This is a genomic window from Paenibacillus glufosinatiresistens, assembly GCF_031470375.1.
Classification (GTDB): Bacteria; Bacillota; Bacilli; order Paenibacillales; family Paenibacillaceae; genus Paenibacillus_AQ; species Paenibacillus_AQ glufosinatiresistens.
In genome coordinates, this window is record NZ_JAVFHT010000010.1 from 1 (window position 1) to 57,671 (window position 57,671).

At 57.5% G+C, this 57,671-nt stretch carries 40 protein-coding genes and 1 tRNA gene (1 of these 41 running past the window's edge); 11 read left to right on the forward strand and 30 right to left on the reverse strand.

Annotated elements, in window-relative coordinates; translation table 11 throughout:
- The 5 genes from RBI05_RS11995 to RBI05_RS12015 form a co-directional block, all read right to left on the reverse strand.
- Nucleotides 1–229: helix-turn-helix domain-containing protein (locus RBI05_RS11995; RefSeq protein ID WP_310551285.1), on the reverse strand; the 229-nt coding region annotated here is incomplete at its 3' end.
- A gap of 104 nt (nucleotides 230–333) precedes the next feature.
- Entirely contained in the window at nucleotides 334–819 is a 486-nt protein-coding gene (locus RBI05_RS12000; protein ID WP_150458774.1) for a hypothetical protein, read from the reverse strand.
- A gap of 13 nt (nucleotides 820–832) precedes the next feature.
- Complete coding sequence (locus RBI05_RS12005; RefSeq protein WP_150458773.1) at nucleotides 833–7,180, reverse strand: polymorphic toxin-type HINT domain-containing protein; 6,348 nt, start codon at nucleotides 7,178–7,180, stop codon at nucleotides 833–835.
- Nucleotides 7,181–7,210: 30 nt separating this feature from the next.
- Entirely contained in the window at nucleotides 7,211–9,766 is a 2,556-nt protein-coding gene (locus RBI05_RS12010; protein ID WP_310551286.1) for a S8 family peptidase, read from the reverse strand.
- A gap of 141 nt (nucleotides 9,767–9,907) precedes the next feature.
- Nucleotides 9,908–10,930, reverse strand: a complete 1,023-nt coding sequence (locus RBI05_RS12015) for an AI-2E family transporter (RefSeq protein WP_150458771.1) — start codon at nucleotides 10,928–10,930, stop codon at nucleotides 9,908–9,910.
- Nucleotides 10,931–11,191: 261 nt separating this feature from the next.
- On the opposite strand from RBI05_RS12015, the gene RBI05_RS12020 reads away from it, so the two are divergent.
- A complete protein-coding gene (locus tag RBI05_RS12020) occupies nucleotides 11,192–12,397 on the forward strand; it encodes an MFS transporter (protein WP_408638331.1) in 1,206 nt (401 codons plus the stop codon).
- Between the two features lie 131 nt (nucleotides 12,398–12,528).
- Here the strand turns inward: RBI05_RS12020 and RBI05_RS12025 are convergent, their stop codons facing one another.
- The 4 genes from RBI05_RS12025 to RBI05_RS12040 form a co-directional block, all read right to left on the reverse strand.
- Nucleotides 12,529–13,158: a hypothetical protein gene (locus RBI05_RS12025; protein WP_310551288.1), complete on the reverse strand. Its 630-nt coding sequence runs from the start codon at nucleotides 13,156–13,158 to the stop codon at nucleotides 12,529–12,531.
- Nucleotides 13,159–13,239: 81 nt separating this feature from the next.
- Nucleotides 13,240–14,145 carry a DNA-3-methyladenine glycosylase family protein gene (locus RBI05_RS12030; protein WP_310551289.1) on the reverse strand — a complete coding sequence of 302 codons (906 nt, stop codon included), beginning with the start codon at nucleotides 14,143–14,145 and terminating at the stop codon, nucleotides 13,240–13,242.
- The gene (locus RBI05_RS12035) at nucleotides 14,126–14,677 is read right to left on the reverse strand and encodes a methylated-DNA--[protein]-cysteine S-methyltransferase (protein WP_310551290.1); all 552 of its coding nucleotides are present in this window, start codon (nucleotides 14,675–14,677) and stop codon (nucleotides 14,126–14,128) included. Before RBI05_RS12035 ends, RBI05_RS12030 begins: the two co-directional genes overlap by 20 nt.
- On the reverse strand, nucleotides 14,674–15,318 hold the full coding sequence (locus RBI05_RS12040) for a bifunctional transcriptional activator/DNA repair enzyme AdaA (protein ID WP_310551291.1): 645 nt from the start codon (nucleotides 15,316–15,318) through the stop codon (nucleotides 14,674–14,676). The genes RBI05_RS12035 and RBI05_RS12040 overlap by 4 nt, the downstream gene beginning before the upstream one ends.
- 192 nt (nucleotides 15,319–15,510) lie before the next feature.
- Here RBI05_RS12040 and RBI05_RS12045 point away from each other — a divergent pair, with 192 nt between their 5' ends.
- The 5 genes from RBI05_RS12045 (at nucleotide 15,511) to RBI05_RS12065 (ending at nucleotide 25,186) form a co-directional block, all read left to right on the forward strand.
- Entirely contained in the window at nucleotides 15,511–16,152 is a 642-nt protein-coding gene (locus RBI05_RS12045; protein WP_150458766.1) for a hypothetical protein, read from the forward strand.
- A 7-nt stretch (nucleotides 16,153–16,159) separates the two neighbouring features.
- Entirely contained in the window at nucleotides 16,160–18,424 is a 2,265-nt protein-coding gene (locus RBI05_RS12050) for a diguanylate cyclase (RefSeq protein ID WP_310551292.1), read from the forward strand.
- A gap of 407 nt (nucleotides 18,425–18,831) precedes the next feature.
- Complete coding sequence (locus RBI05_RS12055) at nucleotides 18,832–20,586, forward strand: SWIM zinc finger family protein (protein WP_310551293.1); 1,755 nt, start codon at nucleotides 18,832–18,834, stop codon at nucleotides 20,584–20,586.
- On the forward strand, nucleotides 20,583–22,010 hold the full coding sequence (locus tag RBI05_RS12060; protein ID WP_310551294.1) for a hypothetical protein: 1,428 nt from the start codon (nucleotides 20,583–20,585) through the stop codon (nucleotides 22,008–22,010). The genes RBI05_RS12055 and RBI05_RS12060 overlap by 4 nt, the downstream gene beginning before the upstream one ends.
- On the forward strand, nucleotides 22,007–25,186 hold the full coding sequence (locus RBI05_RS12065; protein ID WP_310551295.1) for a DEAD/DEAH box helicase: 3,180 nt from the start codon (nucleotides 22,007–22,009) through the stop codon (nucleotides 25,184–25,186). The genes RBI05_RS12060 and RBI05_RS12065 overlap by 4 nt, the downstream gene beginning before the upstream one ends.
- 185 nt (nucleotides 25,187–25,371) lie before the next feature.
- On the opposite strand, the gene RBI05_RS12070 is transcribed toward RBI05_RS12065, so the two are convergent.
- Both RBI05_RS12070 and RBI05_RS12075 read right to left on the reverse strand, forming a co-directional pair.
- On the reverse strand, nucleotides 25,372–26,928 hold the full coding sequence (locus RBI05_RS12070) for an ABC-F family ATP-binding cassette domain-containing protein (RefSeq protein WP_150458761.1): 1,557 nt from the start codon (nucleotides 26,926–26,928) through the stop codon (nucleotides 25,372–25,374).
- Between the two features lie 168 nt (nucleotides 26,929–27,096).
- Nucleotides 27,097–27,396, reverse strand: coding sequence for a GNAT family N-acetyltransferase (locus RBI05_RS12075; protein ID WP_150458760.1), 300 nt, complete (start codon nucleotides 27,394–27,396; stop codon nucleotides 27,097–27,099).
- Nucleotides 27,397–27,825: 429 nt separating this feature from the next.
- On the opposite strand from RBI05_RS12075, the gene RBI05_RS12080 reads away from it, so the two are divergent.
- Nucleotides 27,826–32,001, forward strand: a complete 4,176-nt coding sequence (locus RBI05_RS12080; RefSeq protein ID WP_310551296.1) for a S8 family serine peptidase — start codon at nucleotides 27,826–27,828, stop codon at nucleotides 31,999–32,001.
- 147 nt (nucleotides 32,002–32,148) lie between these two features.
- On the opposite strand, the gene RBI05_RS12085 is transcribed toward RBI05_RS12080, so the two are convergent.
- The 3 genes from RBI05_RS12085 to RBI05_RS12095 form a co-directional block, all read right to left on the reverse strand.
- Complete coding sequence (locus RBI05_RS12085; RefSeq protein ID WP_310551297.1) at nucleotides 32,149–33,396, reverse strand: Zn-dependent hydrolase; 1,248 nt, start codon at nucleotides 33,394–33,396, stop codon at nucleotides 32,149–32,151.
- A 242-nt stretch (nucleotides 33,397–33,638) separates the two neighbouring features.
- A complete protein-coding gene (locus RBI05_RS12090) occupies nucleotides 33,639–34,811 on the reverse strand; it encodes a threonine aldolase family protein (protein WP_310551298.1) in 1,173 nt (390 codons plus the stop codon).
- Between the two features lie 83 nt (nucleotides 34,812–34,894).
- On the reverse strand, nucleotides 34,895–35,650 hold the full coding sequence (locus tag RBI05_RS12095) for a YdcF family protein (RefSeq protein ID WP_150458757.1): 756 nt from the start codon (nucleotides 35,648–35,650) through the stop codon (nucleotides 34,895–34,897).
- A 153-nt stretch (nucleotides 35,651–35,803) separates the two neighbouring features.
- On the opposite strand from RBI05_RS12095, the gene udk reads away from it, so the two are divergent.
- A complete protein-coding gene (gene udk, locus RBI05_RS12100) occupies nucleotides 35,804–36,433 on the forward strand; it encodes a uridine kinase (protein ID WP_150458756.1) in 630 nt (209 codons plus the stop codon).
- 112 nt (nucleotides 36,434–36,545) lie between these two features.
- On the opposite strand, the gene RBI05_RS12105 is transcribed toward udk, so the two are convergent.
- From RBI05_RS12105 to RBI05_RS12120, 4 genes are all read right to left on the reverse strand, one after another.
- Nucleotides 36,546–37,157 (reverse strand): abortive infection system antitoxin AbiGi family protein, encoded by a 612-nt coding sequence (locus tag RBI05_RS12105; RefSeq protein WP_150458755.1) that lies wholly within the window; start codon nucleotides 37,155–37,157, stop codon nucleotides 36,546–36,548.
- Between the two features lie 131 nt (nucleotides 37,158–37,288).
- On the reverse strand, nucleotides 37,289–38,008 hold the full coding sequence (locus RBI05_RS12110) for a YebC/PmpR family DNA-binding transcriptional regulator (RefSeq protein ID WP_310551299.1): 720 nt from the start codon (nucleotides 38,006–38,008) through the stop codon (nucleotides 37,289–37,291).
- A gap of 87 nt (nucleotides 38,009–38,095) precedes the next feature.
- Complete coding sequence (locus RBI05_RS12115; RefSeq protein ID WP_310551300.1) at nucleotides 38,096–38,842, reverse strand: hypothetical protein; 747 nt, start codon at nucleotides 38,840–38,842, stop codon at nucleotides 38,096–38,098.
- 119 nt (nucleotides 38,843–38,961) lie between these two features.
- Nucleotides 38,962–39,141 (reverse strand): hypothetical protein, encoded by a 180-nt coding sequence (locus RBI05_RS12120; protein ID WP_150458752.1) that lies wholly within the window; start codon nucleotides 39,139–39,141, stop codon nucleotides 38,962–38,964.
- A 192-nt stretch (nucleotides 39,142–39,333) separates the two neighbouring features.
- Between RBI05_RS12120 and RBI05_RS12125 the strand changes: the two genes are divergently transcribed.
- Nucleotides 39,334–39,558 (forward strand): helix-turn-helix domain-containing protein, encoded by a 225-nt coding sequence (locus RBI05_RS12125; protein WP_150458751.1) that lies wholly within the window; start codon nucleotides 39,334–39,336, stop codon nucleotides 39,556–39,558.
- A gap of 40 nt (nucleotides 39,559–39,598) precedes the next feature.
- Here RBI05_RS12125 and RBI05_RS12130 read toward each other — a convergent pair whose 3' ends face one another.
- From RBI05_RS12130 to RBI05_RS12150, 5 genes are all read right to left on the reverse strand, one after another.
- Nucleotides 39,599–40,195, reverse strand: a complete 597-nt coding sequence (locus tag RBI05_RS12130) for a response regulator transcription factor (RefSeq protein ID WP_150458750.1) — start codon at nucleotides 40,193–40,195, stop codon at nucleotides 39,599–39,601.
- Nucleotides 40,176–42,212, reverse strand: coding sequence for a sensor histidine kinase (locus tag RBI05_RS12135; RefSeq protein ID WP_310551301.1), 2,037 nt, complete (start codon nucleotides 42,210–42,212; stop codon nucleotides 40,176–40,178). Before RBI05_RS12135 ends, RBI05_RS12130 begins: the two co-directional genes overlap by 20 nt.
- On the reverse strand, nucleotides 42,209–43,117 hold the full coding sequence (locus RBI05_RS12140) for a polyprenyl synthetase family protein (RefSeq protein ID WP_310551302.1): 909 nt from the start codon (nucleotides 43,115–43,117) through the stop codon (nucleotides 42,209–42,211). The genes RBI05_RS12135 and RBI05_RS12140 overlap by 4 nt, the downstream gene beginning before the upstream one ends.
- 149 nt (nucleotides 43,118–43,266) lie before the next feature.
- Nucleotides 43,267–44,667: an MATE family efflux transporter gene (locus RBI05_RS12145; protein ID WP_150458747.1), complete on the reverse strand. Its 1,401-nt coding sequence runs from the start codon at nucleotides 44,665–44,667 to the stop codon at nucleotides 43,267–43,269.
- Between the two features lie 96 nt (nucleotides 44,668–44,763).
- A tRNA-Leu gene (locus RBI05_RS12150) sits at nucleotides 44,764–44,848 on the reverse strand.
- Nucleotides 44,849–45,135: 287 nt separating this feature from the next.
- Here RBI05_RS12150 and RBI05_RS12155 point away from each other — a divergent pair.
- A complete protein-coding gene (locus RBI05_RS12155; RefSeq protein WP_310551303.1) occupies nucleotides 45,136–45,954 on the forward strand; it encodes a hypothetical protein in 819 nt (272 codons plus the stop codon).
- Between the two features lie 53 nt (nucleotides 45,955–46,007).
- On the opposite strand, the gene RBI05_RS12160 is transcribed toward RBI05_RS12155, so the two are convergent.
- The 7 genes from RBI05_RS12160 to RBI05_RS12190 form a co-directional block, all read right to left on the reverse strand.
- Nucleotides 46,008–48,800: a glycoside hydrolase family 3 protein gene (locus tag RBI05_RS12160; RefSeq protein ID WP_310551304.1), complete on the reverse strand. Its 2,793-nt coding sequence runs from the start codon at nucleotides 48,798–48,800 to the stop codon at nucleotides 46,008–46,010.
- Nucleotides 48,801–49,041: 241 nt separating this feature from the next.
- Complete coding sequence (locus tag RBI05_RS12165) at nucleotides 49,042–50,409, reverse strand: DUF4129 domain-containing protein (protein WP_310551305.1); 1,368 nt, start codon at nucleotides 50,407–50,409, stop codon at nucleotides 49,042–49,044.
- Nucleotides 50,399–51,508 carry a DUF58 domain-containing protein gene (locus RBI05_RS12170; RefSeq protein ID WP_310551306.1) on the reverse strand — a complete coding sequence of 370 codons (1,110 nt, stop codon included), beginning with the start codon at nucleotides 51,506–51,508 and terminating at the stop codon, nucleotides 50,399–50,401. The genes RBI05_RS12165 and RBI05_RS12170 overlap by 11 nt, the downstream gene beginning before the upstream one ends.
- The gene (locus RBI05_RS12175; protein ID WP_310551307.1) at nucleotides 51,508–52,473 is read right to left on the reverse strand and encodes an AAA family ATPase; all 966 of its coding nucleotides are present in this window, start codon (nucleotides 52,471–52,473) and stop codon (nucleotides 51,508–51,510) included. Before RBI05_RS12175 ends, RBI05_RS12170 begins: the two co-directional genes overlap by 1 nt.
- 170 nt (nucleotides 52,474–52,643) lie before the next feature.
- Nucleotides 52,644–55,028, reverse strand: coding sequence for a phosphoketolase family protein (locus tag RBI05_RS12180; RefSeq protein ID WP_310551308.1), 2,385 nt, complete (start codon nucleotides 55,026–55,028; stop codon nucleotides 52,644–52,646).
- 206 nt (nucleotides 55,029–55,234) lie between these two features.
- Entirely contained in the window at nucleotides 55,235–55,957 is a 723-nt protein-coding gene (locus RBI05_RS12185) for a GntR family transcriptional regulator (protein ID WP_310551309.1), read from the reverse strand.
- A gap of 46 nt (nucleotides 55,958–56,003) precedes the next feature.
- Complete coding sequence (locus RBI05_RS12190; protein ID WP_310551354.1) at nucleotides 56,004–56,384, reverse strand: (deoxy)nucleoside triphosphate pyrophosphohydrolase; 381 nt, start codon at nucleotides 56,382–56,384, stop codon at nucleotides 56,004–56,006.
- Nucleotides 56,385–56,508: 124 nt separating this feature from the next.
- On the opposite strand from RBI05_RS12190, the gene RBI05_RS12195 reads away from it, so the two are divergent.
- On the forward strand, nucleotides 56,509–57,671 hold the 5' portion of the coding sequence (locus RBI05_RS12195) for a putative DNA modification/repair radical SAM protein (RefSeq protein WP_310551355.1). It continues 319 nt past the right edge of the window; the window shows 1,163 of its 1,482 coding nt (coding positions 1–1,163); its start codon is at nucleotides 56,509–56,511; its stop codon lies off the right edge, out of view.

Sequence of the window (57,671 nt, forward strand, 5' to 3'; positions counted from 1 at the left end):
CATACCGGTCTTGATCGATATATTCTTCCCGCCTACCCCGCTGATCCAACAGTCCATACTCTCCGAGTTCCCGGTATTTCCGCATCCACCGCTTCATTCGGTCTTTATCTTGAATGCCCAGATGTTCGTTGATTTCCCGGTATGTCCATTTCTCCTCCACATGAAGCCGAATCGCCTCTAACTTCAGTTCTTCTGAATATTGTTTGAGCTTCTGCCCTTTAAACGCCATAAAAATGCACCCCTTAGATTTTATCGGAATAACCAGGGGGGTTTTCCAATGTCTATTCTAAGGGGTGCACTTCATGCAGCCCTCAAGGTCTGAATATTTTTATCTCATACTTCGATTACCATTAGCCCGTCTACATACGATTCTATTGAGGAAGTATCAAGCCACGGCGATTCATTTTCTCTGACTGTATAAAAGCGTAGTACAGCTTCTTCGTCGTCAAAAGAAAGAATGAGAATGAACCTCTTGTTTGGGTTGAACTGCTTGTAAAGGGTAGCCGCCCAAACTTCTATTATCTTTGTTGCAAGCATAAATACTTGAAACGGACTAGAATTTTCAGAGAAGAAATCATTCAGATGAACATGGTTATAATCTGCTTCAAATGCAGTTCTATCAGGAATGAACTGATTCGGTGAGAACTGACTCGGCATATTATCGTTACTATCTTGCCTTAGTAGAACACATCCTTCCCATTCAAAAAATTCAGGAAAAATAATGTTCTTAGCAGTATTGAAGTTAATTTTAATTTCTGATTGTTTTTCTTTGTCCACTATTTCATCGAGAAACTTCTTCATCTTGGAATTTATTTTCAATCTAACACCTCGTTTATGGAGTATAAGGACTTTCCCCAAGATACTGCGTGAGACCAACATTTAACTTTTTAACAAAGTTAGGGTCTTCAAGCATTTTATTTACACTTTTCGGAGCAAGATTTCCACTTGAATCTAAAAACGCCTTTTTATTGGGGTCATACAAATACTTATTATTGTTTGCATCTTGGTAGTGAATCTGTCCTGCACGTTGTCCAGGGTTTGGATTCTCAACATCAATCCTCGCCTTGCTACCGTTTTCTTTCCATATAGTTTTACTTGTAACTTGAACACCATTTGCCCCAAATGGACAATTCGTATTATGAACCCAAATACCAAGGTCACTGACGAAGTAGGTATGGAATTCATCGACTGTCATGTTGTAAACTGTGACGTGCTTGTGCAACATTTCAATACTAGTTATTTCGAGTGTATTCCCATCACTTTGAACAAGCAAGTCGCCAACCTTGAGGTCTTTAACGAATGTCCATCCCTTGTCCTTCACATAAAACGGATGATTGAATGTCGATTCTATTACTTGGTCGCCCACATGGATTTGATAAATTTCATCCGTCTCATGGTTCATTGTAGCCGTAACCTCTTTATAAGCTACCTCACCAGTCTCTTCATCCTTGGAAAGAACCTTATCTCCGACTTCAATGTCTTCGATATTCTTCTCCCCTTCGTCTGTTTGAGCTTTAGTACCCGCAACAAAGCAGTTACACCCTCTATTTGTGTTTCTCTGGGTGGAGCGCACAGCGGCTCCCAATGCAAGATAAGCAACATATTCTGCTTCAACGGATTTATAATACTCGCCAATTAAAGTTTCCCTCGCCCAGTCTGCATTGCCAGCACTATTTTTATAGGCACTTGTCCCTGTTAACAATCCGTACAGATAATTGTAATGATTTTCACTCATAAAAGAACCGAAATCGTAGTAATTCCAAATGAAACTCTTGTACAATTGATAATTTATATTCGTCTTGCTCGACCCGGTTTTCACCCTTGCTTCATCAATAAGGAGTCTAAGCTGATTGACCGCATAAGGCTCCCATGCCTTGTTCCCGGTGGGATCGAGATATCTTAATGGGTTATTGTATACATATGTATACAGGTTTAACGTTAAAGGATTATCAAATTGCCCTTCGACCGTATCCTCATTTAAGAAGCGTCCCATACTCGGATCATACCAACGAGCCCGCAAGTACTGCAGATCTGTTGAATCATCCCATAACTCACCCGCATAACGGAAAGGGTTATATACGGATTCCACCTGAGAAGTTATATTACCCCAAATATCATATTTATACTGGTTCAACAACGCTCCCTGCTGGCTTCTGATTTCCACCAAATCTCCATGTCCATTATAACCCGGATAAACCATACTTCCATCCGCATAACGAATTGCTTCTAGGCGCAGCCCTCTCAGATAACTGGCCACCAACTTCGGTTGACCTTTGACTACTTGCGCTTCTGCAATGATTTGATTTCCATCGTAGTAGTATCGAGTTGTTATACCGTCTACAATACGTTCGACCAGAAGTCCGTCCCCATTGTAATGATATTCTACTTTTTTTCCGTTTATTAGGGCTTGAGTTAACTGGTTTTGCGTGTCGTACTTATACTCTCTGTCACTCAGGGATTCCAGTCCCGTCCCTGAGACTAGCCCAGTCCGATTACCGCGGGAGTCATAGGTATACTTCTCTCCATTGTTCTCTGTGCTTGTCTCAATTCGGTTCAATTTATCATATCCAAAATTGTCCGTTATTGATTTGGGTTCTTCTCCCCCCAGCTGTGTCCAGATCCTCTCCTGAATGTTATTGTTCACATCATATTTGTACTCGTACTTATTTAATGTGCGGCCGGCTAGTTCTTCACTGCTGCGTGTTAAATCTATACCTGTATACTTATAGGAGTGTGTCAACCCTATATCTGTATCAACCTGGTCTATAACTCCATTTTTATTATAGCTATAGGTAACCATGGGGTTCTCGAGACTGGCGCCAACTTTGTATAATCTGTTCATTGCATCATACGAGTACTGAACATAATCTCCAAATGGTCCTGTCATTTCCGTGCGGTTTCCGTTTGCATTATACTCTGTAATTTGAAGCTTCAGTTGATCCGGATAGGTGACTTGCTTAAGTAACCCTGTGTCCGGTTCATACTGATAGGAGGTAGTTCCAGTATTATCACTCATAGTTAAGCGATTTCCTGCCAAATCATATGTGAATTCCACCGCTTCATCCGGGGCAATCCGCTTTTTCAGACGATTACGGTTATCATATTCATAAGATGTTATTACTCCGTTACGGTCTTGCTGTGATAGGAGGTTGCCCGCATTATCATAACTATAAGTAGTAAGCCGGCCTGCCTCATCCGTTGCAGTTAACCTCTCCCCAAGTTCATTATATGTGTACTGCTTTTTAGTCCCGTCCGGATGGGTGAGCGTAATTAGATTCCCCAACATATCATACTCATATTGGGTTGTCTCACTTAATGCGTTGGTTACCGAAATTAACTCATCATTATCATTGTATTTGTAGGTAGTGGACGCTGATTTTCCATCAGTATACTTCCACAACTCACCGTTCCCTTGATTGTAATCATAGCTGCCCAACAGGCTTATCTCGCTGTCGGAATTCTCCTTTTCCTCAACCTTAACTTTTTGTCCCCATTTATCATAGGTTTCAATCTGGGAGTAACCTTCCCCTGTAGTAGATGTCACTGTACGGACTTTATCATCGTATAATTTTATGGTTTTGGAAGCATCGGGATACTCCGTGGATGTAAGTCTATTCCAAGCGTCAAAATGGTATTGAGTCTTGTTACCTAGAGCATCCTGATCCCAATCCTTTCTTCCGAAGGCATCATATACTATAGATGATTTCCGCTTATAAATCCCCTTCTCAAAAATTCCACTCTCTAATTGCCATCCAAGGGCATTCCACTTCGTCTGACTGACCAAATTATTCTCATCGGTCACTGTTACAGTATTCAGCAAATCATCGTAGACAGCAGTAAGGTTGGATTGATCTGCATGGGTAACCTCTATTACTCGTCCTAATGCATCATATTTGTAAGAGCTGCGATTGCCTTTCCCATCTGTTGCAGATAATAAATCTCCCGTAGAAGAGTCATACTCTCTTTCCACCGAGATCGTACTTTTTTGTCCTTCAGCATCGTGTACATCCATCGTTTGCTTTTCAGCAAACGCGTGATTTGTAGCGTTATAGTCTGTCAAGACCGTAATATTCTTATCCTTATTACGAACAGTTTGAGAGAGAATATTCCCATAGTCATCGAATTTATCAAATGTGATAGATTGCAACAGTTCCCCTTCCGCATTATTCTTCCTTACGCTAATATTTGTAGTCTCCCCTTGAGGATTTCGTGTAAAAACAGTGAACCGGTAACTGCCCTCATTCGCGGGCTCCATTTTCGTTGATAGCAAGTGACGATCATCATAAGTTGAGGTAACATTATGACCTTGTGCATCTGTCGCTTTAGTGATATTTCCGTAGTCATCGTAGTCCGTAGTTTCTACAAGAATATCCCCATTTTGATTATTTGAGACGGTTATTTTTGTTGGTGTTTGAGCCGGATAGGAATGACCGTTCACATACTTTCCATATTCGTAACTGGTAGTTCTGCTAACTCCCCCACCACTCTGGACTGAGGATTCCAAAAAGAATCGTGCCGGTGTCTCCGTGTCAATGTAATCCTTCCGGTAATGGAACGAGGTGTCCGTGAGTCCGTCACTCAGTCGAGTCGAGAAATTCAAGTCTTGATTTCCCGAAGATCCCATGTCGGTCTCATTGTAGTTGATTGACTTTCGGTTATATTCTGATGATTGGCCGTTCTTATAAATGATACGATCCAGTCTAGAAGACAGGCGGTAACTTTCATTATACGATCTTTCCCCAAGATATCGTTTAACAGGCCCTTCCTCGAAGGTATACTCCGTAATTGCTCCGGTTGGATGCTGTACACGTGTCAGCAAAGCATATGGATTGGATACTGCTCGTTCAGCATAGTCACTCAACAAATTGAACCAGGCATTTTTGATTTGATAACTGTAGGTCGTCTTTCGCCCAAGCGGATCGGTTACGCTGCCCAACAATTCTACGCCTTCTTCAGTATGCTTGTTATATACAACAGTTCGATCACCAGATTTCAGAGTGACAGTCTCTGACGTATAATTAATTTCAATCGTGTTATCAATCGCATCTTTCACCTGACTCAGCAACTTGGAATTATAAATTGCATTATAGGTGTAAGCAAAATTAATCGTATTGTTCTGAGAATCTGCAATTTGAATTAGTAAGCCATTGGAATTAAAATATTGTCTAGTCATCCCGTCGGAGCTAATCAATACGTTCTGTGATTGTTCTCCATTCACGTTTACTGACGTATCGGTAACAAACTTTACTCCCTGCCACTCGCTTTCTTTAAGCGCTCCGTTCTCAATAGTATAGCTCCCGCCATCTCCCGGATGAATAATATTCCTTCCGTCTTTAACTTCGACGAATGGAAGATTCCAGCTCCAGCCTTTCCCTATAGGATAAAGCTTATCCAGGGTTGGCTTACTGGTTGTATTAAAGTAATTTGCTCCTACCCCTGTTCCTATCACATATTGCTCAATTGAGGCGCTTGCTGGTGATGCTATATAATAATGGACAGTTTCGTTGCCTTCAATAAAGGTACTCCCAAAGGACATCCCGGAACGATTATTAAAGAAGTTTTGTTGAGCAACTGCATTTTTCTGCTGGTCAAAATCACCGCCATACATTACTTCTATACTTGAATTCTTTGTATCCTCGATTTCGCGAGGCTTCTGAAAGGCCTTCCCATATCTGGAATATATGTAGCGAACACGTCCTTTATCTGTAGAGGTCCATGGCGTATATCGATCCGGTGAATAATACTCAGCTTTTTCTACAGTACCACCATAATCCTGAGTATAGAGACGATTGTCCACAGCTTCTTTTCGAACAGTTCCAGAGTACTCCGCTTGGAAGGACTTGGTGCATACCCATCCAGGTGTTCCTTGAGTAGGACAAGTCTTTTGGGTAGTCGTCCCGGTTCTGGTCAAATCCCCTTTGTAACCATCCGAATCAGAGTAGGGTAGTGAAAGCGGGACTTCATCGCTATACACTTGTGCTTCCCAGGTTCCGTTCGGGTTGTATACCCCCGAAATTGTTCGTGTACGTGTTCCTGTGGCCACTTTACTTTGGGCTGCTGTGTAAGAACCCGTAACTTTGACAGCGCCAACTTTCTTAAGACTTCCGCTGTACCCGTTCCATGGAGGAATAGTATCTTGAAAGGAATTTACAGATGACGATCGCGAATCAGTCAGATATAAGGAATCACCCGGAACTTTATAATAACGATTGGAAAGAAGGTTAACTGCATTTTGCGCCTGCTCCTCAGTATCATATGTTTGGTCTATTGTTGGGTCTTGAAGAAGAGGACCCGAAAAGTGATCCATAATCCCGTCCGAGTTCTGGTCATATTGGATGAGCATATATTCTTGAACAAGCACATCATACTTCGTGATAACCGGAACTCGTATAGCATTATAGGTGACACGCCAAGCATACTCCGGATATGCATACGTAGTGTAATCATATCCCATATCAAAAAATTGAGCGTCTCCTGTGTTATATTGACGACTCAATGTAAACGAGAGGCCATTTCTCCCGGGCAGGGTTAAATCGTCGCTGCGGAGAGACACTCCTCCGCTTAAGGTGGAGATTGATTCGTTGTCTAACCCTACTGTGTAAGGCGCTTCGTTAAATGAAGTTTTGGAATACACCGGCGGTTTCTCCAGCACCGGATTTTCTGGTGCATCCAATGCAGAAGCACGTAACATAGATCTCTTATTGCTTAGATAAACACTATTATTAACGGTATCAGCAATTTCAGAAGATTTCGGTTCGTCATATACAACGCCAGTCACGCTGTTTAGCGGCACTATTGGTATATTCCGCAGTTCCTGAGGGACAAGCTCGCTGTATACTTCCGGAGTTACTTCAGCAGACGCATTTACTTCAGAAGGACTGAATAACAATCGTGTCTCTTCATAGCTAAGCCCCCGAACTTGGGATTGAAAGAATAGATTATAAATTTCATTTAAAGAATAGCCTTGGTCTAATTGGCTTTGTACAAACGTTTCTGTAGTTTGAAAACGTTCTAAGATGTCCGACATGGTTAACTGGTAAACTTGGCTTGAAGGTATAGTAGAATTATTAGTATTTGTCTCTGCTTTCACTAAAGAGATTGAAAGATCACCAAATAAGTTTATAGTTAGCAAGATGGACAGCAAAAGAGCTGTTACTCTGATTCTTCTTCTGTTTATCATTACTTGACCTCACTTTGTTTATGAACATAATTATTTCGACACTTTAAGGGGAGTTTTTACCTGGGTTAAATTTCCGTTATTATCATATATATATTCTATTCTGGACTTCCCATCTATAATAACGTAGTCTATTCGGCCAAGAGGGTCGTAATGATACTCATATATAGCACTTCCGGCCTTATCTACCGTTAAACTATAAGCATCAGCTAGACTATAGGCTCCTTTATAGCCAACAACCTTAATGAAGTATGTCTGGCCTGCTTCAACCTTAAAGAAGACTTCTTCCGTTATTCCAGTTCCCAATATCCCGGAGGTTATTAATTTTTGATCCTTATTATAAATGTAAATATCATAATCTTTACCTGATGGAACATCCAATACTACCTTTTCCCTTTCTGATAAAGAGGCTTTAAAGGAAAAGTAATCTACGTCCGTTGCAGAATTAATAAGAAACCCCTCCATATTGCTTGTGATCAGGGAATATGCTTGTTCGATTGTATTGTTAGGCTCTGCTATGTCAGGTACTATAAGATTCGTCCGGAAGGATGGAGTAGACCAGTCCAAGCCGTCTGAGACGAATACTCTAAAACTCCATGCACCCGCTTCAAGTTTATTGATAGAGTAGCTTTTGGAAGACCCTATCAACTTCCCGCTATCAAAAGCAACAGATGACCAGTTATCTCTGGAAGCTTGAATTTGGTAATAATTTTGTTGTTGTTCACTCCCATTAGAGTCACTATACGACCATGTTAAGTTAATTGATGAGTTATTTGTGAGTTCCTGCCCATCGTTATAAGAAGTGAATGAAGCGTAAGGCTTATAATTAGTTCGGAAGAAAAAGTAATTCGAGAATGGCATAGGCTCCCCTTTTTCATTCCTGATGCTTACTCTCCAGTAGTAAAGGCTTCCTTCCTTAAGAATCCCAGAGGGAAGCGTAAAATTTGTATTGCTCGAACTCACCCATTTTGAGTCATATAAAGGGACATGATTGCTTGATTCAACCACTACTTGATAAGCGGTCTGTACAGCATCGTTACTCTGCAATTTCCACATTAATGTAGGAAGAGTATCAATTGGTATGATGGGCGGAGAGTAACTATTGCCGGGACTGACGTTTATTGGAGCAAGCGGATTAACAAAGGTTTTGTATCTCACTCCAAAAGTAGTAGTAAATTCGACATATAAATTACTATCACTCCAACTAGCTTTATCTAGAGTTTTGAACTTTGTAGGATCGGGGACAAGATCACTTACTGACAAGTTACAGACCTGTTCATAGTTAGTAGAAGAACGGGCAGTTTTCAATACGATATGATCTGTTACCCAAGTAATTCCGTAAGTGCGCCCTGTTGGAGAATTTCCAGAAACTGCAACCTGCCAGGGTGCCAGCGACACTTTTACGGAGCCATCTTTTGTAGTTGGATTCTGGTCCTTATCCTCCGTTTCAGGCAAGGTCGGATTAGGATTAGGGCTTTCCCCCAATTGAGCAAGCCCGTATCCGTATTGGTTGTCTCTTCCGGTTTCACCAAGGTCCATAGCATTTCGATCCAGTATTTCTCTCAATTCCTTATTGTTGAGGTTTGGGTGTTCCTCCTTCATTTGCGCCAACATACCGGTTACAAACGAAGTAGCTACGGATGTTCCACTAATTGTAGAGTAACTATTATTTATATATGCACTATGTATTTCTTCCCCTGGAGCCATTACTTCTAGCGAAGGACCCGTGGCTGAGAAAACAGAGCGTTTGTTCTTAGAGTCTATCGAACCAACCGAGATAACAGAGAGGTACTTAGCTGGGTATTGTATATTATCTTGGTTGCCATTGCTGCTTCCGTTATTACCTGCAGACGCTACTATTAATATCCCTTCCTGATAGGCCAAGTTAACGGCTTCATTTAAGGCTACTGAATTAATATCCGTAGATAAACTTAAATTAATAATGTCCATATCGTTGGCGATGCTCCACTCAATAGCTGAAATCACACTGGATAGCTTCCCATTCCCATCACTATCTAGAGCTTTTAAGGCGTACAATTCAGAATCAGGTGCTTGCCCTATTATCCCTATGCCATTATTCAATGCACCTATAATACCTGCGACATGTGTTCCGTGACCATGATCGTCATCATAAGAGGAAGTATACGAGACAAAAGATTGTCCTCCCGCTACTTTTAGATCCTGATGATGAAGGTCAATACCTGTGTCTACGATAGCTATTTTTATATTTTTTCCTGTAAAAGAACCTTCGGGGTTCTTTTGTATACCTTCTTCAGTTAAATTGTTGGAACTAACGGACTGAACATCTGCCTTTAATTCAATATCCGGTTCTATGGATTTTACTGCAGGATCTTTTTTGTACTTTTCAATTTCTTTATTGCTTAATTTCAATGAAACGGCATGAAGGCGCTTATGTTTTTTCTTAATCCTAGAATTAGGAAGTACATTTTCATTGATCTCTTGTTTGAACGTAACAATTACATCTTTTTGAGTTTCGGCGGCAGCCAGAGTAGTTTTTACAGGAGCCGCAAATCCTCCTATTAAAAAGCATACAAACAAAATGCAAAAAAATAATCTCTTTTTATCCAACCTATTCCCTCTCCCCCAGTTTTTATAAACACAAAAATAAATATATCTTAGAAATCAAAAATTTACGTTGGATTATTTTGTGTTGTTTAACGGCCAAAATAAAACCGGCCCCATCCAGGGCCGGTTATCATTTGAATAATCTTATTTTTCTTCCCCTATCTTCCCGCCCCGCCGCACATCCAGAATATCCAGCACGAACACGAAGATCGGGATGCCGAGGATCAGGCCCCACACGCCGAGGTAATGCTCGGAGAACAGCAGGACGACGAGGGTGTAGAACATCGGCAGGTTCATTTTGGAAGCCATAAGCTTCGGATTGAGGAAGTAGCCCTCCAGGAAGTGCAGCACGGCGATCATCACGAGCACGAAGACTACCGTCTCCAGGCCGCCGATGTTATAGCCGATAATGCAGAGCGGAATCAGCGAAATGACGAAGCCCGCTACGGGAATCAGGCTGAGCAGGAAGATCATGACGCCGAGCGCGAACAGGTACGGGAACTGCATAATAACCAGACCGATAACGGTAAAGACGGTATTGAAGAGGGCGATCAGAATCTGCGCCTCGATCACTTTGCCGAACGACTGGATGAATTTGAGTCCAAAATACTCCAGCTCGTTGTAGAACCACGAGATTTTGCTGTCCTTCAGCCGCGCCGTGAACGCCACGATCCGGGATTTCTCCAGTATGAAGACCAGGCTTAAGATGAGAGAGAACACGAAGGTCGTGCCCCAGTTGCCGATGGCGGTGACATAATCCAGCCCGCGCTCCATATAATCCTGATAGTTCAGATCCTTGACGGTTCGGAACAGGTACTGGGCGAAGTCATTCTGGGGAATGTTCTCGGGAGTCAGATTATTGAGGAAATTGGTCAGTTGCTTGACCTGCACGAAGATCTTCGGCAAATAATGAATCAGCGCCAAGGTCAGCATCGTGACAAAAGCCAGATACAGAACGATGACAATCACCTTGCTGTTGACGCGGATATAGCCGCCGATGGCCTTGGACAGCATCACCTGAAAGCTGTTCATGATATACGCAATCAGAAAAGTCAGCAGCACCAGGTTCAGCATATCCCGAATGCCGTAGATCAACAGACCGATCAAAATCAGGATGGCGAACCGCCTCACGGTCAGATTGGCGGAAAACCGCTTCAGAACTTCCATACTCTCTCTCCATTCACCTTGCAAATTGCACTTAGGTACAGTCTACCGTATGCCCTGCGCGTCCCGCAAATCGAATCTTCCCGAACCGGCCGCTTAACCTGTATAATACAAGAATTGGCCGCCCGGCAAAAGGACCGGTCAACTTGCAGAACCGCATGTCCATCAACTTAGACGGAGGCTTACCAGACTGTGACGAATCCCCATCCCCCGGACGCCCGGGCGCTTCCCGAAGCGAACGCCGCCTCATCGAGACGCCATTATATCTTGCAGGTCCTGACTGTATTTGTCGGGTTCCTGATCTTCGGCTTCTCCGAGAATATCAAGGGCCCGGCCATCCCGCGCATCCAGACGGAGCTTGGCCTCGGGGAGCTTGAGATCGGCCAGCTCCTGTCCCTGAATTCGCTCGGCTATCTGCTGGCCTGCACCTTCACCGCCTGGCTGATCCGCCGGATCGGCATCAAGGCCGTCTGTCTTCTCAGCTTCGGCTCAATGGCCATATCCGGCATCCTCATCTTCTGGTCCCATAATTATCCGACGCTGTCGTCGTCTTTCTTCCTGATGTGCATCGGCAACGGTATGCTGGAGATCGGGCTGGCCGTGCTGGGCGCGCGTATCTTTGTCCGCAATACGGGGACCATGATGAATCTGTCGCACTTCTTCTACGGACTCAGCTCCACCGTCGCCCCGATGGTCGCCTCGGGCATGATGACGCTGCACGTAGGCGGAAGACTGCTCGACTGGCGCGACGTCTATCTCATTATTCTGCTGCTGTCCGTACTGCCGATGATTCCGGCGCTGGCCGGCAAATTCCCGGCCCACAGCAACATGCCGGAGGACCGGATTCCGCTGAAGACCATTATGGGCGACCGCGTGATCTGGCTGCTGGTGGCGATTCTGTCGTTCGGGGTCATCTCGGAGATGGCCGTCGGCGGCTGGCTCGTCAATTTCCTCGAAAAAGCCTACGGCTGGAGCGGACCCTCCTCCTCGGCAATGCTGTCCGCTTTCTTCCTCTGCTTCACCCTCGGCCGGCTGCTGCTCGGACCGGTGACCGACCGGATCGGCTTCGCCCTGTCGCTCATTCTCTTCTCGGCCGTATCCGGAGTGCTAACCTTCGCCGCCATCTTCGCCGGCGAGCCCGGCGCCTTCCTGTTCGCCGCGGCGGGCGTCGGCATCGCCCCGGTCTATCCGACCGTGATGGCCCTGATTGCCCAGCGCTACCGGCGCGGCAGCGATGCCGTCATCACGTTCATCGTCACGCTGATGGGCGTCGGCAGCGTGCTCGGCAACTACGCCATCGGCGCGATTATCTCCGGCATCCGGCGGATGGTCTCCGGCGGAGGCGGGGACAACGCCCTGCTGCGCGGGCTGCAGGCCGGCTACGGCTTCATCGGGCTGTGCGCCATCCTGTGCGCCTTGTCTGCGATTCCGCTCTACCGGCTGCTGAAGAAGCGCGGCGAACTGCTGTAAGGCAGACGCGACGGCTTCGCGCCGCGGACTTCGATATATGGAATTAGGGGCGGGCTAATCCGCGCCCCTCCTGAATGCAAAAACAGACGGCCTGCGCTTGACGCGCGGCCGTCTCTTTGGTGTGCTCTCTATTAATTGCCCTTATTTGCCCCATTCACCAGGTAACGCCTTACAGCATCTGATGGCTCGGCCTGCATTTTAACATAATCCGTCCTTTTATCTCCATCGGGGTCACTATACGTAATTTTTACATACAGCGTTCTAAAGATATTCAAAGTATGTTTATCCAACAACTCTTTGTCGAGTATAAAGCCCCTGAACAGGCTGATTCCATTCATATCCTCACCCGGATTAAAATTTACAGGCTTGTCATTGAGGGCGTTGCTTTGAAAAACATCACTCGTCTTCAGCCTCTTCGACATATCGGGATCCAAAGAGAAACTCATCAGAATATCTTTCATTGGCGTCCGCGGTTTGCGGATAAAGATCTCATAGACTAAACGGTCAGCGTCTTGTTCTTGACTTAAATCAACGGTTGCTGTCAACTTGTACCGGTCATTGGAAATCGTTTCCGAGAACCCTTGGTTTTCTTGCATATGTTCGGACAATGCATTCAACTCTTCCGTATATCTCCCGTTATGCCGATCACAACCGGTAAGTTGAATGAGAAGCACGAGCAGCGTGACTGCTATAAATTTTCTTCTCAGAATTATGACCCCCTCCAAAAAAGCAAAGCCTCGTCTTCCTCTGCGTATGTCCATTCTTCGCAGAACACTTCTTGCCTAGAAGGCACGAATACGGACAACGGGAATAATTGGCCTTCACCGGCAAAAACGGGCTTGTCAGTACAGAACGCGCCACAGATAGAAGGTGGCATACGCCTCCCAGCCGGTCCACCCGGCGAACAAATCCAGCAGTTCCGGTATCGTCGGCTTCCGGTCCGTCCCAAGCGTATGCCGAACCGCATTGTGAAGTCCCACGTCTCCGATAGGAAAAGCGCTCGGATCGCGCAGACAGCGCATCCGCACATAGGCCGCCGTCCAGGGGCCGATGCCCTTGACTGCCGTCAGCGTAAGCCCCGCATCCTCCGGCGACGGAAGCGCCAGCAGCTCTTCCCGGCTGAGCAGCCCTTCGTCGATCCGCCGGGCGACTTCCAGCACGGTCCGGGCCTTGCTCCGGCTCAGCTTCAGGCGCATCAGCTCCTCTTCGGTCACGCCCCGCAGCGCCTCCGGCTTCGGGAACAGCGGATAGCGTTCCCCCTCATACTCTCTCCATTCCCCGAACGCCTCGGTCAAGCGCTGCTTGAGCAAATAGGCAAAGGCAAGGTTGACCTGCTGCCCGAGAATGGCCCAGCAGAGCGCCTCGAACAAGTCCGGAATGCCGACGATCCGAAGGCCCCAATGACGCTTCAACAGCGGCCCGAGCACCGCATCGTTCTCTCCCCGTTCGTAGAACGGCGCCAGGTTCCGGTCCAGATCGAACCAGTCCGCGACATATTCCCTCAGCTCCGCAAGTCCGGCTTCGGACGGCATCTCCCCGGTCAAAGATTCGGTGGCCAGCGCACCCGGCCCGGAGAGCGACAGCCGCACCGGAAGACGCAGGCCGTCCGCTTCGATCAGGCGGATGACGCTTTGGTCCGCCGGATTCATCCGAAACAGGCATTCCAGCGGCGTTCGGTCCAGGTAAGCCAGAGTCTCTTCCCAGCTGAACAGCTCCGGCAGGTCCCGTTCAAAAAGCAAAACGCTCATGTCCGCCCTCCCTCACATTACGAATGCCTTCCAGCCGCAAAAGCTGCTGCTTCAGTCCAAGTCCCCCGGCATAGCCGGTCAGCGTGCCGTTCGTGCCCACAACCCGGTGGCAGGGAAGAATGAGCGGAAGCGGATTGCGCCCGTTGGCCGTTCCCACCGCCCGCAGCGCCGCAGGCTTCCCGATGCTCTCCGCCACTTCCCGATACGTCCGGACCTCTCCATAGGGGATATCCGCAAGCGCAAGCCAGACGCTCTGTTGAAACGCTGTGCCCCGAAGATCCAGCGGCAGGTCTCCGAAGGCGGCGGGACGGCCGGCGAAGTAATTTGCGAGCCGGTCGCAAGCCCCCCATTCTGCCAAAGGACCCGGACCATCCGCGATGCTCCCTTCCGGGACATGCCGGCCCAGCCAGGCCAGCGCCGTCTCCTCCGGCTCGTGCCCGAACGACAGCCGGCACAGGCCCCGCTCCGTTGCCCAGAGCGTCCAGCTCCGGCCTATTCCTTCCAACCTGTGCTTGTATATCCGCGTCTTCATCGGTTCTCCTCCTCCGCGATGTCTTCTCCGGCGGCCTCGCCGGCTGCTCCTTCCCGCAGGGACAGCCGGTATTCGCTTGGCGTCATGCCGGTGCGCTGCTGGAACCAGGCGGCAAAATGGGAAGCGCTGCGGAACCCTGCGCAGCGCCCGGCCTCGGCTATGGGCCGCTTCCCTTCCGCCAGCAGCCCGCAGGCCTTCTCCAGCCGCAGCGCATCCGACCGGGCCGCCGGAGTCTGCCCGGTCACTTCCTTATAGATGCGGTGCAGATGCCAGGGGCTGACGCCCAGCTCCGCGGCCAGCTCGGCCAGCTTCGGCGGCCGGCCTTCCCCGGCCGCAAGCATAGCGTCGGCCTGCATCGCCAGGACGGCGTCGGGGCGTAGGGCCCCGTGCTCGTCGGGGCGGCATCTTTTGCAGGGACGGTAGCCGGCCTGAAGCGCCTCCTCCAGCGTCCGGTAGAACGTCACATTCTCCGGCTTGGGCGTTCTTGCGCGGCAGGAAGGGCGGCAGACGATGCCCGTGCTCCGAACTCCCGTATAGTACACCCCGTCATAGGCCGCATCGCAGGCAGCCACTGCCTGATACAGCCGGTCGAAGAGCGTCTGATCCATGTCGATCTCCTCCATGGCCCCATTATAGCGCATCACTCCCGCTTCTATAAGGTTCGCGGGCCAGGAGAGCAAGATCTCGACAGTCAAACCGCTTACACATTTTCACAATAAAATTGGCATTTTCTCCTCCGTAAACAGGATTTTCCTCCTGCATTGTCGAATTGGTCAGCAGAATTCCGTGCGCAGCGCTGTCGTCCTGCGCATAACTTGGGGGGAAATTGATTCATGAATAAACTGCCATACGCAGAGATCCAGTCCGGGCTTCAGACCGGAGATCTGATTCTGTTCAGCGGACAATATGAAATCAGCAAGAAGGTGGAGAAGCTTGAAGGCAGCCCGTGGTCGCACGTCGCCATGGCCGTCCGCCTGCCGGAATTCCAGTACCCGCTTCTCTGGGAGTCCACCGCACTGACCGACCTGCCCGACGAGACCTACCAGGACCATATTCCCGGTCCGAAGCTGGTGAAGCTGGAGGACCGCCTGCGCTCCTACGGCAGCGATGTGGTGCCTTATGTGCCGCCGCGCTATGCGGTCCGGCCGCTGGTGATGGATCGGACGACGGAGATGCTGGACGCTCTTCGGCATCTGTTCACCGAAATTCACGGACTTCCGAATCCCGGCCAGTGGGAGATGATCTGGGAAGTAGCGCTGGGCCGCCTGTTCCACATCCGCTCCCAGCAGGACAACTACACCTGCAGCGAGCTGGTCGCCGAATCGTATATCCGCATGGGACTCTTGAGCCAGGACTCTGTCGTCAACGGCTTCATGCCGAAGGACTTCTCCTCTGACGGCAACCTCGAGCTGCTGAAAGGCCGGTTCGGCGAAGAAATCGAAATTTCGCTGGACCCCGAGAAAGAGCCGGTCTGAGCGCTTCATGACTCCGGGAGTGAACAGCACCGCCGGTTGCCCAGACCGGCGCAGGCCCGCTTCGGCCTGCACCCGCAGGCTGGGAGCGCTTGGACTGCTTCTGCTGCTTGTATTGGCCTGGTTCCCGGCCCGCGCAGAAGCCGCTTACCCCGCGGAAGCCGGGGATTTCCAGCAATCACTGGACCTCAAGGATCGCCTGGCCATTCTTGAGGACCAGACCGGCAAGCTGACGATCGAGAACGTCCGGAAGCCGGAGTTCAGCAGCCTGTTCCGCTCCTATTCGGACAGCGGGCTCGCCGGGACGCTGAGCGATTCGGTCTACTGGGTCCGAATCAGGCTTCATAACGGTTCTCCATACGCGAAGAACCTGCTGCTGGAACTGTCCAAGCCCCAGCTTAGCGAAGTGACTCTCTATCAATTCGAGAACGGCCGGCTGATTCAGAAGGCGCATACCGGGCATGCCCTGCCTTTCGGGGAACGGGAGATCCTGCACCGTAACTTTGTGTTCCAGCTGGTCTTTCCTCCATCGGCAGAGCAGGAGCTGTACATGCGGGTGCACACGGACACGTATCTCCAGCTTCCGATGAAGCTGTGGGAAGTGCAGAGCTTCGTGGAGCGCGAGCAGAATGTCAATCTGATACTGGGCGCCTATTACGGCATCATGCTGATTATGGCGCTGTATCATGTCTTCCTGTATTTCTCGATCCGGGACCGGACGTATTTGTACTATATGATGTTCATTCTGTCCTTCGCCGGACTGCAGCTGGTCTGGGACGGCCTCGCCTATGCCTATCTCTGGCCGAATGCACCGGCCTGGGAGATCAAGAGCAATCCGGTGTTTATCGTTCTGACTACACTGGCCGCCCTGCTCTTCACCTCCAGCTTCCTGTCCGTAGCCCGGCATTCGCCGCGCATGGGTCGAATCATGAAGGGCGTCTCCGCCGGCATGATGGCCTGTCTGGCCTCTTTTCCGCTGCTGTCTGCCGCAGCCTCAACCCGCATCGCCGTCTATGCGGCCACGGCCGGGCTTCTGACCTGCATCGCGGGCGTCTTCGCCGTCCGGCTCCGCTCGCGGACCGTGCTGTATTACAGCCTGGCCTGGGCAGCGCTGTTCGCGGGGGCGATTCTGAATATTCTCGCCGCCTTCAAGCTGTTGCCGCTGAACTTCTGGTCGCTCTACGGCATCCGTCTCGGCTCTGTGGCCGAGACGATGCTGCTGTCGCTGGCGCTGGCCGACCGCTTCAATCTGCTCCGCAGCGAGAAGCGGCTGGAGGAGCGGCAGGCCGTCATGCTCAAGGCGCTGCACCGGGCGACGCGGACGCTGACCTCGACGCATAACATCGACCAGCAGCTGTCGCTGGCGCTGACCAGCCTCTCCCGGGTCACCGGCTGCGAGAGCGGCTGGATTCTGCTGGAAGAGGAAGAAGCCTATGTACCGAAAGCCGCCGTCGGCTCCGGAGGCGGAGTCTGGAATAAGCATGAAGAGGGCGGCCTGGAGGACGACCCCTTCTATGCCCGTCTGCTGGCCGAACGGACCGTGCTGTGGACGGACGGCAGTCTGGTCCCGGGCGGAACCGGGCCGGGCGTCCGTACCTGCATCGGCATCCCGGTGATGTATCACGGACGCGTGCTCGCCCTGATCGTCCTCTACAGCATCGGCTACCGGACCATCAGTCAGGAGGAATGCCGGATTCTCTCCGATTTCTCCAGCCAGGTGGCGGTCTCCATCGAGAATGCCCGGCTGTTCGGCGAGATCAACCGGATGGCGACCACCGACGGTCTGACCGGCGTCTACAACCGGACGTACTTCCTGAAGCTGGCTGAACGCCACTTCGACCGGAGCCAGGGATCGGATTATCCGCTCTCGGTGATTATGGTCGATATCGACCATTTCAAGAGCATCAACGACCACTACGGCCATCAAGCCGGCGACCGGGTCATTCAGGAAGTCGTCTACCGGCTTCGGAAGCTCCTGCATTCGCGGGGACTGATCGGCCGTTACGGCGGCGAAGAATTTATCGTTCTGCTGCCCGGCGTCCGCGCTGACCGCGCCCTCCGGCTCGCAGAAGCGATGCGGGAGCAACTGGAACTGACGCCGGTGGAACTGGAAGCCGATGAGCAGACCATCACCATCAGTCTTGGCGTCGCTTCGTCAGACCGCTCGGTTCACTCGTTGACCGAGCTGATCAACAAAGCCGACCAGGCCCTGTACGATGCCAAGGAGAACGGCCGCAACCGCGTCCGCGCTTACGGCAGCAAACGCTCGGTCTAAGCGCGTGCCGGCCCGGGAGAAAGAACGGCCGGTTATCGCCGTTAAGGTCTCCCTCGGCGCCGACCGGCAGGGAGTGCCTGGACTGCGGGATCGGCATGGCCCGCCAGAGGCACCCGTTCCGTCAGGCCGCCAGGCCAGCCGGATGCGACGAGTCCGTCAGGCCGCCAGGCCCCCTCAAGGCCAGCCGGATGCGACGAGTTCGTCAGGCCACCTCAAGGCCAGCCGGGTACGGCAGCTCCGCCAGGGTCCTCCTGGCAAGCCGCCGCCAACAAGGCAGCCGCTCCGAATATCGGGGCGGCTGCCTTATTAAGGTCCGCTCTGCAATGAGGCCCTGTTCATCACAAAAGCGCCGGCGAAAAAATGCTATACTGAATAAAATCAACTTCACCACCCGGGAGAGTTCAAATATGGAAGCATTCTATCCGCCAGGAGACGACGACTGGCAGGCGCTGCTGGCAAGCGCGGCAGCGAGTTTCGAAGATCTGACGCTCAAGCAGGGATTCCAATACGAGAAGCAGGGCCGCGTGGGCGAGTTCGCCATGCCGGAGCCGGACCTGGTCCGGGCTGTTGTCACAGACCGGGAGGCCTATAGCGCCGAGGTCCCGCTCCGGCAGCCGGAGACCGGCAGCTGCGGCTGCGGGGCCGGCAAGCCGTGCAAGCATATGGCGGCGGCGCTGATGCGCTATGCGGCGCTGGCCGGGCGGCCGGTTCAGCAGCTTGCGAACGCCCGCTTCGCCGGCGCGGCGAGACCTGCGGCAGCCGCCGAGCCGCACCGCGCGGAAGAGGAGCGGCAGGCCGGTCCGGAGCAGGAAAGGCTGTACGGAGCGGGGGCACGCCCGGACGGGAAGCGCCTGACCGGACCTGAACCGTCCGGCGCCCCGGCCGCCGTTCGCAGTGCAGCGGGGCGGGATCGCCGCCGACGGGACCCGGCAGAGGAAGGGGCGGCGCTGATCCCTTCCATGACGGCAGCGGGCTGGCGGGAATATTTCGCGCTCTGTACCGCTTCGCTGGACGCTGCCCCCCGTACGCCCCGCTACGCCGAGGAGTCGCTGGCAGCCCTGCTGGACCGTTGTCCGCCCCTTCCTCCCGGCATCGGCAAGCTCTACGGCCTGCACGCCCGGCTGTTCGTCCTGCACCGGCTGACCGCGCCGCCGCCGGGCCGGGCCGGGCTTCCGGGCTGGGCCGCGACGCCGGGGTATTTTACCCATCTGGCCATTGCGGGCCTGCAGCGGGAGCTCGCGGAAGCGGCGGAGTCGGGACCGCCGGAGGGCGAAGGAGAGCCGGCCCTGGCTGCGCGGATGCTGGAGACGCTTGCGGTGCTCCGCGCCGAAATGCTGGCCGACTCGCGGGAGCAATCGTTCTACGCCGATCTCTACTTCGCCTTCACCCGAAGCTGGCTGCTCCCCGGAATGCCCGATCTGGCCTGGTGCGAGGCCGAGCTGGACGTCCTGCTCGCCGAGGAGCCGGTCCGCTCCTCCCCGTCCGGGCGGCTCCAGCGCCTGCTGGCTGCCGCCTGGATGGCGCTGATTCTCCGCCGGGACGAAGACGCGCGGCAGGCGCTTAAGTCCGCCGCCGAACTGCCCGGGTTCTCCGCCGAGCGGATGAATCTGTACTGGCAGCGGCTCGCGGAGCTGGAGGAATGGGACCGCCTGCTCGAATGGCTGTCCGGGGCCGCAGCGCTGCTACGGGAGTGCCGCTACCCCCGGCTGGCCGATTACTCCGCTTACTGGAACGCGGTGCTGGAACGTCGGCCGGAAGCGGAAGGCCGGATGTGGCAGACGCTGGATGAGCTGAGTCCGCTCGGTGAAGACATGTACAAGGAGCAGCTTAAGGCCCGCGGCCGCTACCGCGAGTGGATGGATCTGCTGTTAAGCTCCGGGAGTGACCCGGCGGAATTCCGGGCGGCGGAGCTGCAGGAGATCGAGAAGCGGGAACCCGCGCTGCTTCTGCCTTTTTATCACCAGGCCGTGGAGCGGCTGATCGACGGGAAGAACCGGCAGGATTACAGAGCGGCCGTCCGGCTGCTGAAACGGCTGGCCAAAATCTATAAAAAGCTCGGGCGCGCCGAGCAATGGGACGGCTATCTGCTGGGCTTCTCGGTCCGGCACAGCCGCCTGCGCGCGCTTCAGGAAGAACTGCGGAGAGGAAAGCTGATTCCATGACTGTACCGTCCCCCCGGCTGCTCGTCTGCGCCGAAGCCCAAGGCTTCGGCCCCTCGGCCAATGCCGTTCATTTGCTCCGCCGCTTGGGAATCGACCCCCGGCAGGCCGACTATATCGGCTCGGAGACCAGCTACGAGTATTTTGCGAGCCTTCAGCTTCAGCCCATCCCGCTCCCGCCCCTTCTGCCGGATGCGATGGCGCTTCTGTCCCGCTACGACTGTCTGCTCTCGGTCATGAACAGCCGGCTTGCGATTCTGGCCAAAAGGGCCGGACTGCGCGTCGTCTACGCCGACCTCATCTTCTGGCTCTACGATCCTCCGGCCCCCCTGCCGGTGTACCGGAAGGAAGCGGACCGGCTTCTTGAATCCGCCTCGGGCGAAGAGCTTCAGGAACTGCTTCGTCCTGCGGGCACGACCTATGACCGTGCTTATCTGGAGGAGCGGGAGAAGCGTTCCATCCTGGCTCATCTGACGGCGGACCTCAGTCTGGTCGAAGAGTTCGTTCCCTGCGGGGAACGGCTGCGCGCCTTTCTGGAGCCCGCGGGCACCCGGTTCCTTCCGCCTGTTCTGGACGAGGCGCTGGACACCGTGCTGGACTCGTTGCCGGCGGCCCGGCGGGAAGCCGGGCAGCTCTTCCGAAGCGGCACAGGCCGGGGCTGCGCCCCGGATTCTTGCCGGGACACAGATCGGGGCGGCAGCCCCCCGGATTCTTCGCCTTCAGCTGCGGAATACACCCGGCCGAACGCCTCTTCTGCGCCGGATCTCCCCGCTTCGCCGGACGCTCCCTTCGGGCGGACGCTGGCCGTGCTCGGCGGCATGTCCGAGCAGAACCGCTACCGGAAGCTCATGAACGACACGCTTGGCAGAATTCCCGGCATGGAGATGTGCGGCTCCGCCCTTCTCGCGGGAAGCCGCACGCTTCCGCCGGAAGAGTACTTTCGGAAGCTGTCCGAATATCCGGTCGTCGCGGCACAGCCGGGCTTTGCCACCCTCTGCGAAATCCTGTATCTCGGCCTAACGCCGGTGGTTCTGCCGCCGCAGAACGCCGGCCAGCTTCGCTATACCCGCTTCATGAAGGCTCATCTGGACCCGAGTCTCTTCCTTGACTGGGAACAGCTTGTCCCGAGGCCGCCCTATTACGACGACTGGGCGTACATGAAGCGGGTCGAGGCGGAGATGGAGAGCTCCCCCGGACTCGCTGCGGAGCTGCGCGGTCTGCTCGAAGAGCGCCTCCGCAGCCTGCATGAGAACGGGCCAAGCCCGGAGATGCGCCGCAGGCAGGACCGGTTCGTCCGCGAGCAGCTGAGCGGCGGGCTTGCCCCGGACCTTGCCGGGACGCTGCGCTCCTTGCTGAACCCCCTTAAGGCCGGCTCTGAAGAACATCTCTCCCGGCACACCGACAAGAAAGGAAGATCGACATCATGAACCGAACCCTCCATGCCTTGACTGTCCAAATGGCCCTCAGCGAATACGGCGACGCCCTTCTCTATGCCCTGAATGAGGAGGGCGGTTCCTTGCCGGGACGAATGCTGAAGCACCGCCTCTTCGCCTGGCATGAAGAGTCGCTGTACGGCACCGAGCTGGAGGTGCGGCGGCTGGGCGAGCTGGAGCTGATTGTGCTTCCTGCGGAGATGGTGCTGCCTTACTTTACGGAACCCGGCCACTTCCTCCGGCATATCCGCTGGGAGTGGGAAGGCGACGGCGCGCTTCTGACCGGCCTCGCCGGTCCGCTGATGGCCTGCGTCCGCAAGCGGGCGTACGCGCCCTCCCTCTCCGCCTACCGCAAAGGACGGCTGGAATGGATCTGGGACCGGTCCGAGCTCGCCGCCGAAATACGGCGGATCGGCGACGGCGGCGCAGATAGTGAGGACAGCCCGAACGGAGACGGCGGCGCAGATAGTGAGGACAGCCCGAACGGAGACGGCAGCCATAGCGGGGAAGGCGCCCTATTCCTGAACGGGGCGGCAGGCGGCGGGGCGGCAGGCGGCTTCGAGAGCGCCGCCGACCGGGCCGCCGCAGCCCGCTATGCGCTGCGGCGGCTGGAGGAGAGCGCCGAGTTCGCCGAGGCGGTCCAGGCCGCCTTCACGGCCGCCGTCTTCCGGACCTGGTACGGGACGGAGAGCGAAGCGGCCGATCTGCGCCGGGAATATCCGGCGCTGTTCGAACGCGGCGGGGCTCTGGCGGCAGCCGGAATGAGCGCGGAGAGCTGGCTGATTGCGATCGGCTGGAAAGCCGACACGGCCCCGTTCCGCCCGCTGCTGCGGCTGCTGGAGCCGCAGCCGGACGAGCCTGGAGCCGTATGGCAGCTCCAGCTTGCGCTCCAGGACAAGGCCGATCCGTCGGTCCTGGTCCCGGCCGCTCTGGCCGCGGACGGCACCGCGGCCGGGGACTGGCCCGCGGCCTGGGCGCCGCACGCCGCGGAACGGTCCGCCGGCTGGCTGGCGAGCCTGCAGGCCGCGCTGCCGCCGGAGCGCCTCGCGGCCGGCGGCGACGTGCTCGGCCGGCCGCTGGACAACACGGCGGCCTGGCAGTTCCTGACGGCGCACAGCCGCCGTCTGCTGGAAGCCGGCTGGCAGGTGCTCCTGCCGGCCTGGTGGGAAGCCGCGCGCCGGCGGAAGCCGCGGGTGAAGGCGAAGCTCCGCGAAGAGGACGGGAAGAAGCGCGGCCCCTCGCAGCTTGGCCTGAATGCGCTCGTCGATTTTGACTGGCGCATCTCCATCGGCGAGGCCGATCTCAGCGAGGAAGAGTTCGCGGAGCTGGTCGCCCGGGGCGAGCGGCTGGTCCGCTTCCGGGACCAGTGGGTTCCGCTCGACCCCGAGCTGCTCGCCCAGATCCGGCGCGTCATGGACGGCATCGACAAGCGGCGCGGCCTCTCCTTCCAGGATGTGCTCCAGCTGCATCTGCGCCGCTCGGGCGCCTTCGCTTCCCCGGAGCCGCCGGAGGACAACGGCGATCCGGCCGAGGACGCCGGCGCCCTGCGGCCGGAGCTGGACGTCGAGCTGAACCGGCGGTTCGCCGAGCTGCTCGGCCAGCTGGCCGAGGGCGGCTGGCCGCAGCCCGCGCCTTCGCGCGATCTCCAGGCCACCCTGCGCCCCTATCAGCAGGAGGGCTTCGCCTGGCTGGCCTTTCTGCGCAGCCTCGGCCTCGGGGCCTGCCTCGCCGACGACATGGGCCTCGGCAAAACGGTGCAGCTCATTTCCTATCTGCTGCACGTCCGGGAGCAGAGCGGCGGCCGGGACGGCTTCAGCGGTCCGCCCTACTCCGTCTCTCTCATCGTCTGCCCGACTTCGGTGCTGGGCAACTGGCAGAAGGAGCTTGCCCGCTTCGCGCCTTCGCTGCGCGTCCGGCTGCATTACGGGCCGTCGCGGGCAGCCGGTGAGGAAGAATTCGCCGCTTTTGCAGCGGGAGCCGATGTCGTGCTGACCTCCTATGCCACCGCGTCGCTGGACCGGGAGCTGCTGGCCGGACAGATGTGGTCGGCCGTCTGCCTCGATGAAGCCCAGAACATCAAGAACGCCGGGACGAAGCAGTCGGCGGCGGTCCGCTCCTTCCCGGCAGTTCACCGGATCGCCTTGACCGGCACCCCGATCGAGAACCGGCTGGCGGAGCTGTGGTCCATCTATGATTTCCTCCTCCCCGGCTACCTCGGCTCGGCCAAAGCCTTTCAGGACCGGTTCGCCACGCCGATCGAGAAGGAAGGCGATCCGAAGCGGACCGCAGAGCTGCAGCTGCTGATCCGTCCGTTCATGCTCCGGCGCAAGAAGAGCGATCCCTCCATTCAGCTTGCGCTGCCGGAGAAGAATGAGACGAAGACCTATGTCGCGCTTACCGGCGAGCAGGCCTCGCTCTACGAAGGAACTGTAAGCGAGCTGATGAAGGAGATGGAGCAGCTTCAGGGCATGCGCCGCAAAGGCGCCATCCTGGCCGCCCTGTCCCGGCTGAAGCAGCTCTGCGACCATCCGCTGCTGCTGAACAAGGAGCTGCTTCCCGAAGACGGGGGCGAAGAGCTAGAGGCCCCGGACCTTGCCGTGCTGGTTGCCGGCTCCGCCAAGCTGGAGCGGCTTCTTGCAATGGTCCGCGAGCTGCGCGAGGAGGGCGAGCGCTGCCTGATTTTTACCCAGTATCTCGGAATGGGCCGGATGCTTCGCCGCGTGCTCGGGGAGGAGCTGGGAGAGCCCGTGCTGTATCTGCACGGGGGCACAGCCAAGCAGGCGCGCGACCGGATGATCGAAGCGTTCCAGAGCGGCGGCGCGGAGCCGCTGCCTCCGGGCGCGAAGCAGCCCGGCGTCTTCATCCTCTCGCTGAAGGCGGGAGGCGTGGGGCTTAATCTGACGGCCGCCAATCACGTATTCCATTTCGACCGCTGGTGGAATCCCGCCGTCGAGAACCAGGCGACGGACCGCGCCTACCGGCTGGGGCAGACCCGGCAGGTACAGGTGCATAAGTTCATCTCGCTCGGCACGCTGGAGGAGCGGATCGACGATATGCTGGAGAGCAAGCAGCAGCTCAGCGACAGCATCATCGCCGGGTCCGAGAACTGGATTACGGAGCTGTCCACCGATGCGCTCCGGGAACTTGTTACGCTGAGGCGCCAGTGGTAGAGGGGCTTCGAGGTCCGGGACTCCCGGCTTCGGGCCACAGCAAAAAAGCCAACCGACCGGAAGCCGCAGCTTCCCTCTGTTGGCAATAGGCCAAAAATTAGCCGTGCGGTATCGTCCGCACGGCTGTTTTTTTAAGGAACACAGACAAGGTCCTGTCCTTCCCGGTCCGAACCTGAATTGCTGTCTTAGAAGACCTTCGTGGTCCAGGATTCGCAGTTCCAAATGTCGGTTGCGATCTCGCGGTAGAATTCCGGTTCATGGGAAATCAGCAGAATGCTTCCCTTGTAGGCCTTCAGCGCCCGCTGAAGCTCTTCCTTGGCATCGACGTCCAGATGGTTCGTCGGTTCGTCAAGCACGAGCACATTCGTCTCGCGGTTAATGAGCTTGCACAGCCGGACCTTCGCCTTCTCGCCGCCGCTCAGGACGGCGATCTTGCTCTCGATATGCTTCGTCGTCAGACCGCATTTGGCCAGCGCTGCGCGGACCTCGAATTGGTTCATAGACGGGAACGTCTCCCAGATTTCCTCGATGCAGGTATTGTAATTGCCTTCCTTGGCTTCCTGCTCGAAGTAGCCGATCTCCAGGTTGTAGCCCAGCTCCACCGAACCCGACAGCGCCGGGATTTCGCCCAGAATGCTGCGCAGCAGCGTCGTCTTCCCGATGCCGTTCGCGCCGACCAGCGCGATCTTCTGGCCCCGCTCCATCGTCAGGTCCAGCGGCCGGGACAGCGGGCTGTCATAGCCGATCACCAGCTCCTTGGCCTCAAAAATCAGCTTGCCGGACGTCTTTGCCTCCCGGAAGTTGAACTGCGGCTTCGGCTTCTCCTTGGCCAGCTCGATAATCTCCATCTTGTCCAGCTTCTTCTGCCGGGACATCGCCATGTTGCGCGTCGCCACGCTTGCCTTGTTCCGGGCCACAAAATCCTTCAGCTCCGCAATCTCCTGCTGCTGGCGGTTGAACGCCGATTCCAGCTGCTGCTTACGCATTTCGTAGACCTGCTGGAACTGGTCGTAGTCGCCGACATAGCGGGTCAGCTTCTGATTCTCCATATGATAGATCAGGTTGATGACGCTGTTGAGGAACGGGATGTCGTGGGAGATCAGAATGAACGCATTCTCATACTCCTGGAGGTAGCGCTTCAGCCACTCGATGTGCTGCTCGTCCAGATAGTTCGTCGGCTCGTCCAGGAGCAGAATGTCCGGCTTCTCCAGCAGCAGCTTGCCGAGCAGAATCTTCGTCCGCTGCCCGCCGCTGAGCTCCGACACGTCCCGGTCCAGCCCGATATCCGTCAGGCCGAGACCGCGGGCCGTCTCCTGCACCTTGGCGTCGATCATATAGAAATCCTGGTTCGTCAGCGTATCCTGAATGGTGCCGACTTCCTCCAGCATCTTGTCCAGCTCTTCCGGCGTGACATCGCCCATCCGTCCGTACATGTCGTTCATTTCCTGCTCCAGATCGAACAGATACTGGAAGGCGCTGCGCAGCACATCCTGTATCGTCATTCCCTTGGCCAGCACCGCATGCTGATCCAGGTAACCGACCCGCACCCGTTTGGACCATTCGACCTTGCCTTCGTCGGGCTGAAGCTTGCCGGTCACGATATTCATGAAGGTCGATTTGCCTTCGCCGTTCGCCCCGACCAGTCCGATATGCTCGCCCTTCAGCAGACGAAAGGATACATCCTTAAAGATCGCGCGATCTCCGAAGCCGTGACTCAAACCTTCTACATTCAATATGCTCATTTGGAATATACACCTTTTTTTCTTATTTGATCGTTATATTATAAGGGACGACACCCTTAAAGCTCAACAATCTTTCACGGCACCTTGTCCGCAAAAAAAGGCAAGCGTCCCGTTCCGGGGCACGCTTGCCTTGCTCATGATCAGGAACGGCGGCCTTTCGCCGCCGTCTCAGTGCTTCCACACATCCGCGTATTCCGGATTTCTCCGAAACTGGACGCCGACGTAAGAGCACTGGGGAATGATCTTGGCTCCCTCTTCCCGCGCTTCCTCCACCAGCCGCTGCAGCAGCCGCTGGGCGATATTGCCGCCCCTGTAGTTCGGGGACACATAGGTGTGGTCGGCAATCCAGGTATGTTCATCCGCCGGCACATACGTGATCTCGCCGATGGGCCCTTCCTCCGTCCGGATAACAAAAGCATGATGCTCCTTCACGATTTCACCCACATCGCTAAAGTCCTTTCGTTCCATGCCAATCCCTCCTTCTCTTTTAACTTACCCAATCCGCTCCACTTTCTTCCCATCCCCTATGAATCTGCTAGGGATTCTGCTAAGACGCAGAGATTTGCGCAAATTTAAAATAGTCATTGTGGCATGTTATCTGACTTTATTAGACAAAAGCGTACTATTTTTGAGATCAAAACGCCTGCTTTTTGTTCAAAATTTCACAACATTTCACCTACTCGCGTTAGTTATTTGGATCTAAATTCCAGAAATTGCGGAGCCTTTCTGAAATTTGGAGTAGATTTTGCATTTTACCGGTGGTAAAATCTTGTTAATATTTTTCCTACCATTCCGGACGGAAATTCAATAGGTTTTGAGAGGAGGACCGCGGGGCCGGTACGGTCGGTGGGGGAATGAGTAATTTTTCAGAACACATGACACGGAGGGGATTTTATTTTGGAGTGGAACAAACTACCTCGCAAGGCATCCATTCTGGCTCTGTCACTGGGAGTGACGGCCGGCATGATTCCGGGCGCTGCCTTCGCAGCCTCGTCGGACAGCCTGCAGAAGCAATCTTTGACTCAGAATTCCGCAGCGCCTTATATTTCACCAGAGATCAACACCAAATCCTCGAAGGATGTCCGCGTTATCGTTCAGCTCAGCGGCCAGCCGGCAGCCGTCGGCAAGTACGCCGCCAAGCAGGGCATTACCGCTCTGGCCAAGACCGCTACGGAAGCTTCGGTCAAGAGCCAGCAGTCCGACGTTCTGGACAAAGCTGACGATAAGGGCATCGACCTGACCGTCAATTACCAGTACGACACCGTTCTGAACGGTTTTGAAGTTACCATTCCAGCCGACGAAATCCCGGCGCTTGCGAAGATTCCGGGCGTCGCCTCCATCTATCCGAACAGCACTTGGTATGCGCTCCCCGACCAGCAGACGACGGTTACGGAAGAGACGTACCGCAATGATATTGCGCCTCTGCAGCAGATCCATGCCACCAACGCCTGGGACATGGGCTACACCGGCAAGGGGCTGAAGATCGGCGTCATCGACACCGGCGTAGACTACACCCACCCCGATTTGAAGGACGCCTACAAAGGCGGATACGACTCCTTCTATCAGGACAATGATCCGTACGAAGAGGTTCCGCTCACCAAAGACAACGACCCGTATCATGTCGGATACGAGGGCACGTATCACGGCACCCACGTAGCAGGTACGATCGTGGGCCAATACAAGGACAGCGAGATCGCCCAGAAGGGCGTTGCCTACGGCGCGGAACTGTACGCCTATAAAGTACTTGGACGCAATTTGGACGATCCAAGCACTTCTTCCGGCTCCTCCGCCCAGGTTATCGACGGCATCGAGCATGCCGTTAAGGACAACATGGACGTCATTAACCTGTCTCTGGGATCGGACAGCGAGAAGGATGTGAACTCTCCCGATTCCATCGCGATTAATAACGCCGTTCTGTCCGGCGTGACTGCCGTTATCGCCAACGGCAACAACGGACCCGGATACTTCACGATGGGTTCGCCGGCGGTATCGCAGCTCGGCATTGCCGTCGGAGCGGTTAACAGTCCGGTGAAGCAGTTCTCCGGCACGTTCAAGGCGGCCATTGCGGCAAAAGTCACCAATGCCACTTATGCCACCGATTATGAGTTCCGCCTCATGGGCTATGAACTCGGCAATGACGACTTTACCGGCATTCTGGGCACCGCCCCTGTCCGCGTTGTCTACGCCGATCTTGGCGCCGACGACGACTATCCAAAGAATGCCGATCTTAGCGATGCGGTGGTGTTGATCTCACGCGGCGACCTGGCCTTTACCGACAAGATCGCCAACGCCAAGAAGAGAAACGCCAAGGCTGTGGTCATCTTTAACGGCAACTTCAAGACAGTCAAGCCTGACCCTAACAATAAAGACACCTGGTACAATACAGCGGATCTGTCGGAGAGCATCAAGGACCGCGACGGCTTCATCGGCACTACGCTCGGAGATGGCTTCGACAACATCCCGACCTTTGATATCAAGGGAAGCACCGGCCGGCAGCTTGCGAGAGCCATTCTCGCCAACCCGGACAAAGACGTCTATTTCACTTTCCCTAACGACTACCATCCGTCCATGTCCGCAGGGGACCAAATCACCAGCTTCTCCTCCTGGGGCCCGAACACCGACGGCAAGCTGAGCATCAAGCCGGATATCGTGGCTCCCGGCGACGGTATTCTGTCCACCTGGCCGGCATACGGCAAGGATCATCCTGAAATTTCTTACGAGCACGCCTACAACCGGATCAGCGGTACAAGTATGGCAACGCCGCACGTAGCCGGCCTGTCGCTGCTGCTGCTTCAGGCGCATCCCGAGTATTCGCCTCTGGACGTTCGCGCCGCTCTGGCCAACACTTCTCAAGCTCTGACCTATACCGAGAAGGGCGTCGTCTATCCGGAAGACTTCTACGCCCAGGGACCTGGTCGTGCCAACGTGGAGAATGCCATCAAGACTCCGGCGATTCTCGGAGCGGTTGAACCGATCACGATTCTGGACAAGAACTACCAGAAGCAGGCTATTACGAACTTCAACCCTTCGACCAGCTTCGGCACACTGACGCCAAGCTCGTCGGACAGCAGAACGCTTCAGCTTCAGAACAAGAGCGATCGCTCCGTAGCCTACTCGGCTTCTATTAAGTGGACTTACGGCGGAGCCGGCGTTGAAGCCAGTCTTGACGCTGAATCCGTAACAGCCAGCGCTTATGGAACCGATGACTTCAACCTGAATGTTCAGGTGGCCAAGGATGCTGAACCCGGCATGTACCAAGGCTATGTCGTTCTGAACTCGCCCGGTCTGCCGACGCTCCACCTGCCATTTGCCATTTCGGTCGATGAAACGACCGCTCAACCGGACTGGGGCACAGGCATTCAGGAGCCGGTTCTCCAGAACAAAGTGATGTACAACAATGAAACGAATGTGCTGAACTTCAAGATCAAAGCCGAAGACATCAACTATTACGAAGTGGATCTCGTCGGGCTTGACGACAAGACCAGAGGCTACTTCGAGGCGTACAGTACCGGATCTCCATCCCATTACTTCGGTCCGTATACGTATAGCACAGTCATCGGTTCGACTTATTATCCGTATGACGAGAAGGGCAATCCGGTTCTCGATGCCAGCGGAGCTCCTGTAACCGCCAAGCTGACAGCCGGCGAGTACAAGATTCAGATTGTCGGCATCAAGGCCAAGGACAATACGAAGCTCCCGGTCAAGATTGACCTGCTCAACGATGATTATTACACCGCCTACACCGCATTCCGTTACATCGATGCTGCCAACCCTAACCCAACCGCTCCTTCCACGGGAGGCTCCAGCGGCGGCGGCACTGGCGGCGGTGCCGGAAGCGGCACTGTAACCCCTGCTCCTGCGGCGCCTGTGCCTGCTACGGCAGCGGCCGTTGTGGATGCGGATGCCAAGCAGGCGGCGGTAGCTCCAACCGTTACTTCCGCGAACGGCGTATCTTCCGTTACCGTAGCGGATACGGCCCTGACTGCGGCGCTGACGGCCGCCGGAACCGGCAAAACGGCTGTCGTGATCACGATTCCGGCGACCACCGATAAAGCCGCCACGGTCAACCTGACCGGCGACCAGGTGAAGAAACTGGCCGGTCTCCAGACAGGCAGCACCGTTGTCGTCAGCGTGAACGGCTCGGCCGTCGCTCTGCCGGTATCGCTGCTGACAGGCACGCCTGCGGGCGCCAGCCTGAAGCTGGACATCAAGCAAGCCCCGGAAGCAGCGGCCAAGCTGACCGCCAGCGTAACCGGAGCCAGCGTAATCGGTACGCCGATTTCCTTCGAGGCTGTCTGGACTACCGCTACGGGAAGCACGTATCTGAACACGCCGGTCAACGTCTTCATCGACCGCTCGTTCACCGTACCGGGCAAAGTAGAAACCGGAGGCGTACTGTTTGAAGAAGGCGGCGTTGTAACGCCGGTTGCCTCCAAGTTCGCTCCGCAGTCCGACGGAACAACGCTCGTCACGGTTAGCCGTCCGGGCTTCTCGACTTACGCCGCTGTAAGCAAGCCGGCAGCGGCCTTCACGGATATCGCTTCGTCCCCGGCGGCAGACGCCATCAAGAAGCTGTCGGACAAGCTGATCATTCAAGGCACTTCGGCCACTGCCTTCTCGCCGAAGAGCAGCCTGACCCGTGCGGAATTCACCGCGCTGCTGACCCGCGCGCTCGGTCTCCGCACCGACGCCAAGGCCTCCTTCTCCGATGTGAAATCGACCGACTGGTACGCCGCTGACGTTGCCGCAGCCTCCAAGGCCGGCCTCATCCTCGGGGTAGGCGGCGGCAAGTTCGCACCGACACAGAAGGTTAGCCGCCAGGAACTGGCCGTCATTCTGGACCGGGCGCTTAAGCTGACCGGCACAGAGCTGAAGACCAACCCTTCCCTGTCGACCTACGCCGACAGCGCGAAGATCGCACCTTACGCGAAGGACAGCATTCAATCGCTGACCGCTGCGGGCGTTATCTCCGCCGATCAGGGAACCAGCTTCAATCCAAAAGCCAGCGCCAGCCGCGAGACGGCAGCCGCCGCTCTCTACCAGCTGCTGAGCAAGGCCGGATTGATCAACTAATCGGCCATTCAAGCCATCCGCCCCTGGGCTCCTGCCCGGGGGCACCCCACAAAAAGACCGTTTGCGGACATTCCGCAAACGGTCTTTTTGTCATGTCCTCTCTACATACTTTCCTCTTCGTGCGATCACACGCCTCCTTCCGCATTCCTAGCGTACTCTCGCCTCTCCAGTCTCCCCCAGAAGCGCCAGCACCGCGCCCAGCAGCACATTGACGCCCTTCTCGCAATCCTCGTAGGACGTCAGCTCATCCTCGCAGTGGCTGCGTCCCCGCACGCTCGGCACAAAGATCATCGCCGCCGGCAGATAGCTTGCCACGAACTGGGCATCATGTCCGGCCCCGCTCGCCATCTCCTTGGCGGAATAGCCCAGCGATCGGGCAGACTCGGACACGGCTGCGCATACCCGGGAATCGAACCGGACCGTATCGCGCGCCCACTGCTTGACGCTGCTTACCTCGCATCCTCCCGCAGATACCGGCAGATTCCGAATGATCCGCTCCGCTTCGGCGAGCACCTCCATGTCCTTGTGCCGGGCTTCCACCGTAAATACGGCCCGGTCCGGGATGACCGTATGCACATTCGGATAGACATTCACGCGGCCCATTGTAAAGACCAGTTCCGGATCAAGCGCCCCGAGACGCTCCCGAAGCTCGGTTACCAAATCGGCGGCGGCGAAGAAGGCATCCCGGCGCATTCCCATCGGCGTCGTTCCGGCATGGTTGGATTCGCCCCTAACCGTAATTTCATAGCACACCATGCCGACGACGCAGTCCACCAGTCCAATCGTTACGCCTTCACTCTCCAGCACCGGCCCCTGCTCAATGTGCAGCTCCAGATAAGCGGCCGCTTCGCGAAGCCGGTTCTCCTCTCCGCCCTCGAAGCCGCTGGCGCTCAGCGCCTCGCCAAACGTCACCCCTTCCGCGTCGCGCTTGGCCAGCATTTCCGGCTTGCTGAATTTGCCGGAGAGAACGCCCGACGCCATCATGGAGGGCTCGAACCGGGCGCCTTCTTCATTGGTAAAATTCATGACCGTTACCGGACAGCGAGGCTGAATGCCATGGTCGACCAGCGTACGGATCACTTCCAAGCCTGCGATTACGCCGAGGACCCCGTCGAACCGGCCGCCCTTCACCACTGTATCCAGATGCGAACCCATTACAATCGGCGGCAGCGCCCCGCTTCCCGCCAGTGTCGCGTACATACAGCCCATGTCGTCCATCCGCACCTCCAGTCCCAACTCCTCGCAGCAGGAGCGAAAATACGTCCGCACCTGAAGGTCCGGCCCGCTCAACGACAACCGGGTCACGCCGCCCCCCTCGGTACGGCCGATCGCTGCGAATGCATCTATCGTGCTTCGCAATCTGGCTCCGTCTACATTCATCTGCTTTAGCTGCATAGACCTGTCCCCCGCTTTCTTCGGATACTTACAATCTGCCTATTTTCATGGTAAAACCCACTCCGGTCTTTTACATGTGACAGAGTGTCAAAGATTGGGCAGCTTATCTCCTCGGTTATGTGACAATCCCCGCGTCGTTGCCGCCATTCTGACACCATCCTTACCTTCAGCGATACAAAAAAGGGAGTGCGGCCGGCCGCACTCCCTCTCTGATCCTTCCTCCCGCCGATTGTCTCTGCCGTCTATCTGCCCTCCGAAGGCAGGCGTTCGGCAAGCTTCTCCGCCAGCCGGTCAAACGCCGCATTACGCGTCTCCTCCGGGATGGCATCCAGACTGTCGCCGACGCTCAGTTCAAAATAAGCCGTCTCCCGGCCGGGACGTACGCCGCGCGCCAAGACAACGCCGGTCTCCTCCGTAACCTCCGCCAGCACGGCTTCCAGTTCCCCGGGAGCCAGCTTCGTATGAACATGGAACATGTTCGTGACCGGCTCGGCCGGGCGGGTGGATAAGCCCGGGCAGCGGTTAAAGGCAGCCGCCAGCTTGCGGGCGCCCTGCCAGTAGTGGTTCATGCGGGGCAGGCGCCGGTCCAGCGCCGCTTTGCCGGACAGGAAATACGGATAGAGGCTGATGAGGTCGCCGCCATGCCGTCTTTTCCATATCTTCGCTTCTTCCGTCAGCTTCGCATCCCCGGCAAGCACCGCACCCGCAATGCCGGCAAGACCCTTATAGAACGAGATGTACACACTGTCGAAGAGTGCGCATACTTCAGCCGCCGTCTTGCCGTAATAAGGAAGCGCCTCGAACAGGCGGGCCCCGTCGAGGTGCAGCGGAATCCCCCGCTCCCGGCAGAGCGCAGCCAGCTCCTCCAGCTCGGCCCAGGCCGGCAGCTCGCCGCCGATTTCCCGCTGCGGCAGTTCCAGCAGAAGGCAGGAGACCTCCTCCTGCATCCCCCGGACATCCTCCGGCGCAATCAGCCGGTCGGCGGCCCCGAGCAGCACCGGCTGAATGCCGTGCAGCTTCTTCAGCCCGTCCTGTTCATGAATCTCCAGATGGCATAGCGGATGATAGGCTACTCTGGCCGTTCCCTTGCGGTCGCACCAGATCCGCATCGCGATCTGCTGGGCCATCGTTCCGCTCGGGAAGAAGACCGCCGCTTCCTTCCCGAGCAGCGCGGCCATCTCCCCCTGGAAGCTCTCGATGATCTCGCCGGTTCCATATTGGTCCGCCGGCAGGTCCTTGTCCATTCCATCCAGCAGCTCCGCCAATTGGCCGACGGTGCGGGGACCTGTACCGGCCAGCCAATACCGGGCGCTCCGGTTGGCGGACGCCAGCCGATCCGCCGCCAGCGAGGATGCGCTTGCTCCGTAGCCCCCGGAAGAAGGGTTCTTCTCTTTCTGTTCGTCTGCGCTATTCATTCTAATCCTCTCCCTAAGGGAATCGGTGATTCCCGACTATTCGTTGTTCATGGTTCGCTGCTGCTTCCTGTGTACGCCCCTATTCACCGAAGCGAAACGGCCAGCAGGCCGAGGTACTCTTTGAGCGCCAGCGAAGTCATCGCCATCGCCGATCCGCTCGGCGTCAGCTTGCCTGCGTACAGGCGCAGCGGCCCGCCGGTATTAGTCGTATAGTCGGTCGGATACGGCTGCACCGTCATCCCCGCCTGCCGGAACTCCGCCACTGCCCGGGGCAGATGAAAGGCGGACGTCACCAGAATGGGCGCCTTGAAGCCGCCTTCCCGCAGCAGCGCGGCCGTGTTCTCCGCGTTCTCCCGGGTGCTGCGGGACCGATTCTCTATCCGGATGGCCGATTCTTCCACTCCGAGTCCGAGCAGCTGCCTGCGGGCGATATTCGCCTCATTCCCGCTGTCCGGGTAGACCTGTCCGCCCGAGAACAGAATCGGCAGCCCGGTCAGCCGGTGCAGCCGAACGGCCGTCAGCAGACGGCCCGAAGCCGAACCCAACTCGTTCCCGCGGCCGTCGATATCTGGCGTCGCCGCTGTCGCTCCGCCTCCGAGAACGACAATCATGTCGCCTTGAGGCGCAGGCTGGGGGTAACGCCCCTCCAGACCGCCGATCAGCCTCTCCCCGACCAGCGGAATGCAGGTTGCGTACAGCAGCAGCGTGAGGGTCAGGACTGCGGTTCCCAGCCGGCGGGAACGGCGCCGATACAGCAGGACTGCGGCTGCCAGCAGAAGGAGAATCAGCCCTCCCGGCGGCAGTACCCAACTGTACAGAATTTTCACAACGTACAGCAATCCAAGCATTCCTCCCTTTATGGATTTCAGCGTTCCGTTATGTATCCGATCCTACTTCCGTCAAAAAGGAGACAAGCCTTTGCGAACCCTTTAGGCCCATGCTACAATATGAAGGTTGTAGGGCGCAGTATTTAGGGAGGTTCGAGAAAACCCATGTTAATCATTGGAATTGCCGGCGGAACCGGCTCCGGCAAAACGACCGTCGCCCGCTCGGTGATCGAGCGCCTCGGCACGGACAAAGTCACGTTCATATCCCAGGATAACTACTATAAAGACCATTCGCATCTGACGCTGGAAGAGCGTGCGGCCATCAATTATGACCATCCGTTCGCCTTCGACAATGAACTGCTGATCGAGAACCTGAAGACGCTTAAGGAAGGCCGTCCGGCCTTGGCGCCGGTGTATGATTTTACCGTTCACGCCCGTTCCCGGGAATTATCGACAGAGCTCGCGCCGAATCACATCGTCATTATTGAAGGCTTGCACGTGTTGTCCGACGAGAAGCTCCGCGAACTGCTGGACATCAAGGTGTTCGTCGATACCGATCCGGATGTGCGGATTCTGCGCCGCGTTCTCCGGGACATCGAAGACCGCGGGCGGACGATCCAGTCTGTCCATCATCAGTATCTCACCACCGTCAAGCCGATGCACGAAGCGTTCATCGAACCGTCGAAGAAGTACGCCGACCTCATCATTCCCGAGGGCGGCCAGAACGAAGTCGGGATTCAGCTTCTGGCTGTCCTGACCGAGAAATATTTGACCGGCGAGAAATGGGACCGCTGAGAATCGTCTCTGCGTCTCCCGCCCGCTGTCCGGCAAGCGCCCGGCTCCGCCTCATCGGCGGGACCGGGCGCCCTGTGCTTCCATGCAGGCCTCTTTCCCTTTCTCTTACGCCTTAGGCATTCTCGACAAAATCCCAGCTCAATACCGAAAGGTCCTTCGCATAGCCCAACCTGTCCAACTCCGCCCGCACCTCCGGAATCCGGTCGCCCGGCACAATGACCGCTGCCACATCGCCGGGTCCGAAGCGGAAGTCGCCCAGATGCCGCCATTCCCGTTCCCGGTAGAAGCTCTCCGCGTCACGAACGGCATAATCCGTCATCTTCACAAAGTTCATCAGGAAATGGTCGGCCGATGCGGCCATCCGGCCGGCAAATTCGCGGTTGCTGCGCGAAATATACATCACCGGCATAAAGGACTCATGAATGACCGGGGCCCGGAATCCGATGGCCACCCGTCCGTAATATTGGGAATGGCCCGGCAGATCCTTGAACGGCACGTCTGTGACCGAGCAGAATGGAGCGGTCTCCTTCTCGCCGTACAGCAACTCCGTACAGGAAGCGATCAGCTTCCGCGTTCCCAGAATCCGCAGCAGAATTTGGGCGGCCTCCCGGTCATCCAGAGGCGGGCGCAGCTTGACAATATCCAGCGGACGCTCGACCAAATGCCAATCGACCTGCGGCGAACCGGTAAAATGCCAATAGATGTTGGAATAATATCGCTGCATTTCGCTCTCCTCCCGCAGGGTTCTCCCCTACAGGAAATTACCCCGGGCTCTTTCTTCCGACGCCAAAAAGGGCTGTCCGGCATCCCGGGCAGCCTGACACCGGGAGGGCGGCTGTCCGTCTTCCGGTAAGACTATTCTTCTGAATCCACGTTGTGGTATACCTGCTGCACGTCTTCCAGATCCTCCAGCACATCGATCAGCTTCTCGAACTGCGGAACGGATTCCACCGGCAGTTCAATGTAATTCTGCGGCAGCATGGTAAGCTCGGCTACCGTAAATTCCGTTACGCCCGCAGATTTGAAAGCTTCCTGCACGGCACCGAACTGCTCCGGATCGGCATAGATAATAACGGAGTCTTCCTCTTCAATAATGTCGCGCGCATCGACGTCGTTCTCCATCAGGATCTCCAGCGCTTCCTCCGCACTCTTGCCGGTGAAGCCGATAACCGCCGTGGAGTCGAACATGTAGCTGACGGAACCGCTGACGCCGAGGTTGCCGCCGTTCTTCGTGAACGCCGCGCGCACTTCAGCCGCCGTCCGGTTGACGTTATTGGTCAGAGCATCGACGATAATCATCGAGCCGTTCGGACCGAATCCTTCATAGCGCAGCTCGTCGTAGACCTCGTCGGAGTTGCCTCTTGCCTTCTCCAGCGCGCGGTCAATAATCGCCTTCGGCACATTGTAGGTCTTGGCCCGTTCCAGCACCACCTTCAGCGCCCGGTTGGATTCGGGATCCGGCTCCCCCTGCTTGGCAACGACATAGATCTCACGGCCGAAACGGGCATAGATTCGGCTCGTATTGGCGTCCTTCGACGCTTTCTTCTCTTTGATATTATTCCACTTACGGCCCATACTTTATCGCTCTCTTTCATGATTTGGATATGCGCTAGTCCCCCTTATTATAGCTCGTTCGGAGCCCACGGACAAATGAAAACCATTTTAGCCCTTCCCGCCTTTCTGCGGCTTTCTGTCCAGACCCGCCGCTATTCCCAGCGGCAGGCAGGCCGCGGCCATCGCTGCCCGCGTGCAGTCTACCCACACCGGCTTGGCCTCAAGGCCGAACTGGGTAGCCCACAGAACGGCTGCGATCAGCGAAGCAGCCAGCACTAGAGTGCCCGAACCGGCCCGCTGGTGCAGATACAGCGGCAGCAGCGACAGAAGTCCGATGCACAGCGAGCTAAGCATCAACCGGCCAAAGAAGGCGCCGGTGAAGAATCCTTGCAGAGAGACCGCCGAACCCGCCAGCCGGTAGACCGGTTCAAAGATCAGCAGCAGTCCATCCAGCAGCAAAGTCGAGAGCAGGGTGCCCAACAGCCCCATGGCCGGTGCGCGCCAGATTCTTGTGCCCGTATGCCGTTTCCCTGCGGCATCGGCCACACGGGCCGTCCAGCCCGTGAGAACGATGCAGCCCGGCCAGATAATGGAATTGTTAATCTCCCTGAGCGCCTCTCCCATCGACCCGAAACGCGGCTGTCCCCGCCCTTCCAGCCCCAGCAGATAGAGCAGGAGGAGCACCGCAGCATTGAAGAGAAAGAAAGCTGCGGCCACTTGCTCCGCAGCGCCCGGGCCGATCACGGCTCCGGCTTCAGGGGCAGCGGCAGCCGGCCTTGTGAACTCTGCCGCATCTTCTACCCGGTTCTTCTCCTTATCCTGTTCAGCCGGCAGCCCATCCACTTCAGCGAACACAGCCGATTCCCCTCCTTCTCGCTCTCGTTCCGGCCTCAAACAGACAGCAGCCAGGATCGACAGTCGATCCTGGCTGCTGCTGCAGTCCGCTTGGTACTGCTCAACCCGCTTGCGGGCGATCAGCTCGGCCATTCACCTTTAGCGGTCTTGACAATCTTCGATACGGTCGACCGGGGGGAGTCGCCGAACATCAGATTAAGCTTCTCGAACACCTGGGGAGAAACATTCGTCTGCACATCCGCAAGCTGGAGAGTACCACCCTTCATACCTTGTACCATTTGCCACAGATTCTGAGACATCTCTTTCATCCTCCTTTTATCGGATAGCTAGATTATAAGACGAACTCCGAGCGCCGCCATGAGTATATTGTGCAATCTATCGGCCCTCCAACTCTCTGCACAAATTACTCTTCTGCGCCGACTGGAAGCAACGCTACAATATCAGGCAGAGGCGGCGCCGCCGTCCGTTAATTCAAGGAGGTTCTGACCCGTATGATTATGATTGATCTGGATCTCATGATGTTCAAGAGAAGAATCGAACTGCCCGAGCTGGCGCAATTGACCGGGATTGCCCCGGCCAGCCTGGCGGGATTGTGCAGGGGAAGCCATCCCTCCATCCGGCTGGATCTGCTCGACAGACTGTGCGAGACTCTCCAGTGCTCGCCGGCCGATCTGCTCGTCCGGATCGAGGAAGCTCCCCGTGTCCGGCTGCACTGAGCGGCCGGCTCGGGCCCTCCGCCCGGCAGCGCAGATCTTCCTATTTGACGAACTTCACCTTCACAATCCCCATCTCGATGCCGCGCATGATGGCGGCCACCGTTGAATTGACATTGAACTTCTCATTAATGGTCTGCAGGTGGTTATTGACCGTCCGCCGGCTGATGTAGAGCCGGTCCGCCACTTCCTGCTGGCGCAGCCCCTCCGCCATGAGCTGGAGCACCTCCTTTTCCCGGTTGGTCAGTGGCTGGGTATCGGAGTCGTACTTCGGAAAGATCAGCCCGCCCCTCGCCACGAACTGGATATGCTCCACGAGCTCGTGAATCGAAATATTCTTGTTGATGAACCCCCGCGTTCCCATCTGAATCGCCTGGTTATGGTATTCGATCAAGTCGTAGCCCGAGAGGAAAATAATCTTCTGCTCCGGATACCGTTCCAGCACCTTCCGCGCCATCTCCAGCCCGTTGTAATCTCCCATATGTATATCCATCAGCACAATGTCCGGCCGGCCAGCGGCCAGGATGTCCATCATCTTCTCCGGCGAAGTATGCGTCTCGAAGCGCTCCACCATGCCCCGCATAGAAATTTCCAGGCTCTTGGCAAACAGCTTGTGGTCGTCAAACAGCATAATGTGCATAATCCTTGTCCGCCTCCTTCAACGGAATTTTGATCTGGGCATGGGTGCCGCAGTCGCCGCCGCTGCGGATGGAGAATTCGCCCCGAAGCACGCTGACCTCCTGCCGGATGGACAGCAGGCCGATATGCAGGCCCCGGCCGCTCTCCATGCCGTCTTCGCAGTCCTCCGAATCAAATCCCTTGCCGTTATCGGTGACATCCGCGATCAGAAGGTCCCGGTCGGTCGCATAGAGCGAGACGACAATCTCGCTGGCGTCGGCATGCTTGACCGCATTGGTCAGCAGTTCCTTAATCATGCGGAACAAGGCGTACGCCAGTTCTCCCCCGGGATCGAGACCGGGCTCCGCGTCCAGACGAATCTGCAGGCCGGGCCGGTGTACGGCCTCGCGTTTCATTTTGCCGCACAGAATGCCCAAGCTCTCCACGAGTCCAAGGTCGGCCAGCGTCGTCGGATAAATATCGAACATCCGGTCCCGGATCGAAGCGTTCAGCTCGCCGAGCGTATCCAGCATCAGTTCCCGCACATCCGCCTGCCGGGTATGGAGCACCTCCGTCATATTGCGCAGAGCCAGAATGGGCTGAAGCACATCGTCGTGCAGATAGAGGGCGATGCTTTTGCGGATATCCTCCTCCTTCTGCTTCATGGTCACGTTGACATAATCCTCCTGGCGGATGGTCGGAACCAGGATGCGCCGCTGCCGCCCCCGGTGCAGAATCTCCGTTGTCTTCAGAATTTCGCAGATGGTGTCGGCCATGACGAGAATCGTATTGACTTCATCGGGCGTGAATTTGTCGCCGCCGCGTTTGTGCCCTGCAATCAGCCATCCGTGCACCTCATTCCGGTACTTCAGCGGGAAGGAATAATACGATTGCGTTCCGTAGGCAAAATAGCCGATGCTCTCCTGAAGCTGCCGGGTATCGTATTTGCGAAGCGAGAACGGCTCGAACACGCCGCTCTGCTCCAGGACATAGCTGCGCCCGTCCTCCTTCCAGATAATCAGCGTTCCGTCCAGAGCGATCGTCCGGTCGATCAGCTGGCGGATCAGATTGCTCAGCGTGGACAGGTACTGATCGTAGGTTACTTTTTGCAGAATGTCCTGGCGTTCCTTCTCCATCTTCTCCCGGGCCTGATTCACCATATTCAGATGGCGGGTCGCCAGACGACGCTGGTATAGCAGACAGGAGTAGAAGAGAATGGTCCCTGCATAGAGAAGCAGCAAGGTCTGGAACAGGGTGATGCCCAGCAGGCAGCTGCTGAACAGCACAAGCAGGGCAGCCCCCGTGAGCACGAATGCCGTCAGCTTCAGCAGATACATGTAGTTGAGATGAGTGCGGAGCGGCCGGCTCCGCTTCATCAAGATGCAGCCCGCCGCTGCGGGAACGAGAATAAGCGCGTAGATCGTATTGAACTTGACCGAATCGGTCAGAAAGTGGCGAAGAAACGTATAGGCCGTAATAAAAGGCAGCAGCGCGCCCCAGATCGAGACATTGAGCACCGTCCGTTCCCAGTTCAGCACCCGGCGCTGTCTCGCCCTGTAGTAGACCGACAGCCGGATACAGCTTGCGGCCATGACCAGCAGATGCAGGAACAGCATATAGGCAAGCTCCGCCCGGAAGCTCAGCAGCGCGGCGGCCGTCGCCAGCGCCGAGCCGAGCAATAGACGGTTCCATTTGCGGTAGGGGGCCTTCCGGGGAAGCTCCGTGAAGTGGACGAAGAACATGAACAGAGCGTTTGGCGCAAGGCTCATCAGTACCCGCCCCACGGCATAATAGCCCCGGGAAGGCCCGTTCAGCAGCAGCAGAATCCAGGCGGCCATATACATGCAGACGATGAACCATCCGGCCGCCGGCATCTTCGACGTATTCAGATAGACGAATGTGCCCAGCCCGATCAGCAGGGTGATGAACAGCAGATCTTCTCCGTACCCCTGCGGACTGCCGTCCTTGAACAGGACCACAGTCAGCATCAGCAGAATGGAGTGGGCCGGAATCAGGCCCTTCCAGACGGAACGGCTCATTCGGGACCCAGACCCAGATAGTCCAGCAGACGGGCGTTCCGCTCCTGCTCCTCGGGGAAACGCGTGCGGAGCAGCTCCGCACATCTCTCCTTGTGCATCTCGCGGATAATGGCGCAGTATTCCAGCGCGCCGCTGGCGGCCAGGCGCTCCCGGGCGGCTTCCTGCGGGACGTCTCCGGCCGCGCAGCCGCGCAGGAGCCGCGCCGTCTCCGCCCCTCCGTACTCCTCCGGCATATCCAGCGCCTTGATCAGCGGCAGCGTCGGCCGCAGACGCGCAAGATCGCTCTTGCCCTCGCTGAAGACTCCGTGCAGATCGTTCAGCAGCTGGGTCGCCGCGGCGGCCGAATCGCAGAACGCTTCCCAGAATTCGCGCCGGCCGGGGTCGGCAAGGAAGGCGGCGATTTTGAAGAAAGCGGCGGATTTGGGCAGAATTTCGGTCATATAGCGTTCTTCATCCATGCCGTCGAATGCCGTCCGGCTGACGTCGATCCATTCTCCGTGGAGCGCCTCCTGCAAATAGGCGTACAGCCGATCGGGCTCCTCCGATACCCGGTTCAGCCGCCGCAGGCAATCCACCAGCAGATCGGTGAACAGAAAGACCGCCCCCGATTCGCCGATTGCGTCCGCCAGCGCCGGGTTATCTCCGTCCGCCAGATCATCCAGTATCTTCGAGGACAGACAGAGCAGCTCAACCGATACCGCAATCTCCTCCGTCTCTGCCCCGCAGAGCCTGTCCGCATAACCGGCGAGAAGAAGATACAGCCCGCCCCAGCTGAACCGGTTCAGCCTCAGCGGCAGATTCAGCGCCTCCAGCACAGTTGCGCCGCCGTCCCTTCCATACTTGTCCAGCAGAGTTCTGCGGCGGATGGCTCCTACCATATCCTCAATTCCGGCAGCCCGATTCATTTCCATTCCCCTTTGCCTGGTATAGGTTTTGATGCTCTAAATTGTAAAATAAATAGAAATTTTTGTAAATGACATTTTTCTCCCTGCAGGGTCCGGGATATGCCAAAAAAGCCGCCTCTCCTTTTGGAGAGACGGCTCCGCTCAATGCTTCAGATGACTTGATGCCGGGCCCACCGCCGGCTGAGGAACCGGCGCAGGAAGATCGTACCGCGAATGGCCCATTCGCATTCCATGGCGACCCAGATGCCGATGATGCCGAAACCGAAGACGATGCCGAGCAGATAACCCAGAACAACGCGGAACAGCCACATCGACAGCATGGCGACCAGCGAGGTGAACTTGGCATCTCCGGCCGCGCGCAGCGCCGCCGGCGTGATGAAGCTGATCGACCAGAGCGGCACCTGAATGATCGTATTCATGAGCACAATGATCCAGATGTCGTCCACGATGGCCGCCGGCGGGTGGAACAGCGAGATCAGGGGATGGAAGAACGGGAGCACCAGCAGCCCCATAAGCGCAAAGGACAGAGACGACAGCTTGAGGAACGTCTTGATGAACTTGCTCGCGTCGTCGATGTTGCGGCTGCCCATGCATTGGCCGACGACGGTCACAATCGTCAGCGAGAGGGCATTGGCCGGAATCTGCATGACGAGCGCGATGGAGCCGGATATGGCGTTCGTCGCAATGGCGTAAGTGCCCAGGCTGACGACGAAGGTCTGGGTCAGGATTTTGCCGCCGTTAAAAAACATCTGTTCCGCCGCAAACGGCATCCCGATCGACAGAATTCGCTTGACCATATCCAGCTTCACCGCCAGGAGATCCTTCAGCTTGAGTCGAAGGCTGGTGTCGAGCCGGAACAGGTAGTAGACTGCGCAGGCCGCGCCGAGGTAACGGGCTATATTGATAGCCAGCGTCATGCCCAGCACACCCATCCGGAATCCGTTGATGAACAGCACGTTCAGCAGCACATAGGCAATATTCATGATGAGGGACAGCCACAGGGAGGCTCGGGTCCGGCCGATGCCCCTCAGCGCGCCGCAGACCGCTTCCACGACGGCGATGCCGAGGTAGGAAATGCAGCTTCCGATCAGATAGAGCCGGGCGTTCGCCATGACTTCCGGTTCGGCAGCGCCGAACAGTAGCCGCAGCAGCGGAGACGACAGCGCAATTCCGGCAAGGCCCGTGGCCAGCGCCAGCAGCGAGACCGAGGAGACCGTACCGGCCGTCGCCCGGGAGACCATCGCGTCGTTGCCGCTTCCTTTGTACTGGGCTACGACAACGGTGCCGCCGGTGGAGACGGCGATGAAGACGCTGATCAGGAAAATATTCAGCGAGTCAATCATATTGACCGCGCTGACCGCCGCCACTCCCGCCGAACTGATCATCGCCGTGTTGGCCACGTTCAGCCCGACCACAAAGATCTGGTCGACCAGAATCGGCAGGAACAGCGCCGCTATGGTCCTGTAGTCCATCGTCTCTCCCGTCAGACTCCGCGCCAGCCTCCCCGGCTGCCGCGCCGTCTTCCCTCTGCTCCCAAGCTGTGGTTCCATCTCTGCATTCACTTCGCTTTGGTCGGATTTGGATATAAAAAGAAAGGCCCTCCGGGCTAAGCGCCGGAGGGCTGGACTGCGATATTCAAATCAAGATGCGGTCGAGAGGACTCGAACCTCCACGGGGGGTTAGCCCACACGGACCTGAACCGTGCGCGTCTGCCAATTCCGCCACGACCGCATAACTATAAGGGGCAGTCACAAGGGATAATATATCATAGATAGGAGTCAGGCGCAAGCTTTATTTTGAAACGGGATTACCGGTTCCCCGTTGGGGAAACATTTGTTCCGATAGATGTTGACGACCAGGGAAATATTGTATATAGTTGGGTCAAACCATAGCTGAAAGCAGGGAAGCACCCTGCGGACAGGCCATTGCGCCTTGTTCCGCAGGGTGCTTCTTGCCGTCTGCCGGCGAAGACTGCTTCGGCTTCCGGTACATATTCATAGAAATGAGGATCGAATTCCATGCCAACCCCTGACCCTTGTGTGTACCGCCGTTCTTCCCGTCTGCTTGCCCGCCTGCTCGTTCTGTGTCTGGCCGCCGCTCTCCTGGTCCTGCCTCCGTCCGGCTCCGCAGAAGCCTCAGGGGCGGAGTCTGCCGCCGATTTCAGCACAGCGCTGGCCCGCATGGACGGACTGTATGACGGGTATGGCGCTCTGGAGGCGGCGATCAAGCTCGAGAAGGCGGAGATTCGCGATCTCCGTGCGGCCAATGACCTTCGGCAGCAGCGCATCACCGCTGCCGTCAAGCTCATTGACAAGGCCGTCATCGACAGGCTGTCCGCGGCGGCCGCCGGCGCATCGGCCGGCTATGCTCCCCTGCTCCAGCAGTATGCCGACCTCGGCAAGCGGGCGACCGCCGCCCGCGGGGCCAAGGACAAGAAGAGCGCCGATCTGCTGGACTTGCAGCGGAACCGGATGAAGCCGGCCGTAACCGCCGCCCGCCAGGAGATTGCGGACGCCAAAGCGGCGCTGGCGGAAGCGAAGAAGACGGCGGCGGCCAAAGCCGCCGCCGTCCGGGAAGCGCTGGCTCCGGTTGCGGCTCTCCGCAAGCAGATTACGGCGGAGAACGGGAAGATCGCGTCAGCCAACAAGACCCGAACCGCCGCCGGCAAGCGTTATCGCTCGGCCGTCAAGGCAGGGCTTGCCATGACGGCTGCAACCGAGATGGCGATCATGTACAGGGAACTCGGCCGGATTCATGCCTGCTGGCAGAACATGTACGGCTGGGAGAAGCAGATCAGCGGCGTCCTCGCCGCGGCAGAGGCCAAGCTTCCAAAATAATGGCCCGACAGGCGGGATGAGGCGTCCGTCCGCTCTCTCCGTTCCCTTTAGGATCAGGACACGGGATTGAATTCAATCGTCTCGATGTGAAGGCCCGGCTTGACGAACTCCAGCTTCATTTCGTACACGCCGGCCTCCAGCCGGACCTTGACCTGCTTCAGCCTGATCCGGCGGCCGCCGGTTCCGTTGGTCTGTATCGTCGTTACCGGCTCGCCGCCCAGCGTTACATTGCAGGCGCTCTGCGCCAGATGATCGCCTTCGGACATTACGGTGGCGAACATCCGGTACTCGCCGGAGCGGCGCACGGCCACCCGGGTAACTCCCGAAGGGTTCGGCGTGATCGCGCCGCCCTCTTCGGGCAGTTCCGCCGCGCCTTCCGGCGAGAGGCCGGAATCACCGGAGAACGATTGGACGGTCTCCCACGTTCCCTGCTCTCTGAAGAAGACCGGAGCCTGCATGATGAAGCCGCAGATATTGGCGGCGCAGCGCTGAAGCTCGCCCCGGGTCAGACGCCCGTCACCGAGTGCCTCCAGCGTATTGTCGCCGCTTGCGTTCACTTCGGCGCCGTAGTTGCTCACGACCATGTACAGATCATTCTGGGCGCGGACCATCGCGGCCGTGTTCTTGGGGTCGGCCGTCCCGCCTTCGACAGGATCATTCATCTGGGCCCACCAGTCGGTCATCACAATGCCCTGGAATCCCCATTCGCCGCGCAGAATGGTCGTATTCAGGTCATAGTTGGAGGCCGACCAGTGACCGTTGACCGGATTATAAGCGGTCATAATGCTCTTGGCTCCGCCTTCGACAACGGCGATCTGGAAGCCCTTCAGGTAGATCTCGCGCAGGGCTCGCTCGGAGACGACGGCGTCGACCTTGCTGCGGTATTTCTCCTGACTATTGCAGGCGAAATGCTTCAGCGTGGCATTCGATCCTCCGCGCCGGATGCCGCGGGTGCAGGCTGCTGCGAAGATACCGGTAACCAGCGGATCTTCCGAGAAATACTCAAAGTTCCGGCCGTTGAGCGGGCTCCGGCGGATGTTCAGGCCCGGCCCGAGCAGGGTGTCAATGCCGTTGCGAAGCAGCTCCTGGCCCTCCAGCACATACAGCTCCTCCACGAGAGCCGGGTTCCATGTTGCCGCCAGCAGCGTTCCGATCGCTACCTGCGTCGCCTTATGGCCGCTGTCCATCCGAATGCCGGAAGGGCCGTCCGCTGTGCAGGCAACCGGAATACCGAAGCCGGCCAGCGCGTCGCTGACGCCGCCGAAGGCGGAAGCGGTGCCCGGAGTGACCAGCGGGCTGCTCATTCCTTCGCCGCGGACGATGGCGGCCAGGTCCTTATCATCCAGCTGGGCGATGAAGGCCTCCATACGGATTCGCTCTTCCTGAACATCCCGGAGCGTATAGCCGAGATCGCCGGTCTGCTTCAGCTCGCCCGGCAGGTTCTGCTCTATCCGTTCGGCCATGGAGATCCGGCGGGTCGGGACCTCTGTCCACTGCGGCTCATAGGTTCCGTCATTCTTGCGGGTTCCCGGCTTCAGCCGCCGGAAGCTCTGCGCCGGAGCTCCCGCTTCCTGCAGCTGTTCGACCAGCGTGAGCTCGGGCACGAGGTAGCCTTCCCGGCCTTCTACCCGGATCTTCGCCGCCCTGCGGACACTGCTTCCGACATGCAGGACGTAAGTGCCCGCCTCCAGCACATAGGCCGAGCGGTGGCCCGTAACGCCTTCATCGTCATAGGCAGCCATGCGGTGAACCGGGAAGTTCAACGTAACGGTCTCGCTCTCGCCCGGCTTCAGCAGCCCCGTCTTCGCAAAGGCTGCCAGCGCCTTGGCCGGCCGGCCAAGCAGCCCCTGCGGCGCTTCATAATAGACCTGGACGACTTCCTGTCCGGCATAGGCGGTTCCGGTATTGGTAACGACAGCCTCCAGGTTAAGAACAGACCCGCCTTTATCAGAGGACAACCGGGCTTCGCCGGGAGCAATGGAGAAGGTCGTGTAAGACAAGCCGAACCCGAACTCGAACTGCACCCGGTCAGGGCAGAAGGTCTCGAAATAACGGTATCCGACATAAATGTCTTCCTGATACAGGTTGGCGAATTCATTGCCGTGGTTGCGCGTCGACGGATAATCGCCGATCGAACGGGCAATCGTATCGGTCAGCTTGCCGCTCGGCGTCACCTCTCCGGACAGAACGTCGGCGATGGCGTTGCCGCCCTCCATGCCGCCGTGCCAGGCATAAATGACACTGGCGATCGGATGAACATAATCTGCGGCGTTCAGCCAGCTCATATCGATGATGTTGGAGACATTGAGGACGACTACCGTCTGCTCGAAATGAGCCGTAACCCGCTCCAGCATCGCCTTCTCTTCTTCGGTCAGCCGATAGCTTCCGGGTTCATCGGCATTATCCTGGTCTTCTCCGGCCGTCCGTCCAATGACGATGACCGCCTTGTCCGAACGGCTTCTCGCACCGGCCACCAGCTCATCGGTCAGCGGCATTTCCCGCTGGTGCCAAGGCTCGGCGGCCCAGCCTCCGCCGCCGTTGTCGAACGGATTCTCTGCAATCCACTGCTCATAGACCGCTGCCAGTTCCTCATCGACGGCGAGGCCGGATTTGGACCGGAGCCCGCCCAGCAGATGGGTGGTGTACGCGACATGCACGCTGCCGCCCGAGCCGGTACCGCTGCGGTAGTAATCAATCTGGGTACGGCCAAATATAGAAACGCGTTCTCCCTTGCGGAGCGGAAGCGTCTGTCCGTCATTCTTCAACAGCACGGCGCCCTCTGAAGCCGACCGGCGGCTGAATTCGGCGAAGCCCTCCAGGGGGACTCCCAGTTGCGTAATCTTCATTGTTCCTCTTCCTCCTGTCTGTCCGTTGATTCTTCTGCATATCGGTTCCCGTGACCGGGTTGTTAGGTTGTGAACGCGCGTTCACAACCCTTCATCCGCTCTATCTTACTATATAAATAGCGCTTTCACAAAGGGTAAATGCTTGAAGCGGATTTCTGCCTTCTGCCGAGCGAACTGCGGTGTCGGCTTGGCTGCCAGACGCCGCGCCGCACAGAAAAAGGCGGACCCAAGGTCCGCCTAGTCAGTCAGGCCGTTCTCCGCCGTAGCGGACTTCGTTGTACCGGTCGATAATCCGCCGGACTTCCCGGTCTTCCAATTCCGTGAAGCGCTTCTCCGGTGAAGCGATATCGGCTCCGTTCTCCAGCGGGGTCCGGCTTGGCCGGTAGCCGAAGCCGCGCTTCACCGCTCCGCGCAGCAGCCGCCGGTACGCGGCCCTCGGGTCCTCGTCCGCAGAGCGCGCGGAGATCCCCAGCCGCAGCCAGAGGCGCCGTGCCGGCGCTGCGGCGCGCTCGATCTTCTCAACCTCGTCAATATACCCGCCTTCGGCCTCCGGCGCTCTGCGCCCTTCGCGCAGACGCCGCAGCAGCCGGCCGAGACGGCGAAGCCCGTACCGCACCCGTTCAGGCAGCCAGCGGCGCACCAGCCGGTACAGCAGCACAAGCAGCGCAACCGCCGCTGCCGTCGCCAGCAGACCGAGCAGAATATAGCCGGCAATACGCAGCCATTCCGGCGTGCCGGCGGCGGCATCCTCGCCCTTGGTGAAGCCCGGCATCGCCTGCGGCAGCACTTCGGCCGGCTTCTCTTCAGGGACAGGCGCGGCCGGCTTCGGAAGCAGGCCGATCAGCCAGCGGGCCACCCTGCGCAGCAGAGGACCGAGGCCCTGCCAGCCGGCTGAGGCGGCGACAAGGAGCAGCAGGAGCCCGGTCATCCGCCGGTTGACCGTCTCAATCCGGCCGGCCGGCGCCGCCTCGCCTTCGACGTTCAGCGCAGCGGCGCGGATGCGGTACCGGTTCCAGCGCAGCAGCAGCAGGAACAGGGCCGTCATGCCCGCGCCGTACAGCAGCGGGGCATAGGGAGTCAGCCCCGCCGGCTTGGAAGCGGCGATGGCCGCATACATCAGGGCCGCCGCGGCGACCCCGACGGCCGGCACCTGCGGCAGCAGGCGGGCCCAGCCCCGCTGCCGGCCGATCAGCAGGCCGCGCAGCGCAGCGGCCAGCAGGGCGGCCCCGCCCGCGAGCGCGGCGGGGCGAAGGCCGTACGCGGCGACGGTTATCGCCGCCGCGGCCAGCAGCAGCGCCAGGGCCGCAGGCAGCGCCCGGCCGCTGCCGATCTGCCGGGCGCCCGCCGCCTGGCCGCCCAGGTGCAGCAGGCCGATCCCCAGCAGGAGGATCGGCGGGGAAGCATGCAGCGCGTAGACGGCGTACAGCAGCGCTGCCGGGAACAAGCCCGCCGTCTCCATGAGGGCGACGGCGGCCATTGCCCGCAGCTCGCGGCTGCGGGCACGCCCGGTCTCCCGGGCGGCTGCCGCCCCGGGAGACGGCTCCGGACGGGAGTCCGCTTCCTTCCGTCCGCCGCTTAATGCCGCATGCGGCTTGGCTTTATCGTTCATCGCGCGCGCCTCCTCCCCATAGCGGTTCGCCGACTACCGCAACACGGTGCCCCCGCTCTTCCAATGACCGGATGGCATCCGCAATCCGGTTCGAGACATGGGCGGTGACGAGCAGATAATCGAGCGGCTCCCGCTCTTCTTCCGCCGCTTCGCGCGCCAGAAATTCATAGAACGGCTCCCGGGCCTTAAGGTCGGTCCCGGCCATCGCCTCCAGGAGCAGCACGAGATGCGGAAGCCCGTGACCGGGCGCCACCCGCCCTTCCGGCCGGCCGGCGGCCTCCGAGACGCAGGCGTTATGGGCGTAGCCGGCAGCCATGCCCTGATGGATCAGCCGGGCGGCCACCGTCGCCGCGCAGGACAGCGCAGCCTCCAGCCGCCCGGGCTCCGTAACGACGCTCCACATCGCCTCCGATTCCTCGATATTCAGGCAGATCATGGCCCGGGGATCGGCGGAATGGCCGTTGCGGCGCACTTGAAGCCCGCCGCTGCGGGCGCTGGCTTTCCAGTGAATGCGGTTCAGAGGGTCGCCGGGCGCGTATTCGCGGATGCCGCTCCATTGGAAGGGATCTTCGACAATCCAGCGCCGCACAGCCAGTTCTCCCTGCCAGGTCCGCCACGACAGCGGCAGCTCCTCCTCTTCCAGAAGCCTCGGATAGACCACCAGCCGCTGGTTCAGCGGAATCTGGCGCGCCGGCGTATAGACCCCGAACAGGTCGCTGCCGGTCATCGTCACCGATTCGATCCGGTAGATTCCCCGGCCTTCGCACTCCACTTGGTACGTGCGGGTAATCCGGGTCTTCGGAGGCAGCGTGAACAGGCTGGCATGGTTCTGGTAGATGCTGCCCTTGCTGATGGCCGTCTCCCTGCTCCGGGCAAAAGTCAGCGAAGCCGGAAGCAGCGCCTCCAGCCGGAGCCAGGGAACCGGGAGCACCTTAAGGTTCGCAATGGTCTCCACCATCTCGATCCTTTCCCCGGCATGGCAAGCCTCCGTGCTGAACCGGCGGGTATAACCGAGCTTCGACAGCGACCTTCGGCCGAGCAGCCAGCCCTGCAGAGTCATCGCAATCATGCAGGCGATGAGAAGCCAGATCAGCGCCATCAGCGAACGCCGCCTTCCACGCCTTCCTCGCTTGGAACCGGAACCTTCGCGGCGATGTCCAGCAGCAGCCGCTCCGCCGTCTGTTCTTGAACGCCGTAGCGGCGCTTCGGAACGAGGCGATGGGCGCATACCGGGACAAGCAATTGCTTGATATCGTCCGGCAGCACAAAAGAGCGGCCCCGCAGCGCTGCCAGCGCCTTGGAGGCCCGGAGCAGCACCTGGGTTCCGCGCGGGCTGACGCCGAGCGCCGTCTCCGGATGCTCTCGGGTCGCCTCGGCCAGCGCCACAATATAGCCGAGCAGGTCGCCGCTTACGCGGACCTCTTCGCAGAGCCGCTGCGCTTCCAGCACTTCGGCTGCGGAAGCGACCGGAGCAATGACCGAGGTTCCTCCCCCTTCTCCGAGCGTCCGCTTCAGAATCTCTACGCCTTCGCCGGCGGTCGGATAACCGAGCCGCATCTTGATCATGAACCGGTCCATCTGCGCTTCCGGCAGCGGAAAGGTTCCCTGGTTGTCGATGGGATTCTGGGTGGCCATGACGAGAAACGGCCGCTCCAGCGGCATGGTGATGCCTTCGACGCTGATCTGGCGCTCTTCCATGCATTCCAGCAAGCTGGATTGCGTCCGCGGCGTCGCCCGGTTGATCTCGTCGGCCAGCACAATCTGGGTGAACAAGGGACCGGGGCGGAAATGAAACTCGCCTTCCTTCTGGTTGTAGTAGTGGCTTCCCGTCAGATCGGAAGGCAGCAGGTCCGGTGTGAATTGGATGCGCTGGAAGCCAAGGCTCAGCGAGGCTGCCAGGCTTTTGGCCAGCAGCGTCTTGCCGGTGCCCGGGACATCCTCCAGCAGCACATGCCCTCCGGCCAGAAGCGCTGTCAGAAGCAGCTCGGTCTCTTCTTCCTTGCCTACGATCACCTTGCCGGTATTCGCCTGCAATTTCTGCGCCAATGTTTGTACCTTGTCCATACCCGATCCCTCCGTATGCGCTCTCATTCGTTTATCTGCTTATTATAGTACATTCCTGGAAAAGCGGCACAGACAAAAGAGACACCCTCTTCAGGGTGCCTCTCTGTTGCTCGCTGCCGGAGCAGAGCTGCCGGAGATCCGATTGCACGTTCGTTATTTCGGTTCTGCCGTTATTTCAGGTCTTTCCATACCCAGCTATCGACTTCCGGCAGGTCGAAGCCTTCTTCCCGGATGTAGGCATGATGCTTGGCGATGACCGCATCCATCTCGTCGGCGATGGCCCGGTATTGTTCTGGGTTCGGCAGGCTCAGCACCGCTTCCTTGGCCAGGTCGAACCGGTCCATCTGGTTCAGCACGCGCATGTCGAACGGTGTGGTGATATCGCCGTTCTCCCGGTAGCCGTGCACATGCAGATTGCGGTTGCGGCGGTCGAAGAACAGATCCTTAATGAGTCCTTCATAGCCGTGGAAGGCGAAGATAACCGGCTTGTCGGCCGTGAAGTAAGCTTCGAATTCGTCGTCGCTAAGGCCCCGCGGGTCGAGCTTGCTGCTTCTGAGCTTCAGCAGATCGACGACGTTCACATAGCGGATCTTCAGGTTCGGCAGCTTCTCGTGCAGAATCGAGATAGCAGCCAGGCTCTCCATGGTCGGCTCCGTGCCGGAGGAAGCGAAGACCACATCCGGCTCCTGGTCGCCGCAGGTCGAAGCCCAGTCGATGATCTTCAAGCCTTTATCGACAAGCTCCTGCGCTTCGTCCGCGCTGAACCACTGCGGACGCGGATGCTTGGACGAGACGATCAGGTTGATCTTCTGGCGGTCATTCAGCACCTTGTCGAATACGGCCAGCAGGGTGTTGGCATCGGCGGGCAAATATTCACGGATGAATTCCGGCTTCTTGTCGGCGAGATGGCCGAGCAGGCCCGGGTCCTGATGCGTATAGCCGTTGTGATCCTGCTGGAATACGGTCGAGGTCGCCACGACGTTCAGGGACGGAATATCTGCGCGCCAGCCCTGATCGGTCGCTTTGCGCAGCCATTTGAAGTGCTGGGTAATCATCGAATCGACGACGCGCAGGAACGCTTCATAGCTGGCAAAAAATCCGTGGCGGCCGGTCAGGACATAGCCTTCCAGAAGGCCTTCGGCCTGATGCTCGGACAGCTGCGAGTCAATGACCCGGCCGTAGGAAGCCAGGAACTCGTCGTTCGGTTCCTTGACGGCATCCATCCACTGCCGCTTCGTTACTTCAAAGACAGGTCCCAGGCGGTTGGACATCGTTTCGTCCGGTCCGAAGATGCGGAAGTTGCGGTTGTCTTCATTGAGGGCGAGGACGTCCTTCATGTACTTGCCCAGAACGGCCATATCCTGCGCTGTAACGGCGCCCGGTACGGAGTTATCCAGCGCAAAATCGCGGAAGTCCGGCAGACGGAGTTCCTTCACGAGCCGTCCGGCATCCGTCACGGGATTCTTGCCCATGCGGCGGTCGCCCGACGGGAGAATCTCGGCGATGTCGGCTTTCAGCTTGCCGTCCTGTTCGAACAGTTCCTCCGGACGGTAGCTGTTCATCCATTCCAGCAGCGCCGGCGCATGCTCCATATGCTTCCGGTCAGCCGGAATCGGCACCTGGTGGGCGCGAAACGAATCTTCATTCGGCACATTGTCCCACGATTTCGGTCCGGTCCAGCCTTTCGGGGAACGGAACACGAGCATCGGCCAGAGCGGGCGGGTTGTCTGTCCGCCGCCGGTGCGGGCCTCGCGCTGAATGTCCCGGATTTTCTCGACGATGAGGTCCAGCGTCTCGGCCATAGCCGGGTGCATCAGCGCCGGATCGCTGCCTTCCACGAAGTGCGGTTCCCAGCCCATGCCTGTGAAATAAGCAGTTATTTCTTCCCGCGACATCCGGGAGAGGATCGTCGGATTGCTGATCTTGAAGCCGTTCAGATGCAGAATCGGCAGTACGGCTCCATCGGTCGCCGGATGGATGAACCGGTTGGAGAACCAGGAAGCGGCGAGCGGTCCGGTCTCGGCTTCGCCGTCGCCCACGACTACAGCGGAGATCAGGTTCGGGTTGTCGAGAATTGCGCCGACTCCGTGCGACAGGGAGTAGCCCAGTTCGCCGCCTTCATGAATCGATCCCGGCGTTTCGGGAGCTGCATGGGAAGCAACGCCGCCCGGGAAGGAGAACTGCTTGAACAGCTTCTTCATGCCGGCAATATCCCGGGTAATGTCCGGATAGATCTCGGTGTAGCTGCCGTCCAGATAGGAGTTGGAGACCATGACCTGACCGCCGTGGCCCGGTCCTTCGATATAGAACATATCGAGATCGTACTTGGTGATGATCCGGTTCAGATGCGCATAGATGAAGTTCTGGCCCGGGATGGTGCCCCAGTGCCCGATCGGCTTCACCTTGACATGATCGGCCTGCAGCGGTTCCCGGAGCAGCGGGTTATCCTTCAGGTACAGCTGCCCGACCGAAATATAATTCGTAGCGCGCCAGTATGCATCCAGCTTGTCGAAATAGGTTTTGGACGAATAATCCACTTGCAGAGTCAGTCCCATGATTTCTCTCCACTCCTTAATATCAGCCTTCCGACCGATTGTGAAAAATTTCTCTTGAGTTCATCATACCAACTTAATTATAAAATACAACCTTTTTTATAATTGATACGGTCCAATTTTGTGAAAAGTTGAACAACATATGGACAAATGGTCATTCGCCTTTTCAACCCAATAAAAAAAGACCGGAGTTTCCTCCAGTCTTCCGCTTATTGCACCGATACAAACGTGTTAAATTTTAGGTATTGATAATGAATGCGCATATGGGAGAATTCCAGCGGCGTTCCGTTGTCGAGGAAGAAGATCCCTTCCATAATGCCGACCGGCTCGTTCTCCTTCAGCAGCAGCAGCTCCCGGTCCTGCTCCTGCGAAGGCTCCGCAAAGATGGACATGAAAGATTTGGTCACGGCCAGATTATGCGCGCTCTCCAGATAGTTGAAGATGGAACCTTCAATGATGGTCTGGTTCAAATTCTGCACGATTTTAATCGGGATATACCCCGTCTCGATCATAAAAGGCACGTCGTCGAACAGGCGAAGCCGGACGATTTTGTAGACAAAATCATGCGGTTCCAGGAACAAATCCCGCTGCAGCTCCTCCGTCGGCGGAATCACCTCGAAGCCCAGCACCCGGGTCTGCGGCTTCTGGCCGTTCATATGGAAGTTGTCGGTCACGCCCAGATTCGAGCCTTCATAGTTAAAGACCGATTCGTTCTTAATATACAGGGGGTTGATGAAGGTCCCCGATCCGCGCTTCTTGAAAATAATTCCGGCGTGCTCCATCTTCGTCAGCGCCTGCTTCACCGAGCTGCGGCTGACCTGGTACAGCTCGCTCAGGCTGCGCTCATCCGGCAGACGCATATCCGCAAACTGCCCGGCGAATATTTTCTTCTTCAGATCGTCGATAATTTGCTTGTACACGAACTCTGCCATTACGTACTTCCTCTCCGGTCCTCTGCTTCGTTAGTCTCTTGGTTAACTATAGCATAAGCTTGTCCACAAACTCTATGTCCGCAGCCGCAAATTCATACGCTCCCAGCCCGCTGGGATGGACCCATTCGTACCGGTCGTGGTCGGTCAGCACCGGCTCGCCGCCCTCCAGCACGGCGCGGTAAGCCGTCAGCCGGATATGAATCTCTTCGTACCGGTGCTCGCTGACGCCGAACCGGGCGTAAGGCCGGATGCGCAGCCCCATCTCTTCCAGCAGCTCGCGCTTCAGGCATGCCTCCGGCGTCTCCCCCGGCTCCAGCTTGCCGCCCGGGAACTCCCAGAGCCCCTCTTGGGCTTTGCCTCTGCGTTTGCGGGCAATCAGAATCCGCCCCTGACGGTCTTCTATAATCGCTGCCGCCACTTCGATCATTGCCCTCACACCCCTTTCTTCTCCTGAACTTAATATAGCCGAAGCAAGGGATCTTTGTCTTTGACAGGAACACATGTTCGATATATACTTCCATTTATATAAAGGAGGGTTCCCCGTGGACGTAATGGAGAAGCTCGAAATTTTGACCGCCTCGGCCAAATATGATGTCGCCTGCACTTCCAGCGGCTCCAGCCGCAAGGGAAGCGCCGGCGGCATGGGCAACACCACCAGCATGGGCATCTGCCACAGCTTCGCCGCCGACGGCCGCTGCATTTCGCTGCTGAAGGTGCTGATGACGAACCGGTGCGTCTTCGACTGCGCCTACTGCGTGAACCGGCGGTCCAATTATACGCGGCGGGCCACTTTTACGCCGGAAGAGATTGCCGATGTCACGATGCAGTTCTACCGCCGCAATTATATCGAGGGCCTGTTCCTGAGTTCCGGCATTCTGCGCAATCCCGACTATACGACCGAGCAGATGATTGCCGCCCTGGAGCTGCTGCGCCATGTTCACCGCTTCGGCGGTTACATTCATGTCAAGGCCATTCCGGGAACGGACGAACGGCTGCTCTCCCGGCTCGGCCTTCTCGCCGACCGGATGAGCGTCAACATCGAGCTGCCGTCACAGGCAAGCCTCGGCAGGCTGGCGCCGGACAAGAGCAAGGATTCCATTCTGAAGCCTATGGGACTCATCCAGGCCCGAATCCGTGAGAACCGCCACGATCTCGTCCGTTACGACCATGCTCCCCGGTATGCCCCCGCGGGCCAGAGCACACAGATCATTGTGGGAGCAACGCCCGACACGGATCAGCGGATCCTCGCCTTGACGGAAGGACTGTACCGCAAATACGGCTTGAAGCGGGTGTTCTACTCCGCCTACACGCCGGTTGTGGAGCATTCGCTCCTCCCTGCGCTCGACACCAAACCGCCGCTCCTGCGGGAGCACCGGCTGTACCAGGCCGACTGGCTGCTGCGCTTCTACGGCTTTCGCGCGGGCGAGCTGCTGGACGAGTCGGCCCCGAACTTCAATCCGCTGCTGGATCCGAAATGCAGCTGGGCGCTGCGCAACCGGGCATTGTTCCCCGTGGAGGCCAACACCGCGCCTTACGAAATGCTGCTGCGCGTACCGGGCATCGGGGTGCGCAGCGCCCAGCGAATCGTCAAGGCCCGCCGGGCCGGAAGCCTGGACTTCGCTGCGCTGAAGAAGCTGGGTGTGGTGCTGAAGCGGGCTCAGTTCTTTCTGACCTGCCGGGGACGCATGCTGGAAGGGCTGAAGGTCAGCGACCA

Coding starts and splice junctions, on each gene's coding strand:
- RBI05_RS12005 (WP_150458773.1), bottom strand. CDS start 7,180: ATGATAAACAGAAGAAGAATCAGAGTAACAGCTCTTTTGCTGTCCATC.
- RBI05_RS12015 (WP_150458771.1), bottom strand. CDS start 10,930: ATGGAAGTTCTGAAGCGGTTTTCCGCCAATCTGACCGTGAGGCGGTTC.
- RBI05_RS12025 (WP_310551288.1), bottom strand. CDS start 13,158: ATGGACATACGCAGAGGAAGACGAGGCTTTGCTTTTTTGGAGGGGGTC.
- RBI05_RS12030 (WP_310551289.1), bottom strand. CDS start 14,145: ATGAGCGTTTTGCTTTTTGAACGGGACCTGCCGGAGCTGTTCAGCTGG.
- RBI05_RS12035 (WP_310551290.1), bottom strand. CDS start 14,677: ATGAAGACGCGGATATACAAGCACAGGTTGGAAGGAATAGGCCGGAGC.
- RBI05_RS12040 (WP_310551291.1), bottom strand. CDS start 15,318: ATGCGCTATAATGGGGCCATGGAGGAGATCGACATGGATCAGACGCTC.
- RBI05_RS12045 (WP_150458766.1), top strand. CDS start 15,511: ATGAATAAACTGCCATACGCAGAGATCCAGTCCGGGCTTCAGACCGGA.
- RBI05_RS12050 (WP_310551292.1), top strand. CDS start 16,160: ATGACTCCGGGAGTGAACAGCACCGCCGGTTGCCCAGACCGGCGCAGG.
- RBI05_RS12055 (WP_310551293.1), top strand. CDS start 18,832: ATGGAAGCATTCTATCCGCCAGGAGACGACGACTGGCAGGCGCTGCTG.
- RBI05_RS12060 (WP_310551294.1), top strand. CDS start 20,583: ATGACTGTACCGTCCCCCCGGCTGCTCGTCTGCGCCGAAGCCCAAGGC.
- RBI05_RS12065 (WP_310551295.1), top strand. CDS start 22,007: ATGAACCGAACCCTCCATGCCTTGACTGTCCAAATGGCCCTCAGCGAA.
- RBI05_RS12070 (WP_150458761.1), bottom strand. CDS start 26,928: ATGAGCATATTGAATGTAGAAGGTTTGAGTCACGGCTTCGGAGATCGC.
- RBI05_RS12075 (WP_150458760.1), bottom strand. CDS start 27,396: ATGGAACGAAAGGACTTTAGCGATGTGGGTGAAATCGTGAAGGAGCAT.
- RBI05_RS12085 (WP_310551297.1), bottom strand. CDS start 33,396: ATGCAGCTAAAGCAGATGAATGTAGACGGAGCCAGATTGCGAAGCACG.
- RBI05_RS12090 (WP_310551298.1), bottom strand. CDS start 34,811: ATGAATAGCGCAGACGAACAGAAAGAGAAGAACCCTTCTTCCGGGGGC.
- udk (WP_150458756.1), top strand. CDS start 35,804: ATGTTAATCATTGGAATTGCCGGCGGAACCGGCTCCGGCAAAACGACC.
- RBI05_RS12105 (WP_150458755.1), bottom strand. CDS start 37,157: ATGCAGCGATATTATTCCAACATCTATTGGCATTTTACCGGTTCGCCG.
- RBI05_RS12110 (WP_310551299.1), bottom strand. CDS start 38,008: ATGGGCCGTAAGTGGAATAATATCAAAGAGAAGAAAGCGTCGAAGGAC.
- RBI05_RS12120 (WP_150458752.1), bottom strand. CDS start 39,141: ATGTCTCAGAATCTGTGGCAAATGGTACAAGGTATGAAGGGTGGTACT.
- RBI05_RS12125 (WP_150458751.1), top strand. CDS start 39,334: ATGATTATGATTGATCTGGATCTCATGATGTTCAAGAGAAGAATCGAA.
- RBI05_RS12130 (WP_150458750.1), bottom strand. CDS start 40,195: ATGCACATTATGCTGTTTGACGACCACAAGCTGTTTGCCAAGAGCCTG.
- RBI05_RS12135 (WP_310551301.1), bottom strand. CDS start 42,212: ATGAGCCGTTCCGTCTGGAAGGGCCTGATTCCGGCCCACTCCATTCTG.
- RBI05_RS12140 (WP_310551302.1), bottom strand. CDS start 43,117: ATGAATCGGGCTGCCGGAATTGAGGATATGGTAGGAGCCATCCGCCGC.
- RBI05_RS12145 (WP_150458747.1), bottom strand. CDS start 44,667: ATGGAACCACAGCTTGGGAGCAGAGGGAAGACGGCGCGGCAGCCGGGG.
- RBI05_RS12155 (WP_310551303.1), top strand. CDS start 45,136: ATGCCAACCCCTGACCCTTGTGTGTACCGCCGTTCTTCCCGTCTGCTT.
- RBI05_RS12160 (WP_310551304.1), bottom strand. CDS start 48,800: ATGAAGATTACGCAACTGGGAGTCCCCCTGGAGGGCTTCGCCGAATTC.
- RBI05_RS12165 (WP_310551305.1), bottom strand. CDS start 50,409: ATGAACGATAAAGCCAAGCCGCATGCGGCATTAAGCGGCGGACGGAAG.
- RBI05_RS12170 (WP_310551306.1), bottom strand. CDS start 51,508: ATGGCGCTGATCTGGCTTCTCATCGCCTGCATGATTGCGATGACTCTG.
- RBI05_RS12175 (WP_310551307.1), bottom strand. CDS start 52,473: ATGGACAAGGTACAAACATTGGCGCAGAAATTGCAGGCGAATACCGGC.
- RBI05_RS12180 (WP_310551308.1), bottom strand. CDS start 55,028: ATGGGACTGACTCTGCAAGTGGATTATTCGTCCAAAACCTATTTCGAC.
- RBI05_RS12185 (WP_310551309.1), bottom strand. CDS start 55,957: ATGGCAGAGTTCGTGTACAAGCAAATTATCGACGATCTGAAGAAGAAA.
- RBI05_RS12190 (WP_310551354.1), bottom strand. CDS start 56,384: ATGATCGAAGTGGCGGCAGCGATTATAGAAGACCGTCAGGGGCGGATT.